The sequence below is a fragment of the Parafrankia irregularis genome (assembly GCF_001536285.1).
Taxonomy (GTDB): domain Bacteria; phylum Actinomycetota; class Actinomycetes; order Frankiales; family Frankiaceae; genus Parafrankia; species Parafrankia irregularis.
Window position 1 is genome coordinate 519,044 of record NZ_FAOZ01000001.1, and the last position, 57,671, is coordinate 576,714.

At 71.8% G+C, this 57,671-nt stretch carries 41 protein-coding genes and 2 pseudogenes (2 of these 43 running past the window's edge); 16 read left to right on the top strand and 27 right to left on the bottom strand.

The window, feature by feature from the left end; genetic code table 11:
• Positions 1–142, bottom strand: partial view of a BlaI/MecI/CopY family transcriptional regulator gene (locus tag AWX74_RS02120; RefSeq protein ID WP_091270919.1) — the beginning only. 404 nt of this gene lie to the left of the window's left edge; 142 of the gene's 546 nt are visible here — the first part of the coding sequence; it begins with the start codon at positions 140–142; its stop codon lies off the left edge, out of view.
• 1,140 nt (positions 143–1,282) lie between these two features.
• On the opposite strand from AWX74_RS02120, the gene AWX74_RS02130 reads away from it, so the two are divergent.
• On the top strand, positions 1,283–1,690 hold the full coding sequence (locus tag AWX74_RS02130) for a TOBE domain-containing protein (protein ID WP_054566903.1): 408 nt from the start codon (positions 1,283–1,285) through the stop codon (positions 1,688–1,690).
• A gap of 81 nt (positions 1,691–1,771) precedes the next feature.
• Here the strand turns inward: AWX74_RS02130 and AWX74_RS02135 are convergent, their stop codons facing one another.
• The gene (locus AWX74_RS02135; RefSeq protein ID WP_091270923.1) at positions 1,772–2,788 is read right to left on the bottom strand and encodes a dihydroorotate dehydrogenase; all 1,017 of its coding nucleotides are present in this window, start codon (positions 2,786–2,788) and stop codon (positions 1,772–1,774) included.
• Between the two features lie 40 nt (positions 2,789–2,828).
• Entirely contained in the window at positions 2,829–4,238 is a 1,410-nt protein-coding gene (locus AWX74_RS02140) for an MFS transporter (RefSeq protein WP_091270925.1), read from the bottom strand.
• A gap of 196 nt (positions 4,239–4,434) precedes the next feature.
• Here AWX74_RS02140 and AWX74_RS02145 point away from each other — a divergent pair, with 196 nt between their 5' ends.
• Positions 4,435–5,040 (top strand): TetR/AcrR family transcriptional regulator, encoded by a 606-nt coding sequence (locus tag AWX74_RS02145; protein WP_054566901.1) that lies wholly within the window; start codon positions 4,435–4,437, stop codon positions 5,038–5,040.
• A gap of 122 nt (positions 5,041–5,162) precedes the next feature.
• Here AWX74_RS02145 and AWX74_RS02150 read toward each other — a convergent pair whose 3' ends face one another.
• The 4 genes from AWX74_RS02150 to AWX74_RS02165 form a co-directional block, all read right to left on the bottom strand.
• Complete coding sequence (locus tag AWX74_RS02150; RefSeq protein ID WP_091270927.1) at positions 5,163–8,039, bottom strand: ATP-binding cassette domain-containing protein; 2,877 nt, start codon at positions 8,037–8,039, stop codon at positions 5,163–5,165.
• Between the two features lie 192 nt (positions 8,040–8,231).
• Positions 8,232–9,089, bottom strand: coding sequence for a DUF1206 domain-containing protein (locus AWX74_RS02155; protein WP_091271154.1), 858 nt, complete (start codon positions 9,087–9,089; stop codon positions 8,232–8,234).
• Between the two features lie 223 nt (positions 9,090–9,312).
• Positions 9,313–10,041: a RibD family protein gene (locus AWX74_RS02160; protein ID WP_091270930.1), complete on the bottom strand. Its 729-nt coding sequence runs from the start codon at positions 10,039–10,041 to the stop codon at positions 9,313–9,315.
• The gene (locus AWX74_RS02165; protein ID WP_226933227.1) at positions 10,022–10,402 is read right to left on the bottom strand and encodes a hypothetical protein; all 381 of its coding nucleotides are present in this window, start codon (positions 10,400–10,402) and stop codon (positions 10,022–10,024) included. Before AWX74_RS02165 ends, AWX74_RS02160 begins: the two co-directional genes overlap by 20 nt.
• A 125-nt stretch (positions 10,403–10,527) precedes the next feature.
• Here AWX74_RS02165 and AWX74_RS02170 point away from each other — a divergent pair, with 125 nt between their 5' ends.
• Positions 10,528–11,418 (top strand): exodeoxyribonuclease III, encoded by an 891-nt coding sequence (locus AWX74_RS02170; RefSeq protein WP_091270936.1) that lies wholly within the window; start codon positions 10,528–10,530, stop codon positions 11,416–11,418.
• A 204-nt stretch (positions 11,419–11,622) separates the two neighbouring features.
• Here AWX74_RS02170 and AWX74_RS02175 read toward each other — a convergent pair whose 3' ends face one another.
• The 4 genes from AWX74_RS02175 to AWX74_RS40605 all read right to left on the bottom strand — a co-directional run bounded on the left by AWX74_RS02175 (position 11,623) and on the right by AWX74_RS40605 (position 16,215).
• Positions 11,623–12,195, bottom strand: coding sequence for an Hsp20/alpha crystallin family protein (locus AWX74_RS02175; RefSeq protein ID WP_054566896.1), 573 nt, complete (start codon positions 12,193–12,195; stop codon positions 11,623–11,625).
• 539 nt (positions 12,196–12,734) lie between these two features.
• Positions 12,735–13,496: a DUF4230 domain-containing protein gene (locus tag AWX74_RS02180; RefSeq protein ID WP_091270938.1), complete on the bottom strand. Its 762-nt coding sequence runs from the start codon at positions 13,494–13,496 to the stop codon at positions 12,735–12,737.
• Between the two features lie 169 nt (positions 13,497–13,665).
• Positions 13,666–15,501 carry a PP2C family protein-serine/threonine phosphatase gene (locus AWX74_RS02185; RefSeq protein ID WP_091270941.1) on the bottom strand — a complete coding sequence of 612 codons (1,836 nt, stop codon included), beginning with the start codon at positions 15,499–15,501 and terminating at the stop codon, positions 13,666–13,668.
• Positions 15,502–15,744: 243 nt separating this feature from the next.
• Positions 15,745–16,215 carry a GlsB/YeaQ/YmgE family stress response membrane protein gene (locus tag AWX74_RS40605; protein ID WP_193209883.1) on the bottom strand — a complete coding sequence of 157 codons (471 nt, stop codon included), beginning with the start codon at positions 16,213–16,215 and terminating at the stop codon, positions 15,745–15,747.
• 758 nt (positions 16,216–16,973) lie between these two features.
• On the opposite strand from AWX74_RS40605, the gene AWX74_RS02200 reads away from it, so the two are divergent.
• On the top strand, positions 16,974–18,074 hold the full coding sequence (locus tag AWX74_RS02200) for an ATP-binding cassette domain-containing protein (protein ID WP_242666029.1): 1,101 nt from the start codon (positions 16,974–16,976) through the stop codon (positions 18,072–18,074).
• Positions 18,071–18,856: an ABC transporter permease subunit gene (locus tag AWX74_RS02205; RefSeq protein WP_091270947.1), complete on the top strand. Its 786-nt coding sequence runs from the start codon at positions 18,071–18,073 to the stop codon at positions 18,854–18,856. Before AWX74_RS02200 ends, AWX74_RS02205 begins: the two co-directional genes overlap by 4 nt.
• Positions 18,857–18,973: 117 nt before the next feature.
• On the opposite strand, the gene AWX74_RS02210 is transcribed toward AWX74_RS02205, so the two are convergent.
• Together AWX74_RS02210 and AWX74_RS02215 are read right to left on the bottom strand one after the other, a co-directional pair.
• Positions 18,974–20,977: a hypothetical protein gene (locus tag AWX74_RS02210; protein ID WP_091270949.1), complete on the bottom strand. Its 2,004-nt coding sequence runs from the start codon at positions 20,975–20,977 to the stop codon at positions 18,974–18,976.
• 427 nt (positions 20,978–21,404) lie between these two features.
• Positions 21,405–22,859: a lipopolysaccharide biosynthesis protein gene (locus AWX74_RS02215; RefSeq protein ID WP_091270951.1), complete on the bottom strand. Its 1,455-nt coding sequence runs from the start codon at positions 22,857–22,859 to the stop codon at positions 21,405–21,407.
• 340 nt (positions 22,860–23,199) lie between these two features.
• Between AWX74_RS02215 and AWX74_RS02220 the strand changes: the two genes are divergently transcribed.
• The 4 genes from AWX74_RS02220 (at position 23,200) to AWX74_RS02235 (ending at position 26,270) form a co-directional block, all read left to right on the top strand.
• Positions 23,200–24,936 (top strand): glycosyltransferase family 4 protein, encoded by a 1,737-nt coding sequence (locus tag AWX74_RS02220; RefSeq protein ID WP_091271158.1) that lies wholly within the window; start codon positions 23,200–23,202, stop codon positions 24,934–24,936.
• 17 nt (positions 24,937–24,953) lie between these two features.
• Entirely contained in the window at positions 24,954–25,472 is a 519-nt protein-coding gene (locus tag AWX74_RS40610) for a hypothetical protein (protein WP_091270953.1), read from the top strand.
• Positions 25,435–25,839, top strand: a complete 405-nt coding sequence (locus AWX74_RS02230; RefSeq protein WP_165615427.1) for a hypothetical protein — start codon at positions 25,435–25,437, stop codon at positions 25,837–25,839. The genes AWX74_RS40610 and AWX74_RS02230 overlap by 38 nt, the downstream gene beginning before the upstream one ends.
• 161 nt (positions 25,840–26,000) lie before the next feature.
• Positions 26,001–26,270, top strand: a complete 270-nt coding sequence (locus tag AWX74_RS02235) for a hypothetical protein (RefSeq protein WP_131799385.1) — start codon at positions 26,001–26,003, stop codon at positions 26,268–26,270.
• 274 nt (positions 26,271–26,544) lie between these two features.
• On the opposite strand, the gene AWX74_RS02240 is transcribed toward AWX74_RS02235, so the two are convergent.
• A complete protein-coding gene (locus tag AWX74_RS02240; protein ID WP_193209882.1) occupies positions 26,545–27,186 on the bottom strand; it encodes a TetR/AcrR family transcriptional regulator in 642 nt (213 codons plus the stop codon).
• A 161-nt stretch (positions 27,187–27,347) separates the two neighbouring features.
• Between AWX74_RS02240 and AWX74_RS02245 the strand changes: the two genes are divergently transcribed.
• Complete coding sequence (locus tag AWX74_RS02245) at positions 27,348–28,562, top strand: MFS transporter (protein WP_091270961.1); 1,215 nt, start codon at positions 27,348–27,350, stop codon at positions 28,560–28,562.
• A 101-nt stretch (positions 28,563–28,663) separates the two neighbouring features.
• On the opposite strand, the gene AWX74_RS02250 is transcribed toward AWX74_RS02245, so the two are convergent.
• From AWX74_RS02250 to AWX74_RS02260, 3 genes are all read right to left on the bottom strand, one after another.
• Positions 28,664–29,059 (bottom strand): DUF2267 domain-containing protein, encoded by a 396-nt coding sequence (locus AWX74_RS02250; protein ID WP_091270963.1) that lies wholly within the window; start codon positions 29,057–29,059, stop codon positions 28,664–28,666.
• A gap of 237 nt (positions 29,060–29,296) precedes the next feature.
• The gene (locus tag AWX74_RS02255; protein WP_091270967.1) at positions 29,297–30,058 is read right to left on the bottom strand and encodes an FkbM family methyltransferase; all 762 of its coding nucleotides are present in this window, start codon (positions 30,056–30,058) and stop codon (positions 29,297–29,299) included.
• A gap of 225 nt (positions 30,059–30,283) precedes the next feature.
• Positions 30,284–31,204, bottom strand: a complete 921-nt coding sequence (locus AWX74_RS02260; protein WP_479724488.1) for an NUDIX hydrolase — start codon at positions 31,202–31,204, stop codon at positions 30,284–30,286.
• 152 nt (positions 31,205–31,356) lie between these two features.
• Between AWX74_RS02260 and AWX74_RS02265 the strand changes: the two genes are divergently transcribed.
• Together AWX74_RS02265 and AWX74_RS02270 are read left to right on the top strand one after the other, a co-directional pair.
• On the top strand, positions 31,357–32,421 hold the full coding sequence (locus tag AWX74_RS02265) for an SPFH domain-containing protein (RefSeq protein ID WP_091270969.1): 1,065 nt from the start codon (positions 31,357–31,359) through the stop codon (positions 32,419–32,421).
• Positions 32,421–33,356, top strand: coding sequence for a hypothetical protein (locus AWX74_RS02270; protein ID WP_091270972.1), 936 nt, complete (start codon positions 32,421–32,423; stop codon positions 33,354–33,356). Before AWX74_RS02265 ends, AWX74_RS02270 begins: the two co-directional genes overlap by 1 nt.
• Positions 33,357–33,473: 117 nt before the next feature.
• Here the strand turns inward: AWX74_RS02270 and AWX74_RS41080 are convergent.
• A pseudogene (locus AWX74_RS41080) lies at positions 33,474–33,827 on the bottom strand (transposase); the annotation flags it as partial.
• A gap of 782 nt (positions 33,828–34,609) precedes the next feature.
• On the opposite strand from AWX74_RS41080, the gene AWX74_RS02280 reads away from it, so the two are divergent.
• The gene (locus AWX74_RS02280) at positions 34,610–40,696 is read left to right on the top strand and encodes a DNRLRE domain-containing protein (protein ID WP_226931383.1); all 6,087 of its coding nucleotides are present in this window, start codon (positions 34,610–34,612) and stop codon (positions 40,694–40,696) included.
• Between the two features lie 364 nt (positions 40,697–41,060).
• On the opposite strand, the gene AWX74_RS02285 is transcribed toward AWX74_RS02280, so the two are convergent.
• Together AWX74_RS02285 and AWX74_RS02290 are read right to left on the bottom strand one after the other, a co-directional pair.
• Positions 41,061–42,836, bottom strand: coding sequence for a chromosome condensation protein (locus AWX74_RS02285; protein ID WP_226931382.1), 1,776 nt, complete (start codon positions 42,834–42,836; stop codon positions 41,061–41,063).
• Between the two features lie 17 nt (positions 42,837–42,853).
• A complete protein-coding gene (locus tag AWX74_RS02290) occupies positions 42,854–47,086 on the bottom strand; it encodes an alpha-(1->3)-arabinofuranosyltransferase domain-containing protein (protein ID WP_226931381.1) in 4,233 nt (1,410 codons plus the stop codon).
• Between the two features lie 722 nt (positions 47,087–47,808).
• On the opposite strand from AWX74_RS02290, the gene AWX74_RS42345 reads away from it, so the two are divergent.
• The gene (locus AWX74_RS42345; protein ID WP_423212958.1) at positions 47,809–48,045 is read left to right on the top strand and encodes a pentapeptide repeat-containing protein; all 237 of its coding nucleotides are present in this window, start codon (positions 47,809–47,811) and stop codon (positions 48,043–48,045) included.
• 251 nt (positions 48,046–48,296) lie between these two features.
• Here the strand turns inward: AWX74_RS42345 and AWX74_RS42350 are convergent.
• Positions 48,297–48,731, bottom strand: a pseudogene (locus AWX74_RS42350) (glycosyltransferase family 2 protein); the annotation flags it as partial.
• An 864-nt stretch (positions 48,732–49,595) separates the two neighbouring features.
• Between AWX74_RS42350 and AWX74_RS02300 the strand changes: the two are divergent.
• On the top strand, positions 49,596–50,078 hold the full coding sequence (locus AWX74_RS02300) for a hypothetical protein (protein ID WP_131799387.1): 483 nt from the start codon (positions 49,596–49,598) through the stop codon (positions 50,076–50,078).
• Here AWX74_RS02300 and AWX74_RS02305 read toward each other — a convergent pair.
• From AWX74_RS02305 to AWX74_RS02315, 3 genes are all read right to left on the bottom strand, one after another.
• Positions 50,024–50,509 (bottom strand): ribose-5-phosphate isomerase, encoded by a 486-nt coding sequence (locus AWX74_RS02305; RefSeq protein ID WP_054566880.1) that lies wholly within the window; start codon positions 50,507–50,509, stop codon positions 50,024–50,026. The genes AWX74_RS02300 and AWX74_RS02305 overlap by 55 nt on opposite strands.
• 117 nt (positions 50,510–50,626) lie before the next feature.
• Positions 50,627–51,295, bottom strand: a complete 669-nt coding sequence (locus tag AWX74_RS02310; protein ID WP_091270986.1) for a mycothiol-dependent nitroreductase Rv2466c family protein — start codon at positions 51,293–51,295, stop codon at positions 50,627–50,629.
• A gap of 138 nt (positions 51,296–51,433) precedes the next feature.
• A complete protein-coding gene (locus tag AWX74_RS02315; RefSeq protein ID WP_091270989.1) occupies positions 51,434–52,639 on the bottom strand; it encodes an AI-2E family transporter in 1,206 nt (401 codons plus the stop codon).
• A gap of 607 nt (positions 52,640–53,246) precedes the next feature.
• Here AWX74_RS02315 and pepN point away from each other — a divergent pair.
• Positions 53,247–55,802 carry an aminopeptidase N gene (gene pepN / locus AWX74_RS02320; protein WP_091270991.1) on the top strand — a complete coding sequence of 852 codons (2,556 nt, stop codon included), beginning with the start codon at positions 53,247–53,249 and terminating at the stop codon, positions 55,800–55,802.
• A 111-nt stretch (positions 55,803–55,913) separates the two neighbouring features.
• Here pepN and AWX74_RS02325 read toward each other — a convergent pair whose 3' ends face one another.
• The 3 genes from AWX74_RS02325 to malQ form a co-directional block, all read right to left on the bottom strand.
• The gene (locus tag AWX74_RS02325) at positions 55,914–56,327 is read right to left on the bottom strand and encodes a DUF5130 family protein (RefSeq protein ID WP_242666031.1); all 414 of its coding nucleotides are present in this window, start codon (positions 56,325–56,327) and stop codon (positions 55,914–55,916) included.
• Positions 56,314–56,766, bottom strand: coding sequence for a hypothetical protein (locus tag AWX74_RS02330; protein ID WP_054566875.1), 453 nt, complete (start codon positions 56,764–56,766; stop codon positions 56,314–56,316). Before AWX74_RS02330 ends, AWX74_RS02325 begins: the two co-directional genes overlap by 14 nt.
• Positions 56,767–56,944: 178 nt before the next feature.
• Positions 56,945–57,671, bottom strand: partial view of a 4-alpha-glucanotransferase gene (gene malQ, locus AWX74_RS02335; RefSeq protein ID WP_242666032.1) — the end only. It continues 1,706 nt past the right edge of the window; 727 of the gene's 2,433 nt are visible here — the last part of the coding sequence; its start codon lies beyond the right edge, outside the window — the gene reads right to left on this strand; it ends in the stop codon at positions 56,945–56,947.

Consider the following 57,671-nt stretch of genomic DNA (forward strand, 5'->3'; position numbering starts at 1 on the left):
CAAGCACCTCCTCCTCCAGCGAACCAGGTGGCCGACGCCGCGCGGCCGGCACAGCCTCGGGCAGCACCGCCTCGGGCATCACTGCCTCGTGCGGCGCCGCATCGGGCGGCAGCGCGTCGGTCGACGATGTCGCGTCATCCATCAGAACGGCTCCCCAGCGGTACTCGGGGAGCCGAAACGATGCGTCGCCCGGGCGGCACCCCCATGCAGCGCATTTCCCCTCCGCCTCACATCGCACCACGATACGAGCGGTTGGGCGAAACTCCCACGAACGGGCCGGGTGGGACACCCGCGGCCCACGACCACCACACCGCTCAACCAACGGACTCCCCGGTGCTCCCTGTCTTCCCGGCATCCGCGGGAACAAAGACGGCACGGCCGGTACGCAGATCAAGACACAGGTCACCGCCCGGACCACACGCCGAAGGCCCCGTTCGGTCGACTCCCCCGCGGTGATCGTCCCTGCCGACGAGATCGACACCGCGAGCACACCCAGGCTCCGGGCCACGGCCCGCCCTCCAGGGACGCAGACCGAAACGGACTCGGCAGGTACTGGTCACCGGCGGTGGGAACGTCGCCCGGCACCGGCTCCCGGCCACCTCGACCGCGGCGCAGGCGACCGGGAGGCCCGCCAACCCGTCGTCGACCGGCGCACCGGGCCGGTAGAAGCACATGAACAGCGGCTGGGCCGGTGAGACGGCCAGCGCCCGCCCTGATGACGCTGCCGCCCCCGGTGACGCTGCCGGCCCTGGTGACGCTGCCGCCCCTGCGCACGGCCGTAGCACGAAGAAGAGCGTCAGGGCCGCGCCGTCGAGCCGAACTCCTCGTGCGACGACCCCGGCTCCCGGCACCAGTTCGCCGAGATCGAGGTCGAACCGGTAGTCCAGGTCCTGCGGCTCCGGCACTCCCCCGGCCCGGACGGACCCCTCATCCGCGCTGGTTGCGGGCACGCCGACGCCGGGCACGCCGACGCGGGACGCGGCGCGTGCGGTCAGCGGGTCGACGGGACCAACCGGGCCCCGCCGGCGGGAACGGCGGCAGGCCACCATTCGATGAAAACACCGTCCGGGCCGACGTTCGCGGCGAACCCGCGTCCGGCCACCTTCGGGCACCCCGGAGCTGGTTTCTCCGGGCAGCTCCCGGTGGGCCGGCCAACCAGCCGCGCCCCGCATGACATCAACCAGGCCGAACACAGCGTGAGGCGTGGTCCGGGCGGACGCGTCGACGTGTCAGGCCGGCTCGCGGAATCGCAGGGGATGTTGCGGGCGGATATGGTGCCGGCATGTCGACCTTCAGGATCAGCGAGGTCGCCGGCCTGCTCGGCGTGAGCGACGACACAGTGCGTCGCTGGGCGGACGGCGGACGGCTGCCCACCGTTCGAGACGGCGCGGGCAGGCAGGCGGTCGAAGGCGCGGTGCTCGCGCAGTTCGCCATCGACATGGCCGGTGAGCTCCCGCTGAGTTCGCCCTCCATCGTCGGCGCCTCGGCCCGCAACCGGTTTCCCGGCATCGTGACCAGGGTGCGCCGCGATGAGGTGATGGCCCAGGTCGAGATCCAGTCCGGCCGGCACCGGGTGGTGTCGCTGATGAGCCGCGAGGCCGCCGACGAGCTCGGGCTGGAACCAGGCGTCCTCGCCGTCGGCACGGTGAAGGCGACCAACGTGGTCATCGAGCTGCCCGAGCGGCACTGACGGAGGTCGTCCGGCACCGGCGCAGTCCGCCGGATGGCCGCTACCGGACGGGCTCCGACCGGTTCCCTCAGCGAGGTCCCGTCAGCCGGCCGCGGCCTGGGCTGCCGCGAGCTCCTTCGTGTCGATCCAGTCGCTGAGGATGTCACCGAACACGGTCGGGTCCTCGCCCCTGTTCCAGAAGGCCGTCGCGCTCTGCACCACCCGTGCGCCCGCGGCCAGGTAGTCGACGACGTCACGGCCGTTCTGGACGCCCGCCACACCGATGATGTCCATCCGCTCGGGCAGGAGCCGGCGGAGCTGTCGCACCTGGCCGAGCCCGACCGGCTTCAGCGCCGCACCGCTCAGCCCGGCGAGCCCGACGTCGAGGACGGGACGCAGCCGATCGTCGAGGACCAGCGCGTTCGGGAAGGTGTTGATCGCCGTGACGAACCTCGGCCCACCCGAGACTCCGGATCGGCGGGCGAGCAGCCCCGCCAGCTCGCCCAGTGCCTCCGGGTCGGAGAACGGCGAGAGCTTGACCCCGTAGGGCGGCGCCGGGCGTGACGCCGCGGCGAGAGCCGCCTCGACGGCCGCGCAGATCGCCTCGGTCTGCCCCGGGTCGAAACACGCGATCCGCTTCTGTTGCCCGCCATCCCAGACGTTGGGGCAGGCGAGGTTGAGTTCGATCAGGTCCGCTCCCGCGTCGGCGGCGACGCGGGCCAGGTCCGCGTATTCGTCGGCGGCGAAACCCGCCACGCTGACCACCAGTGGCTTGGCGTGGTTGTGCGCGGCGTCGACCATCGCCGGAAGCTGCTCGCGGTAGTAGGAGATACCGCGATTCGGCAGCCCGAGGGCGTTGAGGGATCCACCGGGACCCGACCAGTAGACCTCGCCGCTGTTGCCAGCCCGAGCGTCCCGGGTGATCGATCCCACCACGACGGCGGAGGCCGCGCTGCGGGCGAGCGCCGTGACGTCCGCCAGCGTCTTGCAGGTGCCGGCCGCGTTCATGATCGGATGCTCGAAGGCCACCCCCGCGACCACGAACTCGGCGGCCACCGGAGCCGCCGCCGGCTGTGTGTCCTGGCCCGCGGACGCGACGTCCCTGTCGTTTTCACCCATCTGACCAGCGTAACGACCCGCCAGGACGGCGCTGGCGAGCTCAGGTCACCCGCCGGTGCCCCACGCCCACCGGCACGGCCCCCACGACGGAGCCCGTCCCCACCACATCTGCCGCCCCCAGCGCGGGCCCCGCCGCGACAACCTCGTCGGGAGCCGACACGACGCCCCGGACCTGTCGCCACAGCAGCGGCAGCACGACCGCGACCGCGACCGCCGCGACGGCGGTGAGCAGGAACGGAAGGTGCACGTTCGCCGAGTACAGGGCGCCGGAGGTCAGGGCGGCGAACGCCGTGGCGGCGGTCTGCGTCGTGGTGAACAGGCCCTGCGCCCGCCCGGTACCCACGCGCCCGGCCTCCTGGGCCAGCAGCGACTGGGCGGCCGGGAAGCTGACCGCCAGGGCGATCGCCTCGACGCAGCACACCAGCATGATCAACCAGAAGGAGTCGATGAACGAGTAGCTGGCGACGGTGCAGGCCATCGCCAGCGTCGCGCCTGTCACGAGCCACCGGCGGTCACTGTGGTCCGCGAGCCAGCCCGCGGGCAGCGCGCACACGATGTACGGCAGCGAGAAGAGGGTGAAACTCAGCCCGATCATCTCTGTCGAGACGTCGCGGTCAGCCAGCAGGAGGCTCCAGCAGGTCTCGTAGGTTCCTACCGACAGCCCGTTCACCGCCGCCACCAGCAGCAGCCCGCCCACTCCGGCCCCGATCAGAGCGCGGAGTGACCCCGAGCGCGGCCCCGCCGCGGCAGCCGCGGCGGGGCTCGCGGGATTCGCGTGGCCCACGGGGGTCAGAGCGTCGCCGCCGGCGGAGGCTCTCCCGTCCGGGCGGAGCAGGAGGAGGACCGGCACGGCCGCGACCGCAGCGGCGACCGCCGCGCCGAGGAAGAGCAGGTCCATCTGCCGCTCACCGGCGAGGCCGCCGAGCATCGGGCCGATCGCGGTACCGGCGATCTGGCCCGTGTAGACCGCGCTGACGGCACGCCCGGTCAGGTCTGCCGGAACAGTCGCCGCGACCGCGGTGAGAACGGCGACCTCGAACGCGCCGGCGCCGGCGCCCTGCAGCGCACGCACCACCGCGTCGCAGCCGAGGCCCGGGGAGACGATCAGACCGACGCTGCCCACCGCATACAGGACAAGGCCCCCCAGCAGCACCGGGCGATGCCCTCGGCTGGCCGTGAGCACTCCCGCCGGGTACTGCGACAGGAGCGAGCCGACGAAGAACGCCGCCATCACGACGCCGACGCCGCTGACGGAGACGTCGCGCTCCTCCAGGTAGAGCGGGAGCAGTGGCGCGATCGCGAAGGCTCCCAGCCACTGCAGCATCGTGGCGGTGGCCAGCGCCACGACCAGACGTCCCACGGACCCGTGGGTCAACGAGGCCTGGCCGGCCCCGTCGTCGGCTACCAGGCCGGCCGGCATGCCGACCCGGCCGTCCCTCAATCTGCTCATAGCTCGCCGTCCCCCGCCGGCCCGACACCCACGCCAGGCCCGGTGGACTCGGGCACCGGCCCGGACCTGGCGGGTGCCCGGGTCCCCGCCCGGCTCACCCCCACGACTACTACCGTCCGTCCGGACGGTCGGTCAACCCGCCGGGATCGTGATGAACACGCACGTCAAAGCGTCTTTGCTTGGTCGGTGGTGCACAATGGCGGTCGTGCCAGCCTCGGACCCGGCCGCCACTCGGCAGCGCCTGCTCGACGCGGCCTGGCGGGTGCTCACCCGCCACGGCGATCAGCCGCTGAGCCTCGACGCGGTGGCCCGCGAGGCCGAGGTCTCCAAGGGAGGCCTGCTCCACCACTTCCCCACCCGTGCGTCACTCATCGACGCCCTCTACGACCGGTGGAACGACGAGTTCGACGCGGAGGTGACCGGCCGCGCCGTTGTCGACGACCGGCCGGGGAGCTGGGTACGCGCCTATCTGGACGTCAGCACCGAAGGCAACGGCCAGCCGGGAGAGGCAGCCGCGGAGGTCGGCGTCCTCGCCGCGCTGATCGCCGACCCGAATCGCCTGCGCCAGTTCCGCGAACGCTACGACACCTGGCAGAGCCGGATCGTCGAGGACCGCATCGACCCGGCCCTGGCCACGCTGGTCCGCATGGCCGCCGACGGGATGTGGCTCGCCGACCTGTTGGGGCTGGCACCGCCCACCGGCGATCTGCGCGGCCAGTTACTCAGGATGCTGCGCGAACTCACGGTGCCGCCCGGCCAGCCGTCCGCGACACCTCCGGTCTCCGAGGCTACCGGCGGCTGAGACGACTGGCGGCTGGCAGCCGACGCCGCCCACGCACAGGACTGCCCGTGGCTGAGATCGCCTCAGCCACGGGCGGTCTCAGCCACGGCCGACCCGTAGCCGCGGCATCGGTGCCTGTCGGATCAGGCCGCTCCCCCGCTGCCCCACGGCCCCACCGGCGGCCCCGCCGGGGGCATGGCCGGTGGCCCCGCCGGGGGCATGGCCGGTGGCCCCGCCGGGGGCATGGCCGGTGGCCCCGCCGGCCGCGGGGCGGCTGCAGGTGCCTGCGCCGTGGGGCGGGTCACCTTGGGGTCGATACGGCGCAGGGTCGACGACGTCGCGGCCAGCGCGGCGGCGGCGAGCAGCACACCGATGGTGAGGTCGAGCAGCCAGATCCCCGCGCTGTGCTCCCACAGCGCATCGGCCGGGTCGGACCGCAGCACCTCGTTGCCCAGCTTGGAGACCTCGTTCAGGTCATCCGTGGACGCGAGCGCCGCGAAGCCCCACCGGGCGGGTACGAACCAGGAGATCTGCTCCAGGCCCGCCCGGCCGGAGACCGAGACGAGGCCGCCGGACAGGACGAGCTGCCCCATGGTCACCAGAACCAGGACGGGCATCGTCTTGTCGGCGTTGTCGACGAGGGTCGACACCAGCAGACCGATCATCATCGACGCCACCGCGGCCACGATCACCGCGATCAGGCACTCCGCCAGCGGCGCCCCCAGCAGGGCTGCCTGCGCCGGAGCCCGCCCGAGCAGACCGATCAACGTGAAGATCACACACTGCAGGGTGGTGATCACCGTCAGAACGATGATCTTCGAACCGAGATAGGCGGTCCGGGACAGCCCGATCGTCCGTTCTCGCCGGTAGATGTCGCGTTCCTTGACGATCTCGCGGACCGAGTTCGCCATCCCCATGAAGCAGGCACACAGCACCAGGACGACGAGCACCTTCATCGCGTCCGAATTGGGCCTGTCCGGCAGTGGATCGAGTCCGTCCGGCGCTGGAATGACCCGCGGGATGATCCCGAGCAGGAAGGGGAAGGCGAAGATCAGGCGCAGGTAGGAGCGGTCCGCCAGCACGACCTTCAGGTATCTGCGGGTCAGCGTCGCGAGCTGCGCGGACACCGGCTGCTGGCGCACGCTCGGCAGTGCCGTGGGCGCCTTGCGCACGGCCGGCGCGACGATCGCCGAGGGCACGAAGTACTCGGAGCTGCGGAAGCGGGCCGCCATCTCGGCGCCGGGCGTGCGCTCCAGCTCCCGGAACACCGCCGCGAAGTCGCGGAAGTCCTCCTTGCCGAAGAAGCGCAGCGCCCCGTCGGCCGGGCCGAAGTAGGCGACGTGCCCACCCGGGGCCAGCACCAGGATGTAGTCGCAGAGATCCAGGAACAGCACGCTGTGCGTGACGACGATGACCGTGCGCCCGCCCTCGTCGGACGAGCCCGCGCCGCCGCCCTTGGCGAGGCCCTTCAGCGTCTCCATCACCGACTGGTCGTTCGCCGGGTCCAGACCCGAGGTGGGCTCGTCCAGGAACAGCAGCGACGGGCGGGTGAGCAGCTCCAGCGCCACCGACGTCCGCTTCTTCTGCCCGCCGGAGAGCCGGCTGACCGGGGTGTTCGCGTGCGCGGTGAGCCCGAGCTCGCCGATCACCTCCCCGACCCGCGTCCGGCGCTCCTCGGCGGTCGTGTCCGCCGGGAAGCGCAGCTCCGCGCCGTACTCGAGCGCCTCCCGCACCGTCAGCTGGGCATGCAGCGGGTCGGCCTGCGGGACGTACCCGATGCGCCGGCGCAGCTCGTCGTACTCGGCGTACAGGTCACGCCCGGCGTAGCGGACCGAGCCGACGTCCGCCGGGCGGAAGCCGGTGAGGGCGTTGAGCAGGGTCGACTTGCCCGCACCGCTGGGGCCGACCACACCCAGCAGCGAACGGCCCGGCAGCCGGAACGTCATGTCGTGCATGAGCTGCTTCGCCCCGGCGAACACCGAGACGCCCTGCACCTCGAACGCGACGTCACCGGAGTCGACGTACTCGACCAGCGAGTCGCCTTCGAGCTGGTACAGGTGGTGGCCGATGGCGATCACGTCGCGCTGGCCGACCGGCGCCCGCATCACCCGCTGGCCGTTGACGAAGGTGCCGTTGGCCGAGGCGAGATCGACGATCTCGACGCCGGCGGGACCGACCCGCAGCTCGGCATGGTTGCGCGAGGCGAGCAGGTCCGCCACGGCCACGTCGTTGCCACGGGAGCGCCCGAGCCGGATCGTGCCGGGCCGCAGCGGATGCACCCGCCGCGGCGCATGCACGATCGCGCTCTGCGACGTCGACGGATCCACCGGGAGCGACCCCGTGCGCGGGCCGGGAACCGGGATCCCTCCGGTTCCCGGCCCAGCGCCGGGAACCGGTGAGGGTCCGGAAGCCGGCGAGGCCCCGCGGGCGGAGGCTGACCAGCCAGGAGGCGCCGCGGGCGGAAGCTGCGGGCCCGCGGGGGCGGGCGGCAGGCCACCCGCCGCCGCGGCCTGGCCGGGGTACGGAACAGGTGCTGGGACCGGCCCCGGGCCCGAGGGCGGCGCCGGACGATAGGCCGGCCCGGCGCCCGGCCAGGCGGGGTTCACCGGCCCGGGCTGAGCCGCACCGGGTGAGCCCGGCGAACCGGCGGGAGCAACCGGAGCCACCGGGCCCGCGGAGGCCTGCTGACCGGGCGTCACGGGACCCGGCTGACCCGGCGTCGCGGCGGCCGGAACCAACACGATCTCGGGCCCGTCGGCCGCTCCGAGCCTGATCCGCACCTCATGCGCGCTCACGAAGAGATCGGCCGCGCGGCGGCCGTCCTGCCACAGGCCGTTGACGCTCAGATCCTGCACCCGCCAGCCGCCGGCGACCGGTTCGAGCATGAGATGACGGCGGGAGACCCGACCGTCGTTCACGACGATGTCCGAGGTACGACCACGACCCACCACGCACGGCGCGTCGCCCGCCAGCATCGTCCGACCTGCCGGGGTGATCACGCTCAGCGTGGTCCGGTCCACCGGTTGCTCCCTTGCCCGCCACGAATGTTCCGCCTACTTGATCACACCGATTCTCTACCCAACCCCGACTTGTCTGGAAGGTGACCGGGCACGAAGCCCACCACCGGAACCAGGGCCCACCACCGGAACCAGGGCGGTCGGCCGGCTCGACTGCCACATCTCGCCGAGGTCCGCCGAACACGAAGAAGGATGTCAGAGTCTGCGGTAACGGGCCTCGATGAACGAGTAGGCGCCGAACAGGGCAAGCCCCGCCGCGCAGCAGGCGAGCAGCACCTGGCCATAGGCCTGGTCGGCGATCGACCGGAGTGTGCCGTCGAAGCCCTTGGCCTCGTCGGGGTCGAAATCGACGGCGGCCTTCACCACGAACACTCCGGCGAGCCCGAAAACGACGCCGCGCGCGAGGTAGCCGACCTGCCCGATGCGCCGGGCGGCGCGCAGCAGCGCGGGCCGCATCCGCGCTCGTTCCAGCTTCTCCTCGAACCCGGTGGTCACTCCTTTGGCGAGCATGCCGACGCCGACGCCGACGACCACGAGGCCGATGGCTCCCACCAGCCATCGCCCGCCGCTGTGCGCCATGACCCGTGCCGTGTAGGGGGCGGGCTCCCCGGAGCTGGAGCTGGCCCCGTCCGAAGCGAGAAACGTGATGGTGCTCCCGGTGATGACCAGATAGATCGCGCCCCTGATGACGGACGCTGCCCGCTTCACGGCCCGCTTCTTCGTGTCGGCCTCCTCTCGGTGCCCGACCGCACCCTCCAGCAGGCGCCACAGCGCGTAGCCGGCGAATCCCACCGCGATCAGGACGAGCAGACCGGTTCCGAAGGGCTTGTCCGCTATCTCGCGCAGCGCCCCCTGCCGGTTCGCCTGCTCATCGGGGTTCCCGCGGGCGATCTGGATCGCGAGAACCCCGATGAGCAGGTAGACCACACCGCGGGCCGCGAAGCCCAGCCGAGCGGTGAGGTCCGTCGCCCGGCTGTGTCGCGTGCGGCGCGCCGCACTCTCGCCCGCGGACACCACCTGGCGCCCCGCGTGCGTGACGCTGTGTACGGACACGATCGCCTCCCGACGGTACGGTTCGGTTCCGGGCACAACGCCCGTACGCCGCATGCCCGGCGGGAAGGCCACAAAACAGCAACAGGACCATGGCGATCACCTCATGGTGACAGTCACGACGTCCGAGCCGCGGAACTGCAGGCGGGGACGAGCGCCGCGGTCAGCCGGCGCGCGGGCCCGGCACGGAACCGGCACGCGGCACCGAGCACGCAGGAACGGGCGCTCAGCCCTTCGACGTCAGATAGCGCAGGAGGACGACGTCACCGAGCTGGCTGACCTCGGCGAGCTGAAGCCGGTGCGCCGCGTCGAACGGAAAGCTGCCCGGGCCGACGAACGTCGGGGCGCCCGCCTCGCCGACGAAGAACGGTGCCACCACCAGGTGCAGCTCGTCCACCAGGCCAGCGGTGAGAAACGCGGTGTGGATCGTGGTGCCCCCCTCGACCAGCAGCCGCCGAACCCCGCGGCCGGTCAGGTCCCGCAGGAGGCTCGCCAGCGGAGGCTCAGGGAGATCGACCACCGTCGCCACCGCTGCCAGGGGTGAGGCCGCGGCGCAGCCGGACGCAGCGGCCTCACCGGACGCGCCGGCGGTCGCCCGGTAGACGACCCTGTCCGCACCGTCACGGAAGATGCGGGCCGCCGGGTCGAGGTCGCCTTCGTGGGTCAGGACAGCCCGCAGTGGCGTCGGGGGACGCCCCGCCGCCGTCCGCGCGTCGCGCCGGCGCTGCGAACGGACGGCGAGCCCGGGATCGTCGCGCCGCACGGTGCCGGCGCCGACCAGGATCGCGTCGCATCCGGCCCGGACCTCGTCCACCCGGTCGAGATCCGCGGGGCTCGACAGGATCAGCCGGCTCGGCGAGCAGTCGTCGATCCGGCCGTCCAGCGACATCGCGCAGCTCAGCACCACGTAGGGACGAGCCGGAACGCCCAGGGCGCTAGTCGTCCCCACGGTCATCGCCGACCGGATCGTCGCCGTCGCCCGACGTGCCGCCGCCGGTGCCCGCACCGCCTCCGGTACCCGTGCCGCCGACCGCACCGCCGCAGCGGTCGGCGACCCAGTCCGCGAGCTGGGCGCGCGGGCTGAGCACGGTGGGATCGTCCGCGACGCGGCCGGCGAGGCTGCGGATGTTCTCCTCGGGCGCGAGATCCCGGACGACGAGTGCGACGAGGCGCGCCGCGTCCGGGTTCTGCTCGATCTCGCTGGGCTCGACCCTGATCTGGGAGCACAGCACGGTGGCCCCGGCCGCCCTGGTCTCCTCCGAGACCTGGTCGCAGCCGACGAGCCCGGCCGCGCCGGCGGCGACCGCGATGGCCACGCCCAGACCCGACCTGCCCGGGAGCAGACTCCTGTGAGGAGCCGAAATCCGCATCATGACGTCGAGGATGTCACGATGCGGTCCAGGCGTGGATCTGTCGCCGGTGAGGACTACCGTCTGACAGTGTGCGGATCGCGACCTGGAACATCAACTCGGCCAAGGCCCGGCAGTCCCGCCTGATCGAATGGCTCGACCGTGCGAGTCCCGACGTGGTGTGCCTGCAGGAGACCAAGCTCGCGGACGACGCCTTCCTGGAGCTGTTCGACGAGGATCTCTTCCGCCGTGGCTATCGGGTGGCCCACCACGGCGACGGGCGTTGGAACGGGGTGGCGATCCTGTCCCGGGCGGGGCTGGACGACGTTCAGCGCGGGCTCCCGGGCGATCCGGGCTTCCCGAAGCCCGAGCCCCGGGCGATCGCCGCGACCTGCGGAGGCATCCGGGTCTGGTCGCTGTACGTGCCGAACGGCCGCACCGTCGACGACCCCCACTACGCCTACAAGCTGGCCTGGCTGGCCGCGCTGCGCGACGTGGTCGGTGAGCTCGCTCCGGCGGGTCCGGTGATGACACTGGGCGACTTCAACATCGCGCCGACCGATGCCGACGTTTGGGACATCGCCGCCTTCGAGGGCGCGACGCATGTCACCGAGGCCGAGCGTGCCGCGCTCGGCGAGCTGCACGGCGCCGGCCTGGTCGATCTGATGCGCGCGAGATGGCCAGCGGAGACGGTCTACACGTACTGGGACTACCGCCAGCTCTGCTTCCCCAAGAACTACGGGATGCGCATCGACCTGGCGCTGGCGACGGCGGATGTGGCCGGCCGCACCCGCGCGGTGTGGGTCGACCGGGCGGCTCGCAAGGGCACCGGCACCAGCGACCACGCCCCGGTCGTCGTCGACCTGGACGAGGCGCCCGACGGGGACGTCGGGCCGATGGTCCCGCCGCCCTCGGCACGCGGGTCGTCCTCTCGCGGCTCGTCATCCCGCGCGGGAGGCAGCCGACGCCCGGGTGCGTCCTGACCGGCCGCGCAACCACCTGACCTGACACCACCACGTCGAAGCACTACAACGTGACATCCTCCCTGGCCCGAAGGCCAGGGATTCCTACCCTCGCGGGCGAGTTTTCCCGCTTCATCAGCTGCCGCCACGCGCGGCACCTCGCACGGCGGCGCGTGGCCCCGGCCGGCCGGGGCCACCGGCCGACCGGGCACGCTCGCGGATCGGTCAGGAAGCGGCGTGCTCGTCGCCGTGCGCGGCCTCGGCGCCCGCTCCAGCGTCGTCCCGCACGGTCGGGAGCGCCCCGACAACCGCCGCCGCGGCCACCGGGATCCGGGTGCTACGCGGCGCGGCCGCCGCGCCGGCGAGCCGGACGGTCAGCACACCGCGGTCGTAACGCGCGCTGATCGCCGTCGCGTCCACGTTCTCCGGCAGCGCGAACTCCCGACGGAACGAGCCGTGCCAGCGCTCCCGGTGGACCCGACCGTTCACGGTCTCCTCCTCCTCGGAGGAACGCTCACCGCGGACGACCAGCGCCCCGCGGTCGATCTCCACCATCACGTCCTTCTCGACGTCGACGCCCGGCAGCTCCAGGTTGATCAGAACATCGTCACCGTCAACCAGGACGTCGGCCGACGGCACGACGTTCTGCGGCCGGGCGACGACGCCCTGCGGCCGGGGCACGGCGCGCAGCGGACGGACAGCACGGTCCCGCGAGCCCCAGGAGCGCCGGACGATCTCGTTGAACTCACGGTCCATGCGCTCGAACGCGGCAAACGGGTCCCACAGGTAGGTGCTCATTGTCGTGTGACTCCCCTCCGGGCGGGACCTCTGGTGAAGCCTCGCGTTGTCAGGCCCTCCGGCCCGCCCTGACACGTTCCTGAGTCTAGGTGGCTCAACCTTACGAACGCAAGTGCGCTCAGGAACCTGCATACCGATGGTGACGGAAACCATCCCATCATTCGCTCTGTCCTGTCGAACGTTGGTCCTCCGACCGGAATCCCCGATCCGGGCGCAAACTTCGGGACCGCACCCGACCGGCACACCCACCCCCGCCCGCGCGCTGCGTCTGCGCGCCTGCGACAGCGCCGGTGTCACGGGAGCCCCGGCTTCCGTGACGCCGGAGCGGGCACACCGCGGTCAACGGCGTTACGGCGCGGACGAGCGGCAAACCTCACGGCACGGTGAGAAAAGCCACGTAGGGCCATCCGGCCGATCGCGGCGGGCACCGCCGCCGGGTACGCGAACGGCCCCAGAACCCGTCATACGCTGGGGTTCTGGGGCCGTCGACACCGTCTGGACGGGCTCCCGCCGGAGAAGTGGGCGCCGCCCCGAAGGTGCTAGCGCGGATCCGTCGCGTAGTTCACCGTGACGTCGGTGAAGCCGAGCGCGCCGAGCAGGCCACGCAACATGGCCGTCGTGTTCGTCTTCGCGAGCTCGATCACCTGACCGTCCGTCTGAGCCGCCTCACCGATCTTCGCCGAGGCGACCTTGTAGAGCTCCGAGTCGTTGCTCTGACCGCCGAAGAGGCCACCGACCCGGTCGAGCGCACCCCGCTGGCGGGCCACCACATAGCTCTTGTCGAGATCGAGGTGTGGCTCCGACAGTGTGGGCGCGGGCAGGCTGATGGTCACGGCCCGCCGGTCCGCGGAGACGACGACGGCGTCCTCACCGAGCGCGCCGAAGTCGACGACGGCGTCGACACTGCCGACTCCGACGAACAGGGTGCGTTCACCGCGCAGCGCCGACGGGATCCAGCGGCTGTCGTCCTCGAGGTCGACCACGACCTCCAGGTGGGCGCTCCCGGCGTGGTACTCGCTGAGGTCCTCGAGCGACCGCAGCACCGCCGGTGAGCTGCGGTCGATGGTGCGCTCCGCGAACGGGTTGGGGATCGAGGGCCGCCAGCCGGTGACAGCGGCGGCTCCCGCCAGCACGAGCACGGCCAGCACGACGTAGGCGATCAGACGTACGGGGCTGAACCGGAACCGCGGCCGCCGTGGACCACGCAGGCGCCGCGTGGCTCCAGGTTCCTCCCGCGAGCCGGAACCACCCTCGTCGGGGGCGGCTGTTCCCTGCAGGAGGGAACCGGACTCATCAGTCATGGTGGGACATGTACCCGGCGAAGATCTCGTAACGCCTCAACACCACGATCGCTCAACCGACAGTGCGAAATGACCGTTATGCCCCACCTAGGTCCCCGTGACGCGAAGGCGGAGACGGCGGCGGAGGTTTGCGGTGCACCAGACCGTCCAGCCGCCGTCCCCGGCCGGCTCAGCGGGTGGTGCGGGCGATGACGATCGCTGTGCGGTCATCGCTCGGACGTCCCGGAGCATGCCTGCGCACGACCTCGAAGACGTCGTCCAACAGCTCGGCCGGGCCGCGGTCCGCGAGCCGCACCAACTCGGCGACCAGCCTGTCCAGACCGAACTGGTGGTTCGCGCCGTCGCGGGCCTCCACCAGGCCGTCGGTGTAGACGAACAGGACGTCGCCGGGTTCCAGCCACAGGGTCTCGGTGCGCCAGGCGCCGCCCGAGGCGACCAGGCTCGACATCATGGGGCCGGTCGCACCAAGGCGGGTCACCTCGGCGCGGCTGCGGAGCTCCGGAAGGCGCTCCGTACCCATGCCCACACCGTCACCATCGGCCACCCCGCCTGCCGCGGGCGCCTTGGTGCCGGTCCCGACGGCCTGGGTGACCGGCGACAGGCCGCTCTTCTCTACGTCTTCGCCTGCCACTCTCACGGCGCCGCCGGCCGCGGGTACGGGTGCGGGTGCGGGTCTCTGATCGCCTCCGGTCGACCCGGTCTCGTTCCCGGGCCGCCGCTCCCCCGGCCGCGCGATGGGCCCCGACTCGAGCCCGGTCGCCGCTGTCCTCGGACCATCCGGGACTCTCGTCCGCCGCAGCAGCAGCGCGTCCGGATGGCCCGCGTTCGCGATCCGGACCTCCCCGGTCGCGGGGTCCACCACCGCGACGATCGCGGTGGCGAACATCTCGTCGGTCTCCCCGAGGCTGTTCACGACCCATTCGATCGCCGGGCCGGGATCGGCGCCCCGGGCGAGCGCGGCGTCGAGCAGCTGCTTGAGACGCAACGCGAAGACACCGGCTACCGCACCATGGCCGGAGACGTCGCCGACGACGATCCCGAGCCGGCCGTCGGCGAGCTCGAAGGAGTCGTACCAGTCACCGGCGAGCTCGCCACGGGCGGGATCGACCCGCCCCCGCAGCAGCAGCCCGGGCGCGTGCAGAACAGACGGGGTGAGCGCGTCCCGCAGCGCGATCACCGCCGGGCCCTCCTGCGCCAGTGCCTCCCACGAACGCTCGTTCTGCCGCACCAGCTGGACGAGCTGCGCGCGCATGGCGTCGATGTTGCCCGCGAGTTCCACGATCTCCGACGGCCCGACCTCCGGGATCCGCGTGTCGTAGCGGCCGGCGGCGACGGCGTTCACCGCCCGGCGCAGCGCGTCGATGGGCCGCAGCAGCCACCTGCGCAGCACATTGAGCACGGTGAGGACGACGCCGAGAATGACGATCGCGGCGGTCCCCAGGGAGCTGAGAAGCAGTACGGCGGAGCTCTCCACCCGCCCGGACGCCGCCGTCTGCTCGGTGTCGATCGCCGTACCGAGGTTCGCCACGCTGGTCTGCAGCTCGCTGAACCGCACCCGGCCGCTGACCGTCTCGATCTCCCGAGCGCGCTGGAGGTCGCCCGCCTTCGTGGCGGCGACCTCGGGCTCGGCGACCTCGCTGCGCCAGGCCTGGTAGGCCGACTCGACGGCGACGGTTCCCTCTATCAGGTCCGGAAAGTCCGCGAGCAGCAGCTGCAGGCGGTTCATCTGGCGGGGGATGGTGAGGTCGGCCCGGGTGTAACGCTCGAGCAGGGACTCCTGCCCGGTGATCACGTACCCGCGGACCGCGCTCTCCTGGGCGACGAAGTCAGCGAGCAGAAGAGCGGTGGTCGTCGCCGCGGGGTCGAGGCGCTCCCCCCGCTCGGCCGCGGCGTCGCTGGCGCGCAGCGCGGCGAAGACCGCGAGTGAGAGCATGACGACGACGGCGACCGTGGAGATCACGACGAGCACACGGATACCGCTCCGCAGACTCGCCGACCCAGCCACTCGTCTCCTTCCGGTCGCGCGCCCGCGCCTCACGGCGTTCGGTGGACGACCCATCGCCCCACGAACGAGGACCGTCACCCCGCAACCGCCGACAGGCGATCACGACGTATGCTCCTGGCGGGCACTGGGCGTCCAACGGACACGTGGCCCTCCCTGGGCATTGTCGTCCAGGTGCGATGGCGCCCATTCAGGGGCTGGGTGCGCGGCCCTCAGTCCGGCGGCGAGCTCAGTCCGGTGGCGAGCTCAGTCCGGCGGCGAGGCGGAAGCGGCCGGCGGCTGGGCGCGCGTGGCCGATGGCTGCGTGGCGGTGACCGATGGTCGCGTCGCAGCGGCCGGCGGTCGGGTGGCCGCTGCTGGTTGCCGGGCGAAAGTGGCCGACACCGGCTGTGGGGCGGCATCCCGGTGTTCTGACCACGGCCGTACCCGCGGAGGACGTGGACCGCTGCGGTAGGTGTGGAGCCGGAAACCCCATCCGATGAGGACGGCCAGCGCCGCACCGAGAACGGGCCCACCAAGCTCCCGCCGGATCGGATGCGCGGTAAGCCCACCGTCCCCCAGCAACGCCCGCCCCACCGCGGCCCCCACCAGCGCCCCGAGAATCCCGAGGACGGCCACGGTCCGCAGAGCAAGCGGCCGGGAGCCCGGGAGAACCGCGCGAGCCGCGACGGAGACCGGTAGCCCCACCGCGATCGAGGTCAACACGAACCAGAGCATCGACCGCCCCCCACCGACAAGAACTCCACTACGGAGCGTGACCCATCGTGGGCCGAGGTCGCGCTGAGATACCCGGCGACGCTGCCCGAAAACCAGCCGCCGCGCAGCCGCCCGATGATGCACCGCCGATCCGGTGGTGCCGTCACGCGCCGACACCATGCCTGGCCGCCGGCAAACAATGCGCTGACGAAAAGTCACCGGAACCGATCCGTCGAAACCGATCGCCAAACCTGTTTTCCCAGGGTTTGACCGCCCGCTTCCCGCGACTATGTCCGGGTTCGCGCGGGAAATGACGTGACGCAGGTCAAACCCGTCACACGCTCAACAGGACACCGCCTGGAACGTTCGGCTACCGTGCGTTCGTTCGACGATTCGAGAAAGGAAAGCAGCGCCCCACGTATTCGGTGGAAGGCGCCTTCGCGTTCCACCTTCCATCGGCCCGCAGTGCGGGCGCACCCCCACGCCCCGCCCGGGCACCTCGCGCATCGCGCGACGGCGTTACAAGCCCCCGGCGGCAGGCGCCATCCGACATCCACTTCCAGCCGCGCCAAGGAGGTCAGTCCGACGATGCCGACCACCTCACCCGCAACGCCATGACGCGAGACATGCCCGCGGAGCCGGTGTTGTACCGGCCCGTCACGCCTGGTCCGACGCCGGGCACCATCACGCCCGATGCGCCTGCCACACCCGGGGCGTCCGCAGCACGGAGGGTGCCTGCCGCACCCGGCATGCCTGCCGCACCGCGGATACCTGCCGGGATGCCTGCCGCGCCCGGCGTGCCTGCCGTGCCCGGCGTGCCTGCCGTGCCCGGGGTATCCAGTGCGTCCGACACTCGCGTCATGCCCGCCGACGCGGCGGTGTGGACCCGCGGCCTGACCAAGGAGTACGGGCCGCGGCGGGTCGTCGACCACCTCGACCTGTTCGTCCCGGCCGGCGCCCTGTCCGGATTCGTCGGGCCGAACGGCGCCGGCAAGTCGACGACGCTGCGCATGCTTCTGGGGCTGGTCCGCCCGAGCGCGGGCGAGGCCTTCGTCCTCGGCGAGCCGGTGACCTCGCCCGAGGGCTACCTCGACCGCACCGGCGCGATGATCGAGGGCCCGACGTTCCACCCTGGCCTGTCCGGCCGGCGCAACCTCGAGCAGCTCGCGCTGCTGCGCGGTGTCGGGCGCGGCAGCGGCCTCGGGCATCGGCGACGCGCCCGGCGCGAGCGGATCGACGAGGTGCTCGTACAGGTCGGGCTCGCCGGCCGGGCTGACGACCGCTTCGGCACCTACTCGCTGGGCATGAAACAGCGGCTCGGTATCGCCGCGGCCCTTCTCCCCCGCCCGAAGCTGTTGATTCTGGACGAACCGACAAACGGGCTGGACCCCGCCGGAATCCGGGAGATCCGCACCCTGCTGCGGGATCTCGCCGGCACCGGAATGACCATCTTCGTCTCGAGCCACCTGCTTTCCGAGGTCGAGCAGATCTGCGACCACCTGGTGATGATCCGCAGTGGTCGCATGCTCTTCCAGGGGCATGTCGCCGATCTGCTGGCAGCCGAGGACCCGCGCATCCTCATGGTGCCCGAACGTGACGATGACGCCGAGCGCCTCGCCGCGGTCCTGGGCTCCGCCGGTCTGCGCACCGAGATCGAGATGGCCGGCGAGGCCCGCTCCCTGCCGACGTTGGTCGAACGACATCCGGTGGTGGTGGCGCACGCGCCCGACGGTCTGGCCGCGGGCATCAACCGGCTGGCCATGCGCGCCGGGATCACGCTGCGCTCGATCCGGACGCATCGCCCGAACCTTGAGGAGACGTTCCTGCGGGCCACCGGCGACGTAGACGGAGATCTCACCATGCGAGGAGGCGCCACGTGATCAGTTCCTTTCGATCGGAATGGGTACCGCTGCTGCGTCCGCGCTTCCTGTTCGGCACGGTGAGCGCGGTGGCCGCCGTCGCCGCGCTGGGTGCGATGCTGACGATCTTCTCCGCGGGCAGCACCGACTTCGACGGCGATCCGGTGACGGTCGCGATGCTGGCCGCGCCGTCGGGGATCAGCGAGGGCCTGGAGGCGGTGACCATCCTGCTGGGGGTCGTCGCACTGTCGGTGACCGCTGCGACGCTCGCCGGCGAGTACTCCCGCGGCACGCTGCGCAACCAGCTCGTCGCACAGCCCCACCGGCTGCGCCTGCTCGCCGGCAAGGTGTTGGCGCTTGCCGTCTTCGTGGTGGGGGTGGTCCTCGCGGCGGCCGTCGTCGCGGTGGCGCTCTCGTTCGCGCTGGCGCCGGTGAAGGGCATCCCGACCGATCAGTGGGCGTCCCTGTCCGGTCTGGCCGCGCTGGGGAAGAGCCTGGTCAACGTGTCGCTCGGGTCGCTGGGGTATGCCGTCGTCGGTGCGCTGGCCGCGGTGGTGCTGCGCTCACCGGCCGCCGCGATCGCGGTCGGACTGGCCTACGCGCTGCCGGTGGAGATGCTGGTGTCACGGATCTACAGCCCGGCCGCGGGCTGGCTCCCGATGCACCTGATGGAGATCTTCTCCGTCGGCGGCACCGGCTACGCGACGCCCTACCTGCAGGCCGGCGTTCGGGTCGGCGTCTTCTGCGCGGTGGCCGCGCTGCTCACGGCCCTGATGTTCCGCCGCCGCGACGTCACCGCCTAGTCCCGTCGGAAGCCCGAGGGCCTGGCGCCTGGCACCGGCCTGACCTGGCCTGGGACCCGGATCGGCGCTGGCGGCCGGACCGGCCTGGGGTCCTGACGGCGGCGGCGTGCCCGCGGTTCAGCCTTCGAGCAGGAAGTCCAGGTTCAGGCCCAGCAGCCACTGGTCGAGCTTGAACGGCGGATAGGGCCAGCGGATGCCGTCGAGAACCATCTGGTTCACCGGCAGCCACAGCGTCCGCCGCTGTGCGTCGACCGCTCCGCGCCGCAGCCCGACGTAGCGGGTTGACGGGCCACGCAGCCGGTCGAGCCCCACATCGACGGGGTCGAGCGTGCGGAACGTCATGCGGCTTCCGCTGCCGGCGGGACGTACCGCCGTCACCAAACCGTCCAGCCCACCCAGCAGGACGGCTCCGGTGACCGGATCGATCGTCAGGCTGCGCACCAGGCCGCCGCGGTCGGTGCCGGAAACGAGGAAGTCGGCCGGATTGTCGCGGCCCCAGCTGTCCACCGGCCAGTTGCCGGTGGCCGGGGTCCGGCTGACCAGGCCGCGCTCCCGGCCGATCCTGGGGTAGACGGCGAGCTTGTCCGCGCGCAGCCCGTCGGCCTTCGTGCGGGCCACGTAGAGGGTGCCGTCCGCGCCGAACGCGGCGGTCTCCATCCGGGATCCGTCCTGCACGGCCCGCACGGCCGTGCTGCGGGGCGTGATCCGTCCGGTGGAGGCCTGGTAGGAGAACTCCTGGATCGGGAAGGGCTGCGTGCGGTGGTTCGTGTCCCGCACATCGCAGATCAGGACGAACCGCTCGTCATCGGGCTCACTGGTCGGATCGGCGGCGACCTCGCGCGGGTTGATCACCAGCTCCACCCCGAGCGGCCGGACCTGCGGGTACTGCCAGAACGCCCGGACCCTGCCGTCCAGGTCGAGCACCAGCAGCGCGCCGTTGTCGGTGCCGCCCTTCCCGGTGCCCAGGTACTGGGCGACCACCAGGTGGCCGCTGCGAGGCAGCCGGGCGATGGATGTCATCCCGCGCGCCGAGCGCGGCTGCCCGTTCGCTCCGGCGGGGAAGGCGGTGGCCGCGACCCAGGGCTCCGTGCTGCCCGCCAGCGCGTCGCCGGTGCGGGACAGATCGGGCTCGTAGCCCCAGGCCCCGTCCGCGCCGCCGCGGCGCAGCTGCCCGAACGCGGGTAGCTGGCCGTAGGTGCGGACATCCCAGAAGTAGTAGGGCATCAGTGAGACGAAGACGGCGCGCTCGCCCTGCTCGCCCGCCGGGGCGGGCACGACGACGACGTCCGAGACGTCACCGCCGCCGATACCGGAGAACAACGGGTCGGCGTGTGGCTCGGTCTGCCGCCCGGTGGATGACGGGATGACCATCCGCGTGAAGCGGCGCGTTCCCGGTTCGAACAGGCCCAGCTCCATGCCGGTGCCGGTGAGCTTCGACTGGTCATCGGTGAACGGAGTGGTGCTGATCAGGACCGTCCCGTCGGCGGCCACCGCCGACATGAAGGCCGCCTGGCCCGGCCCGAAGCCCCAACCGGGAATCTCGACCACGCCGATCCGGGACGAGGCGTCCAGCCCGCCGAAACTTCCCGGCGCCCCGAAGATCGTCAACATGCCCGGGGGAAGCTTCGACGCCGAGGTCGGCTCGGGCGTTGATCCGTCCGCGCCCGTGGGCAGATCCGGATCAGCCGGCCACCACTGCCCGCCGTCGGAACCGCCTCCGGTGAGCCGCCACGCGGCCGCTCCACCCGCGGCGAGCGCACCGAGCCCGGCCGCTCCCGTGAGCAGACCGCGCCGTGTGAGGGAGCGACTGCCAGACCCGTCAGAACCGGCGGGCTCGCCCGGCCCGGCCGGACCGTCCGAGGCTCCCGGCCCGCCATCCGCGCCTGAGCTGTCGGGCGCTCCGGAACCGCCAGGCCCGCCGGCATGACCGCGCGGCTCTGGCCGGCGGCCGCCGGAGCCCGCCGGGCGGCCGGTCTGATCCGGCGGCGGCCCACCCCAGGTCCGCGGTGGGCGATGGGACGCCGAACCCTGGTGAGCCCACGGCCGGGCGGGCGGGTGGGACGGACCGCCCGGGCCCAGGATCTTCGTCGCGTCCGGGTCGATGTTCGCGGGGTCGGGCATCAGACCTGGCCCGTCACGGGCAGCTGGGCGCGGTCGGGCCCACGACTGGTCAAGGCCACATGCACTCCGTTCGGACGGCCCTCCACGGCAGCGCCGGGCCGCCATTCGGATCCGGCCGCGACCAGCAGGGAAGGTCGGTGCGAGGGTCGATCAGATCTGACTCTGGTACCGCGTGCCCAGTTACGCCGCGGATATTAATGAACAGGAAGGTCCGTCAGTAGACGTGCGGCATCGGAGCCGCGCAAGAGCCAGCGTTGGACCCGGTACGTCGCCTGCAGGCGCACCGCCAGCACGGACGTGGCAGGGCGCACGATGACTGCGCGGGGAGGCATCGGGGTACCGGGGCCGGTGAGCTGCGAACTTCAACTACGCGAACCAGCTTTCGCGTCGTTGGAATCCTCCGCGTTCACTCACGCGGAGGATGACGTCAACAGGCACCGGCGGACCGTACCTCCCCAGCCCCGGGATCAGGCTGAATCCGACCCGATCCCGGGCCGAGCGAACGCTCCACCGCCGTGCCTGACAACCGGACCGGCGACACCCGACGGGATACGGATGCGGCCGCGGCGCGGGCATCGGCGCGGTGCACGAGGTGCACCAGCACGCCCGCCGCGAAGGCCGTGACGGCCTGACAGCCGAGCATCGCCAACGCGGTGCGCCTCGCGTCACCGTCCGCCACCCCGATCGCTCCCGCGGTGACGCCGGCGCAGACCCAGAGAACCAGGACCACCCGCCGCTGCGCGGACCCCAGCAGGTAGGTGGCGAACATCAGAGTCAGCGCGAGGAAGGTCATGCCGAGCGCGAGGATCGACAGCGAGGAGGCGCCCCCGGTGAGGTCCTCGCCGAACACGAGCGACAGCAGGGGCTTCGCCGCGACCGCGCCGATGGCGGCGAGCGCGAGGCCTGGTGCCACGACGAGCCCGCACGCCACGGTGAGCGCGGCGGTGGCGCCGCGGCCCTCGGCCCGGCGCCGGGCCGCCTCGGGCAGGAGGAAGTTCGCCACCGCGAGGCCGATGAACACTGGCACCTTGCAGGCGGTGGCGATCGCCGCGTAGGCGCCGGCGCCGTCGTGGTCCAGCCAGCCGACGATGACGACGTCCATGTTCTGCAGCAGGGCCAGCGGTACCAGCGCACCGAGCGCCACCCAGGTGCTGGCCAGCAGCCCCGGCCGCCGGAGGATCTGAGCCTCCGGGATCGCGAGCGGGCCGGTGGCGGCGAGCGACGCCGACCGGGCGGCCCGCTGCGAGGCCGCCACCACGGCCCGTGGCACCTTCGCCAGGCCCTTGCGGGCATGGTCGGTGCCCAGCGCGACGCCCAGCACCAGCCCGAGCCCGGCCCCGTTCACCCCGAGGCCGGCGACGACGAACACGACGACCAGACCGACCCGGGCCGCTGCCTCGGCAACGAAGTTGCCCGCGAGGCGGCGGTAGGCACCCCGCGCCTGGAGCACCCCGCGCTCCACGCACAGAAGCGTCCACACCGCGGCCCCGATGACGGCCTCGGCGACGGCCAACGGATGCGCGTAGGACAACAGCAGGGCCGCCGGCCGGCAGATCAGCAGAGCCACCACCGTGGCGACGAAGACACCGAACAGGCACTGGCGGCGCAGGTCACGGATCCAGCCCCACTGATCGCGCCGGCTGTCACCGTAGGCGGCCGTCTCCTTCTGCACGACCGCGATGAGAAGCGCGTTGCCGACCACCGAGAGCACCATGAAGATGCTCACCTGGACGACCACCGCACCATAGGCTGCCGGGTCGAGAACCCGCGCGAGCACCAGGTTCATCAGCAGGTTGATGCCGTTGGCGAACGCACCGGCGACCGCGAGGGCCGCGGGGCCGGCAATCAACCCGGCGATGGTCGCCCGAGCACGCGTCACCATGGGTCGCTCCCTGGTCCCGGTCGGCGTCGGCCGCCCGGCTCCCCTGCACCGGACGTGAGGCGGATCACTGGTCATGATGACAGGAAATGCCGCAATAGTACGGCCCTGACGCCACCAACGGTATAAAGCGGCACCTGGAAGCGGTATCAGCAGCCGGGCGGGAGGCGACCGCCGCGAACGTCGCCGGCCCGACCAGGGGGCCCGACCACCCGGTGCCGCCGCCACGGATGCGGCGCGCTGTGAGTAACTTCTCGGCCGAGGACGTACCGGACGCACCGGGCGTCCGGTACGTGCGGGCGTGCGGGCAGGGCGCGCCGGACAGGACGACGGGAGCGATCTGGTGACGACAGCTGCACCGCGGCCCACCCAGGCACTGGCAGGCCGGCACCTGGTCTTCCTCAACTGGCGGGACAGCGTGCACCCGCAGGCCGGCGGGGCCGAGCTGTTCTGCCACTCGATCGCCGAGCGGTTCGCCGCGGCCGGTGTCCGCGTCACCCTGCTCACGTCCCGCCCGCCGGGTGCCGCGGCGCACAGCATGGTCGACGGCGTCGCCGTGCGCCGAGGCGGTGGCACCTTCGGGGTGTACCCGTCGGTCCTGGCGCGGCTGGCGCGGATGGCCCACTCCGACGATGGCGTCGACGCCGTCGTCGACTGCCAGAACGGGATCCCCTTCTTCAGCCCCCTGGTGCTCCCCGCCCGCATCCCGGTGGTGCAGGTCCTGCACCACGTCCACCAGAAGCAGTTCCCGCTGTACTTTCCGGGCCCGGTCGCCCGGGTCGGACAGCTCCTGGAGGCCCCGGGCAGCCGGTGGGTCTACCGGCGCCGGCCGGTGGCCGTGGTCTCTCCGTCCACCCGGGACGAGGCCCGCGGCGTGCTGGCCCTGCCCGGCGCCCGGTTCCTCGTCCCCAACGGCGTCACCGTGCCGGGCGGCGTCACCGGCGCTGACGGCGCTGACGGCGCTGACGGCGCTGACGGCGTGACCCGTGCTGACGGCGTCACCGGCGCTGACAGTCTGACCGGACCCGAGCACGCGGATGATCTCGCCCGGCGGGCGGCCGGGCCGACCATCGTGTGCGTCGGGCGGCTCGTCCCGCACAAGCGCCTGCACCTGCTGATCGAGGCTCTCCCCGCGCTGCTGCGCACCCACCCGGACCTGTCCGTGCACATCGTCGGCGACGGGCCGGACCGCGCCCGCCTCGCCGACCTCGCGGCCCGACTGATGATCACTCAGGGCGACGGCGCCTCGGACGCGACCCTGCGCTGGCACGGATTCGCCCCCGCCGAGGTGCGCGACGCCGTGCTCGCCTCCGCCTGGCTGACGGTGAACCCGTCCCACGGCGAGGGCTGGGGCCTGTCGGTGCTGGAGGCGAACGGACTGGGCGTGCCCGCCGTCGCCTTCCGGGTCCCGGGGCTGCGCGACTCCGTCCGCGACGGGGTCACCGGCTGGCTGGTGGACGAACCGGCGCGGCTCGGCGAAACCATCTCGGCCGCGCTGACCCGTCTCGCCGACCCCGCGCAGGCGAGGACCGTGCGCGCCGCGGCCCGCGCCTGGGCGGACGGCTTCAGCTGGGACACCAGCGCCGACCTGCTGGCCGGGATCATCGCCTCCGAGCTCGACCGCCTCGGCAACGCCAGGTCGGCGGCGCCCGCCGGGCCGGGCGAGCCGCCCACCAGGACCCGCGGCCGGCGGCTCACCGGCGGGCCGCGCCCAGCCCACCGGGCGCCGGGCATCGGGCACCGGCCCGCCCGCGACCGGCGGCGCCCCGACGACCAGCTGACCCTGGTCGAGTTCGACCTGGCAGCCAGCGCCGACCTGCCCGTGCTGCGACGGACCGACCTGCTGTTCGAGCTGACCCCGCGGAGCGAGCCCGGCAGCGACACCGCAACCGGCACAGCGACCGAAACGGCAACCGACGACGGGCGGACGCGACGTTTCGCCGCGCTCTTCTACGGTGCCGACAACACCGGCGCCCGGACGGCGCTGGCCCGCCGCGGGCTGCGCCCGGCCAGCCGCCCGCGCCCGGCCACCGGCGAGGATCTCCTGGTCGCGGCCGCGCACCCCTACACACGCGACTGACCGCGGACCCGGTCGAGGTGGCCACGCCGGAGGTCAGAAGCACGCTGGAGCGCAACGAGTGCGTGCGGCGCTACACCGCGTCCATGCCCAACGACGCGTTCACCCGACTGGTCGACAGGGTCGCCGGGAACGCCAGGTCAGGTGCCTCCTGGGCGGAGGGGCTGCTCTACCACTGGCTGGACGCGGAACGCTCCGACACCAAGCGGACCGTGCTGCTCCAGGAAATGGTCCGCAGCTCCTTCCTCGGCTGCCCGTTCGAATGCCTCACCCGGCTGGCCGCCGTCCGTGAGACCAACGTGAGCTCCCGCTCCGCCGAGCTGCTCGTCATGGCCGGCCCGGCCGGAGAACAGGCACTCATCCGCGCCCTTCCGGGGATTCGCGGTGCACCAGCGCCGCGGCGCACGCATTGTCGCCTGATCTCAGAGCACCGAAACCCACCGTTTCGGTCTCGGATGAGACACCTGCCGGCCGGGTGGAAAGCACCCGGCGGAGGGTGCTTTGTCCTACTCTTGGCCGGTGGACCTGTGGTCGGTTGACTCCACCGCCTCGCCGGAAGATCAGAAGTGGCTGGTCGGCCTGGCGACCGTCAACCTGGTCTTCGGGCCGGCCGTCACCGGCCTCGTCCGGCGCCGCTACGGCGACGCTGTGGCGGAGAAGTACCAAACCGTGGCCAGGCGGCTCCTGTTCCTGATGTACCTCGCCTGGATCACCTTGTTCTGGGGCGCCCTGTTCGGGGCCGCCTTCGTCGCCCTCGGGCTCGTCACCGAGGCGTGGATACGCCTGCGGGGCCGTCGACAGAACCACCAGGCGCAGCGGGCGGCGTCATCCTCTTCCTCTTCGGCCGACCTGCCACCCGAAGGTCCCCCGAGGGCTGTGGGGCAACTTGACCCACAGCAGCGATAGCGAGTCACCCGCGCATGCGGTGCAGTCAGCTCCGACGTGAACCCGCGCCGATCGCCTGGCGCTTCCGTCAGTGGGGAGGTCGGCATGAAAGAGCCGGATCGCGACGATGTTGATCGCCGCGCCATTTCCGCCTGCTCCCGACCGCAGCCTTCGGTCGAACGATGAGGCCCCGCGAAAGAGAGAAGCTGCCAGCGTTGGGCCGGAAGCTGGGCACTGCCGCGGACCGGGTCCTGATGATCGTGGCGACAGTGATCTTTGTCGCTCTCGAGCCGTTCGGCGCGATCATCGAGGGCATCGCAATGGCAGCGGTGGCGATATCGGAGAGGAAGCCGGCCGCCACCGTCGGCGACGAACCGGTCGCAGGTCCAGAAGGCATCAGTGGTGCATCAATATCAATAAAAAGGCCGGCGGAGCCGCTCGACAATTCGTAAGAAGTTAGGGTTTCGGTTACCGCAGAGCCTGCTGCAGAATCCTGAGATTCGGTGGATCCTCGCCACCAGCATGGGCTTGGCGGAACCGCGCCAACGAAATGCGAACACGACCCGCACAGCCATCCATCGAGGGCCCCGCGTCGCCACACAGCACGAGCATTTCACCTCAAGCACGACAAAATGGGCAGAGATTCACCTGGCAACCCGCAAGAAGTAAGGATTTTGGTCGTTGGAACGACCAAAATCGTTCATTCTTGCGACTCGCCAAACAAGGCTACCGGGCGCCGTCCAGAAAGGCGCGGACGAGCGCCGCGGGCATCGGGTCACCCAGGGGCAGGTGCCGGACCAGGAGCCGGAAGTAGAGCGGGCCGAACAGCTGGTCCAGGGCGATCTGGATGTCGAGGTCGGGCCGTAGCTCGCCGCGGTCGACCGCGCCCTGGATCAGGATGGTGCCGGCATCCCGGCGGGGCTTGATCCACAGCGCGCGCAGCTGGTCCGCGAGCACCGCGTCGGTCTGGGCCGCACCGATCAGCTCGGCCATGATCGCACCGGCGCGGCCACGGAAGGCGTCCACCATCAGGGTGATCTGCGCGGTCAGGTCGCGGGCGAGATCACCGGAGTCGAACATGCCCATCTCTGGCCGGTAGCGGTGGAAGTAGGCGTCCACCGCCACGGCACCCCGGCTGGGCCACCACTTGTAGATCGTTACCTTGCTGACCCCGGCGCGGGCCGCGATCGCCTCCATCGTCGCCGCAGCGAGGCCGCCCTCGATCAGCAGATCCGCGGCGGCGTCGAGAATCGCCAGCCGGGCCCGTTCACTGCGCGGCCGGCCGGGCCCAGACCGACCAGGCCCAGACCGCCCCGCCCCGGTCTGGTCCAACCCGGGACGGCCCGACCCGGGACCGACGGGTACCACCGGGTCACCCTGAGGCGCAGGTGTACCGCGCGCTGAGGCTGACCCGTCGCCCGCCGGGCGGGCGACGGACAGATCGTCGGTCACATCCGCAGCCTATTTCATGTACGCGGCGTTCAGCTATAAGCTTTCATGAACACAGCGTTCACTATCAAAGGTTGATCATGGTCGAGTCGACCGCGTCCTTCCACGAGGTCCGCGCGGACCCCCAGCGCCTACGCGTCGTGGCACTGTTCCTGGCCATGGCCTGCGGGCTGACCGTCGCGAACATCTACTACTCGCAGCCGATCCTCGCCGAACTGGCTGGCGCGTTCGATGCCAGCCAGGGCACCACCGCACTCATCGTGACGATCACCCAGATCGGCTACGCGCTGGGTCTGCTGCTGATCGTCCCGCTCGGCGACCTGCTGGCGAACCGGCGCCTCGCCGTCTGCCTGGTCAGTGGCACCGCGGTCGCACTGGTGGCGGCGGCCGCGGCCCCGTCGCTGCCCGTCTTCATGGCGGCGGCGCTGGTGATCGGGTCGACGTCCACGGTCGCGCAGGTGCTGGTGCCGTTCGCGGCCCATCTGGCCCCTGCGGGCCGGGAAGGCAGGGTCGTCGGTCAGGTCATGAGCGGGCTGCTGCTCGGGATCCTGCTGGCCCGGACCACCTCAAGCCTGATCGCCGCCGCACTGTCCTGGCGGTGGGTCTACGGAATCTCCGCGGCGCTGATGGTGGCGGTGGCCGTCACCGCGCTACGGGTGCTGCCGGAGCGCCGGCCCGCGCCCGGCCCGCGGTACCCGGCGCTCATCGCCTCACTGGTCGAGCTGGTGCGCCACGAGCCCGTCCTGCGCCGGCGGGCCTTCTACCAGACGCTGATGTTCGGCGCGTTCAGCGCCTTCTGGACGTCCATCGCCTACGACCTGCACGAGCGCCACGGCTTGGGCCAGGTCGCGATCGGTGTTTTCGCCCTCGTCGGGGCCGGCGGCGCGGCCGCGGCACCGATCGCGGGGCGGCTGGGCGACCTCGGCCGGACCCGGCTGGGAACCGGCGCCGGCCTGCTGCTCGCCGCCGGCGCGATGCTGCTCGCCCTGGTCGCCGAGAGCTCGGTGATCGCGCTGGCCGCGGCCGGCCTCCTGCTCGACTTCGGCGTGCAGGCGACGCAGGTCCTCGGGCAGCGCGAGATCTACACGACCCGGCCCGAGTCCCGCGCCCGGATGAACGCGGTGTACCTGGCCACGATGTTCGCGGGCGGGGCGATCGGCTCCGCGCTGTCCGGTGCGATCTACGACACGCACGGCTGGTCCGGAGTGGCGATCTTCGCCGGGATTCTGCCGCTTATCGGGTTCGCCCACTGGCTTCGTACGCCCACCGGCCGCGTGGCAACGATCGCAGCGTAGACGGAGCGCCGCCGGGAGGCGAAGATGATCCGCCGGGCGTTCACCGGTGACGACGGAGCCGGAGCGATCAGGCCGCACACCCTGCGGCGACGGCGGACTCCTCAGTAGTGGATGACCGGCTCGCGGCCCAGCAGCTCGTCGTAGCCGTGGGGAAGCTGCCCGGCGACGTCCTCGAACTCGTTGGGGCTGATCGACGTCTTCAGCGCCGCGACCACGGCACGGGCATGCTGGCGGGCATGCGCCTTGTCGCAACCGCCGCCTTCCCGCTCGGCGACGCGGCGGTAGAACTCGTCGAGCCCGAAGCGCTCGCCACGGCCGGATGGCGGCAACGCCGCGGCGAACGCGGGCGGTAGCTGGGAGGCGAGATCCTTGGTCTCGCCGCCGGACAGCCGCTCGCCGAGCACCCCCAGCGTGGCCCGGATGGCGGTCTCGGCGTGCTCGACGCTGTCCATCCGGCCGGTCTCACGGACCGTCGAGACGAGTTCATCGCGCTTCATCAGCTTCGCCCCTCTTCGTGCGCTCTTCGCCGCTTCGCCGCTTCCCGCCCGCCCGCTCCCCTGGTCGCCCCGCGAACCGACCATGGGAGGCAGACCGGCGGACCGTGGGCGACATCGCCCACGTCGACAGCTTGCCCACTACGGGAAGAATCACGCGGAACGCTTAACGTGACCGCAGATGATCAGAGGAGAAGATCCGTCGAGGGTCGGAGATCCCTCCCCGCGGTAACTCCCGTTTCAGTCGTCGGACCGCCCCCGCGCGTATCGGAAGAGGATGTTGTTGACGAATTTCGCTCCCGACCCGTCGATCACGGCCCGCAGATAACCGTGTTCCGCCTGCCCGCTCATCGCCTTCTGATGCCCGAGCAGATCGAACTCCGCGAGCGGAATCCAACGGCCGTTCACCAGCACCAGGCCCTTGTAGCCGAGGTCGTGGAGGTACTCGAGGGTGGGGGCGGCGGGAGATCGAGCTTCTTCGATCTCGACGAGCAGGTTCGGGCGCCATTTCCGGATGATGCCCTCGGCGCCGCGCAGCGCGGCGAGCTCATGACCCTCGACGTCGATCTTGACAAGCCCGACGTCGTCGAGCTCGAGGCTGTCGAGGCGGAAGGTCTCGACAGTGATGGAACGCCCGCCCGGGAGGGGACCGAGGGACGCCCGCCCCTCGGTGCCACGCCCTCCCTCAGGCAGGGACAGCTTTGCCGTACCTGCCTCGTCGGAGGCCGCCTTGGCGATCACGGTGACATTGGGGGAGGCCACGCGGGCGATGAACGCCGCGAGTTCCGGGTTGGGTTCGACGGTCACCACGGTCTGCGCGATGCGTGAGAGCCAGAAGGTCCACGGGCCGTACCATCCACCGACGTCCACCACCGTCTGACCCGGCGCGACCAGGGACCGGACCTGGCCGAGTACCGGCTCGAACCTGCGGTGAGCCAATGCGATGGCGTCTCCGAAGGCGCGATCGGGAATCAACCCGGCGACGACGCTCGCGACATTCATCTGAGTCGTACCTCTCTGTCATGCCGCCCAGGGAAATCCGGCCACCCACTCGCGCAACGGCCGAGTATCAAGTGACTACCGACCACCGCGACAGCTCGGCGGGATGTTACACCCGGCCACCTCGCCGGCCGGAGGGCCAGGGTATCTGTCGGGCTCTGCCGATGATGACGATCCGCAATGTGGCGACGGTTTTACGGGTGGCTCAGCGTGGCCACCCGAGCCGCTTCAATCACCCGCGGGCGGGCGGCGTATCGCCGGGTAGAGGACCTCAGCCGGGCCCCGGCGGTAGAGCGCGGCGGGCCGGCCTCCGTCGCGGGTGGTCGAGCGGCCCACGGGTTCCAGGAAGCCGCGGGTTCCGGTCACCTTGCGATGGAAGTTGCGCGGGTCGAGCGGGGCACCCCAGACGATCTCGTAGACCCGGCGCAGCTCGGCCACGGTGAACTCGACCGGGCAGAACGCGGTGGCCAGGGTCGTGTACTCCAGCTTCGACCGCGCCCGTTCCAGCCCGTCGGCGAGGATCGCCCCATGATCGAAGGCCAGGCCGGCGCCGTCCACCTCGCCCTCGCCGACCCCGCCCTCGCCGACCCCGCCGCGGGTCACCCGCTCCGCGCCGGCGACGGCGGCCACGGGGACGAACTCCGCCGCCGCCGCATCCGTTCCGGATCGCGGCTCGGGTAGATCGGGCGCGAGGGCGAGGAAGGCGATCGTGACGACTCTCGCCCGCGGGTCACGGTCGACAGCGCCGTAGGCGGCGAGCTGTTCCAGGTGCGCGCCCGGCCACCCGGCCGAACCGACACCCACCACGGCCGGCGCGGACGTGGCCCGAGCGGTGCCGGCGCCCCGTTCGGCCTGCGCGAAACCCCGTTCGGCTGGTGCCGGCTCGTCAAGCCGCAACCCGGTCTCCTCCGCGAGTTCCCGGCGGGCGGCCGCCCCGAGCGTCTCGTCCGGGCGGACGAAGCCACCGGGCAGTGCGAGCGCCCCCGCGAAGGGTTCCAGCGCACGGCGGACGAGCAGCACGCAGAGCTGATCGGCCCGGATCGTGAGGATCACCAGGTCGGCGGTGACCCCGTAGGGGGCGTAGCCGTCCACGGTCAGCTGGTTACCCGCGGGCGGGCTGCAAGGCGTCCCACGCCTGTCCTCGGTCACGCAGCTGACTGTACCGGCAATCTCGTCATATTGACGAGAACTGGTCTGCCTCGTTATCGTCACTTCGACGAGATCGAGCGGCACTCGGGCTGGCCAGCAGCGACACAGACGGCCAGGCCGGCCACGAGCACCGCGAAGACAAGGAGATCCCCATGGCGGACATCAGCCGCGCCCTGTTCCTGCGTCACCTGCGGGGCACCCCGACCGCCTACGTCCGTCACCTGCGCGGCGGGCGGGCCCGGCACGAAGGGGTCGGCCTCACCTTCTGGTACCAGCCGCGCACCGCCGTGATCAGCGAGGTTCCGGTGGACGACCGGGAGCTCCCGCTGCTCTTCCACGCCCGCACGGCCGACTTCCAGGACGTCGCCGTGCAGGCCACCGTCACCTACCGGGTGGCGGAGCCCACGCTGGCCGTCCTCCGCCTCGACTTCGGCATCGACCCGGAGACCGGCGCCTGGCGCACGAACCCGCTGGAGCAGCTCGGCGGCCTGATCGTCGAGACCGCCCAGCAGCACGCCTTCGAACTGCTGGCCCGCACCACGCTGACGAACGCGCTGGTCGACGGAGTGCCGGCCGTCCGGGAACGCATCGCGACCGGGCTCGAGGGCGACCAGCGGCTGGCCGAGACCGGGGTCGCGGTCGTCGGGGTCCGCGTCATCGCGATCCGCCCCGAACCGGAGCTGGAGAAGGCGCTGCGCACGCCCACCCGGGAGCAGGTGCAGACCGAGGCCGACCGGGCGACCTACGGCCGGCGCGCCCGGGCCGTCGAGCAGGAGCGCCGCATCGCCGAGAACGAGATGCAGAACCAGATCGAGCTCGCCCGCCGGGAGGAGGAACTGGTCGCCCAGCGCGGCACCAACGACCGGCGGACCGCGACGGAGAAGGCGGCGGCGGCTCGGATCGCGGTGGAGGCCCAGGCCGAGAACGCCCGCCTCACCGCGGCCGGCGCCGCCGAGGCGACCAGGCTGGCCGCCGCCGCCCGCGCCGAGGAGATCGAGCGGGTCGGAGCCGCGGAGGGCGCCGCGGAACGGGCCCGGGTCGAAGCCCTGCGCGACCTGGACAACCGGGCGGCGATGACGCTGGCCGTGCGTGACCTGGCCGGCAGTCTCCCCGACATCCAGGCACTGACCATCACTCCGGACGTCCTGAGCGAGCTGCTGACCCGGCTCGCCGGTGCGGCCCGGACGGGCGGCGCGACCCACACCGGCGGTGCCTGATGGCCGCGCTCGCCCCGCGGGTCGTCCTGGTCCATCGGCGCACCGAGTACGCCGAGCTGCTAGATCGGCACGGTACCGCCGGGCAGGCCGCGTTCTTCCTGGCCAGCCGGGGGCGGGACCTCGCCGAGGTGCGGGCACGTGACGCCGCGGTGACGGCGGCCCGCCGGGCGGCGATCGCCGCCGTCCCCGCCGACTGGCGCCACGGTGAGGTGGAACGCTCCGATCTCGACCGCTTCCTGTTCGCCCCCGACGACCTGATCGTCTGCGTCGGCCAGGACGGGCTGGTCGCCAACGTGGCCAAGTACCTCGACGGGCAACCGGTCATCGGCATCGACCCGGAACCCGGGCGCAACCCCGGGGTGCTGGCCCGGCACTCGGTCGGCCAGCTCGCGGCCCTGCTCCAGACCACTGCGGCAGGCACGTCAGGCGGGGCTCCGGCCCAGGCCCGGACCCCGTCGGCCCGGACGGTGACCATGGTCGAGGCCAGGTCCGACGACGGCCAGCGGCTGCTCGCCCTCAACGAGATCTATGTCGGCCACGCCTCCCACCAGACCGCCCGCTACGAGCTCGCCGCCCCCGACCACACCGGAGCCGTCCGCTTCGAGCGGCAGGCGTCATCCGGGCTGCTGGTCGGGACGGGAACAGGCTGCGGCGGCTGGTGCCAGTCGGTGTGGCGCCAGCGCGGCAGCCAGCTGGCCCTGCCGCACCCCGAATTCCCCGGTCTGGTCTGGTTCGTGCGGGAAGCCTGGCCGTCACCGACCACCGGCGCCACCATGGTCGAAGGCCTGCTCCCCGCATCGGCCAACATCGAGCTACGCGCCGAGTCCGAACGCCTGGTCGTCTTCGGCGACGGCATCGAATCCGACACGATCACCCTCACCTGGGGCCAGCGGCTGTCGGTCGGCGTCGCCGAGCACCGGCTCCGCCTCCTGTAACACCGGCCTGAGGATCGGGCTGACGTCGGCCCCCTCGGTCCCGTCGGCCCCTGAGCCGACCTGGTGAGGCACGGCGACCGCGTCAGCCTCCCGGAGCGTGAGATCCAGCGCCTGGCGCAGGCTGGCGTTCTCCTCCCGCAGCCGGCGCAGCTCCGTGAGATCCACATGGTCCCGGCGGGGGTCCTGGCTGCGTACCAGCTCGGCCTGGCGCACCCAGCCACGTAACGTCTCCGCGCTCACCCCCAGCTCCGCGGCAACGATCTTGATCGCCTGCCAGCCGGATCGCTGGCCCGGCCGAATGCGGGCGACCCTGGCAACGGCGAGGGCGCGAATTTGCGGTGAATATCTGGTCGGGCGGGCCATGGTCAGGTGGCTCCTACGGCAGATAAAGAAGGACGTCCGCAAACCCGGGTACAGCCCCCCGAGAAATTGGCTGCAGCCTTCGGAACAGCCGGAACAATCACCGGACATTCCTTGGGCATCGGCGGTGCGGGTACACCTGCGCCCGGCCGCCTCGACCACCGCTCGCGCGCCGGCGGGCGAACCGTGGAAGAACCAACAATGCAAGCCACCCCACGCTGGACGCACTTGCCAAACAAAAGCTCCGGTCAAGGACTATGACAGACTTCACGCCTGCTGTCAGCAAGTCGCTTCGAATTCATCGCCTCCCCCGGACACCCGAGCCCCGCATGACGAAAACCCGCAGGTCAGCTGCCACCGCCCCGGGCCAGATCTCACCTGGCGGGAGAGTCGGAAACATCCGCGCCCTGGTCCGAGGAGGGCCAGGGGGCGACAAACCGCTGCCTACGCTAGGGTTCGCCGACAGCCTCCGCCTCGCCCGAGTCGCCGGACACCTCAATGTTTCCACCAGGTAACAGGTCTTTGTGTGTCCCACCTCACAGCGCTTCCGCAGTGTGATCCGAGAGCCGGCCACGCCGGGAAGCAATGCTACGAAGGCCGTGAGCAGCGCCGATCCAGGCCCGGTTTAGACCCAAGCAGCCATCACCTTGGGTGACCAAAATCGACCACGGGCCACCACTCCCCTGACGTTCCGTCACGATCCCCGGAAGCAGGGTTTCTTGAGTGAGTTGCGCAGATCGTTTTCGGGCGTCATTTTTCAGTGATCGCCGTGGCCTCCGTTCCCCTCCGGAGGCCACGGCGATGTCATGCCCGAAAACCTGCGGATCGGAGTTCACGTGCTAAGGGCCTCTCCACCACACCGGCGTAAACCACTCCTACATGTCCTCTGCGTATTGCTGGTCGCCGTTCTCGCGTCCACGGTCACCCAGTTCCTGCCCGCGCTGCGCGCGAGCGCGTCGGCCGCGCCCACGGAGCCCGCGCAGGCCACGCCGACCGGGCCGGCCGAGCGGCCGGACCTCATCTCGGCGCAGCTCGCCGCTCGCGCGGAGAAGCGGCGGATCGAGATCACGAACGACCGGACGGAGACGACGTCCACGTTCGTGAACCCGGACGGCACCATCACCGTCGAGTCCTTCTCCGGCGTGCACCGCATCCGCCGGGGTGACGGCTGGGTCCTGGTCGACACCACCCTCGCCCTCGTCGACGGCAAGGTCACGCCGAAGGCGGCGAAGGCCGACGTCGTGCTCTCCGCGGGTGGCGGCAAGGCCGGCGGCGATGTCGCCCGGCTCGCCGACGCCGGTCGGGAGGTCGCGTTCGCCTGGCCGACCGCGCTGCCCGCACCCGAACTGAAGGGCAACGTCGCCACCTACAAGGCGGTCGCGAAGGACACCGACCTGCAGGTGGAGGTCACCCCGACCGGGTTCGACGTCCAGATCGTCGCGCACACCCCGGCCGCGGCGCAGGCGGCGCTGAACCTGCCGATGCGGCTCAAGGGCGTGACCGCGGAGCGGACCGCCGGCGGTGAGCTGCGGCTGTCCGGCGGCGGGAAACTCGCCGCGCGCTCCCCGACCCCGCTGATGTGGGACGCCCACGTCGACGAGAAGACAGGCCTGCCCGACCGTACCCGCACCGTCGACTCGGCCCTGTCCGGTGGCGGCACGGCGACCCCGACCCTGGCCCTGCGGCCGGACAAGAAGTGGCTGACCGACCCGGCACGGCAGTACCCGGTCACCATCGACCCCGCCGCGGTCCTGCCCGACAACTTCGACGCCGACGTCGCGAGCGCCTACCCGACGACCAACTACGACACCTACCAGTACCTGCGGGTCGGCGCCTACCTCGGCTCGGTGCAGCGGTCGTTCCTCAAGTTCGACACCACCGCCATCGAAGGCCGCCACGTCACCGCCGCCACCCTGAACCTCTGGCAGGCCGGGTCCACGACCTGTGACGACCAGCCGACGATCGTGCAGGGCTCCGCGGGCCTGTCCTCCGGCGCGACGTGGAACACCCAGCCCGCCTCCGACGGCACCACCTGGGGATCGGCGAGCTTCAACGAGGGCGCCGACAACAGCTGCGGCGCCGGCCCGGCCAACATCGACATCACCAGCCTGGTCCAGGCCTGGTCCTCCAACGGCCAGCCCTCCCCCGAGACCCTGACACTGCGCGCCGCGAACGAGACCCTCGACGCCCAGTTCAAGTCGTTCTACTCCGGCGACACCCTGCTCCCCCCGCAGATCTCCACCACCTACAACTCCTACCCGGGCACGGTCGCGAACCGGTCCACCTCCCCCTGCTCCGCGCAGTGCGGCGGCAGCCCCGCCACCGTGCTGACGAACAGCACGCGACCGGTGCTTTCGGGTGCCTCGACCGACGCGGACGGCGCACCGCTGCGGCTGGACTTCGAGGTGTGGAACTCCGCCGGCACCACCAAGATCACCGACGGTTCGGTCTCCGACGTCTCCCCGAACGCCACCGCGTCCTGGACCGTCCCCGCGAGCGTGCTGACGAACGGCACGAGCTACCAGTGGCGCTCTCGCGCCTACGACGGCGTCGACTACTCCCAGGCCTGGTCAGGCTGGATCCCGTTCACCGTCGACACCACCGCCCCGTCGGCACCCACCTCGCTGACCTCGGCGGCGTGGACGTCGGGTGGCTGGTCCACCACCACGTCGGGCACGATCTCGTGGACGTCGCCCGGTGGTGACACCGCGAGCTTCCTCTACGGCCTCGACGAGCCCTCCCCCAGCACCGAGACCACCGGCACCACCACCCCGACCCTGACCCCGGGCGCCGGACTGCACACCCTCTACGTCCGTACCAAGGACAAGTCGGGCAACCTCTCCCCCGTCGCCTCGTTCGGCTTCGGGATCGGCACCGGCGCGCTGGCGAGCCCGGCGGAGAACGCCCGGGTGCAGCGCTTCGTCATCCTCGAGGGGCAGGCGCCCAGCACCCAGGTGTCGGTGACCTACCAGTACCACCTGGGCACCAGCAGCAGCGCGACCTGGTTGGACGTCCCCGTCGCCGACACGGTGATCGACGGCACGTCGACGCATCCGACCTGGCCGGCGGCGCGTAACGGTTCCGGGGTGTTCGACCGGCAGAACTGGAACCTGCCCGGCACCCTCGGCGGCGGCTCCGACGGCCCCGTACAGCTGCGGGCCTGTTTCCGTACCTCGGCCAACGTCGTGTCCTGCACCGCCGCGCGGACGATCGAGTTCACCCGCAACGCCTTCGGTGACTCCAACGTGAACAGCCAGGTCGGCCCCGGCACGCTGGCACTGCTGACCGGCGACTACTCGCTGTCGGCAACCGACGTGTCGATGCCCACCTACACCGGTTCTCTCGCCGTCGGGCGGTCGACGACCACGCTGACCCCGCCCTCGGCGACCAGCGACCCATCCGGCGTCTTCGGCCCGGGCTGGACGTCAGACCTGCAGGGCCCGGAGACCGGCGCTGCCGGCAGCACCCTCACCGACACCACCTCGACCACGAACACGGTGTCACTGACCTCGAGTGAGGGCACGCCGTCCGCCTACAGCCGCACCGGCTCGGGCTCGTACCCGTACAGCTATGTCGGTGTCGGTGACACGGCCACGGACGGGTCGAAGCTGGTCAAGGACTCCGCCACCCAGTTCACCCACACCGGTGCCGATGGCACGAAGACCGTGTTCGTCTCCAAGACCGTCGGCTCCGCCACCATCTGGGTGACCGACCGCGTCGAGGAGCCCGGCTCCGCGACCACCTCCACCTACACCACCGACAGCGCGGGCCGCGTCACCCGCATCCTCGGCCCGGTACCCGACGGGGTCACCTGCACCACGCTGGTCGCCGGCTGCCGCGCGCTGACCTTCACCTACGCCACCTCCACCACCGCCACCGGCACCACCCCCGCCACCTGGGGTGACTACACCGGCCGGCTCGCCTCGATCTCCATGTCGCTGAACGGGGCGTCGGCGGTCGTCGTGGCGCAGTACCGGTACGACAACACCGGCCACCTGCGCGAGCAGTACGACCCGCGCCTGGACAGCGGCGGCACCCACCTGTCCACCACCTACGCCTACAACGCCGCCGGCCAGGTCAGCTCCTACACCCCACCCGGGCAGGAGACCTGGACCTTCGGCTACGACACCTACAACCGGATCACCACCGTCTCCCGCGCCCGGCCCGCCGGTGCCGGCACCGCCACCCAGACCATCGTCTACGGCCTGGCCCTCACCGGATCAGGCGCGCCGATCGACATGGCCGCGGGCGTCGTCGACGACTGGGGACAGCGCGACCTGCCCTCCTGGGCCACCGCCGTCTTCCCCGCCAGCCGCGTCCCGTCGAACCCGCCCGTCGCCGCCGACTGGCCCTACGCCGACATCACCTACCTCAACGTCGACGGCCGGGAGGTGAACTCCGCCTCCTACGGCAACGGTGCCTGGCAGATCACCACCACCGAACACGATTCGAACGGAAACGTCATCCGCGAACTCGGCGCGGAGAACCGCAACCAGGCAGTCACCTCGACCGCCGACACCGACCCCACCGTCACCGCGCTCACCGACTCCGCCGCCCGCGCCCAACTCCTCGACACCGACACCGTCTACTCGACCGACGGCGTCTCGGTCACCGACACGTTCGGCCCGACCCACCGCATCGTCGACGACACCGGCGCCCAGTACTCCGCCCGCCAGCACGTCCACACCGACTACGACGAGGGCGCCCCGTCCTCGACCGACCCCTACCGGCTGCCGACCACCGTCACCACCACCATCCGCCTCGCGAACGGCTCGGACACCGAACCCCGCAAGACCATCAACGGGTACGAGGCCAAGAGCGGCGCGGCGGCTGACACGTCCGGCTGGACCCTGCGCACGCCCACGACCATCGCCACCTGGATGGGCGGCGGATCCACCCCCAACATCGTCCGCGCCACTTACTACAACAACGCCGGAAACCCCGTCGAAACCCGGCAGCCCGCGGCCAACGCCGCCGGCACAGACGCCTACACCAGCGTCGTTTCCTACTACACCGCCACCGGGTCCGGTAGCTGCGTCAACGCATCCTGGACCGGCCTGACCTGCACCACCGGCCCCGCAGCCCAACCCACCAGCGGAAACCCGCTACCCGTCACCAGCTACACCTACAACAACCTCAACCAGCCCCTGACCAAGGTCGACACCGTCACCTCCGGCAGCACAACCACCCGCACCACCACCTACACCTACGACACCGCCGGCCGCCCAGCCTCCGAGGCCATCGCGGCCAGCCCCGCCGCGAACGGTGGCACCGCCGTGCCCACCGCCACCTACGGCTACAGCACCACCACCGGCCTGCTCACGACGACGACCGCGTCGTCGATCACGCTGACCACCGGCTACGACACCTGGGGCCAGGCCACCTCCCAGACCGACGCCGACAGCAACACAGGAACCGCCACCTACGACATCGACGGCCAGGTCGCCACCCTCAACGACGGCAAGGGCACCTACACCTACGTCTACGACACCGCCACCGAACACCGCGGCCTCGTCACCAGCCTCGGCGTCGGTGCCGGAAGCGCCCCATCCACCTTCAGCGCCACCTACGACGGCGAAGGACGCCTTGCCGTATACACCTATCCAAACGGGCTCACGAACACGACCCGCTATAACAACAGCGGAGAGCCGACGAGCCTCGTCTACGCCAAGTCGGGCACACCGTGGCTGACCTTCTCCCAGGCAAGTTCCATCAGCGGAGAGATACGTAGCGACACCACAGCGGCGGCAGGGAAATCCATCGGGTACGACCTCGCCGGCCGGCTCACCAGCGTCGTCGACGCCGTCAGCTACGGCGGACCCAGAAGCTGCACCACCCGCGTATACACCTACGACGCGGACTACAACCGCACCGCGGTGAACAGCTATCCCGACGCCGGGGGCCAGCCCGACACCGGGAACTGCTCCACCACGACCACCCCGATGATCCTGTCCAACGCCTATGACCAGGCCGACCGGATCACCGACACCGGCTACACCTACGACCTGTTCGGCCGCACCACCGCGGTACCCGCCGCCGATGCAGGTGGAACCGCGCTCACCGTCGGCTACTACGTCAATGACCTCGTCGAATCCCAGACCTCGGGCTCGGCAACCCGCACCTATGCCCTCGACCCGGCTCGCCGTATCCGCTCCTGGACTGACGGCTCGACCACCTCGACCAACCACTACACCACCGCCAGCGGCGACAGCCCCGCCTGGATCGGTGTCACCGGCGGAACCTGGACGAGAAATATTCTCGGTATCGGTGGCGATCTGGCAGCGGTTCAGAACAGCGCCGGCGCTGTCACCCTTCAGCTCGCCAACCTGCACGGCGATGTCGTCGCCACCGTCGACGACAGCACCGGCGCCACCGCCATCGCCAGCTACGCCGAATCCGACGAATTCGGCCACGCTTACTTCGCGAGCACCGCTTACGCCCGCTACGGCTGGCTCGGCACCCAACAGCGGTCCCGTGACAGCCTGGGTGGACTTGTCATCATGGGGGTCCGCCTGTACAACCCCGTCACAGGCCGGTTCCTTTCCAAGGACCCCGTCGTCGGCGGCTCCGCGAATCCATACGACTACGTGAATCAGGACCCGTACAATTCGTTCGACTTCTCCGGGACCCAGCCGACCGATTACAAGCAGTGCCCACTCGGACTCCAGTGCTCCGTATCCCGTGTAATATTCTGGTATAACCCCTGGCCATCGAACTGGCGCAGGGACTGGGTAGGGTCGATAATCTGGAGATTTGCCAGCAAGGGCTTCGTCAAGAGTCGCGAGTTCCAGGAGCGCAGGGTAACAAACACGTTCAGGAGGTACTTCTACTTCAATCGCCGTTCCCAGGACGTCAGGCTCTACTACGTCGAGGGACGCGCCAGAGTGCGGCTCGGAGTCCCCATCATTCCCTGGTCCTACCCCGCGCCGGCCTTCTCGTCCGCCTGGAAACTGACGGGATACTGGACCGCATGGGTCTAGAAAACCCAACGTCCGCAGACCCTCCACCAACTCCATGAGACCTGCCGGTTTCCGATGATCCTCGCGGTACCAGCAGTCCACGGAAATCCTCGGACCGACTCGGCCCACGTCAGGCGTCATCGGGCGAGCCGGCCTCGGGAATCACGCATCCGCTGAGCGCTGGAAGCCGCACTGGCATCGCGAAGGACCTGCGATGCCAGTGCGGTTCCGTCTGACGGGACTGCCGCCCTGGAGGGAGGCCATGACGAGCGGCGGAGCCGACGCACAGCCGCGAACCGGGCCATTTAGCGAGCCGTCCAGCGCCCCCTGAGGCGGTACGACCCCGCCGTCGACGACCCGCCTGCCGGCCGTCGGATCCGGCTGCTCAGGAGGACTCGGGACTCAGCGTGGTGACCAGGCCGGTCAGGCTCTCCTGGAAGATCTCCACGAACCGTGTCATCCCGGCGGGATCGAACAGGCGCCGGTGGTGGCAGAAGGTCAGGCGGAGGCGATCGGCGCTGCCGGCGGCGCAGATGAGAAGACCCTGCGGCATCCCGGTGGTGCCGATCAGGGACAGTCCGGTGATCCGCACGGTGCCCTTCGGCGCGAACCGGAGGCCGTCGACCCGGCTGATGTTGCTGACGGCCACGCTCGGTGCGAGGAACGGGCGGGCCATCACCGCGGCGCAGCGCAGGACGGTGGTCCGCAGCGGTCGCGGTACGGCTGCCATCACCGTCCGCACCGCGACGGTGAGACCGTCAGCCGCGCAGACGGCCGGATTCCGTTTGGCGGCGAGGGTCTGCTCCACCACCGCCGCGGCGAGAAGGCCTGGCACCGCACGCTCGGCGGCGGACGAGCTGATCATCACCTGGCCCGACCGGTTACCCAGTTCCCGCGCTCCCTCCGGATCCGGTGACCTCGTCGCGATCGGCATACGAACGAGCACCCGGCCGCTCGGGCAGCCGTTCTCGGTGTTCCAGCGCTCCACCGCCAGGTGTGCGGCCCCGATCAGCAGGTCGTTCACCGTCATCCGCCGTCCGTCCGCCAGCCGCACGGGAGGCGGCACGGGCAGGTCGACGGGGTGCACGCCATACCCCTGCGCATGGCTCGGACCACACGGCGCGAGGTACGACACCGGCCGGCGGCGGATCGGTGGGCCGATGGTCGCCGTCCCTGCCCCGAGCGGCTGGCCGGCCTCCGTGGTCCGTGCCGGCTGACGGCGGGAGGGCCCGGGTTGACAGTGCCGCTGGAGCGGAGCCACCAGCGGCTGGCGCCCGGTCGCCAGCCGCTGACGGGGAGCCGTCGATTCCTGCGGCGCCGGTCCACCGGCCCTGCCCGGGACGGTGTGGTCTGCCGCGCAGCCAGCGATGATCTCCTGGAGGAGGGTGAGGACGCTCATCCCATCCAGCGCCACATGATGCGCGGTGAGGCCGACGACGTCGCCCGCCGGCCGGTGCGCGAGCAGCAGGCGAACAGGCGGTTGTGTCCGCAGATCGAACGGTCTGGAGCACAGGGATTCCACCGCGCGCCAGATCGCCCGCTCAGCTCCCGCCTCATCCAGGGACGTGGTCTGAATTTCGTATATCAGATCCGATGCCAGGCCCGGTTCTGCCGAGAGATCCCAGGATGACGGTGTGCCCACCCCACCGGCCAGCCGTGCTCCGGCGATCGGATGGTCGCGCAGTGCCCGCTCCAGCGACTGGCGCAGGTCCGCCAGACGGATCGCGGCGTCCGTCTCCGCGATCAGGCCGACGGTGAGCGGCGACCGTCTTCGGTCCGACGCGACAATCAGTTCCTCGTCGAGGGTCAGGGCCCGCCGTAGCCCGGCCTTCGGCCGGCGGGCCGCCACGGCGGATAGGCCACCGGGCCGGGCCGCCACCCGGGCGGCGGCCCGGCCCCCCCAGTCACCCGCACCGCCGCCGTGCCCCCGGACCTGACCCCGCGGCTCATGACGCCTCGGCACAGGGGTGTTCGGCGCACGGCCCTTCGACTCGTGGCCGTCGCGCTCACCGCCGCGCGGCTCACGGCCGTGGCACAGATGGCCGGCCAGCGCCCCGATGTCGCCGCGCTGCGGTTGCCGGTTCCGGCAGTTCTCGACACCCGTGTTCATACCTGCCGGACGGGCGGGCTGTCCCGGTGCACCCTTGCTCAGCGAGGACATCCATGCGCCCCTTCCGTTCAGTCGATGATCGTGTTCTCTGGAGGAGTACGCCGACCGCGTCCCGGCGGCGGGACAACGCCTACCGAGCCACCCGGCAGTCGCCCGCCGGATGGGGCGGAACCGCTCGTGCCCGCCGTCGGACGCCCCACAGCATCGTCCTTCATGTTGGGCACGTGCCTAACCTGGTCACTACTTTCGGGCCATCTCCGGACCGCCTCCGCCGGTCGCAGGGCGAGGGCGGAGATCGTCGCGGCGAAGGCGAGGGCACCCAGGGCCTGGGCTGGCCAGCTGAAGGCGCCCTCGCCCGAGAACGGGATCGCGCTCGGGACGGTCGACACCACGATGCCGGAGCCCACCATGCCGGCCAGGGCCAGCAGGCCCGGCAGCCAGCGCAGCCGCCGGCCAAGCAGCACGATCAGCGGTACCACCAGCGCGACCACGCCCGCGACCAGGAAGACCGACAGGGTCGCCAGCGCGAGGCCCGTCCACAGGGCCGGCAGCCGCAGCCGCCCCAGCGCCCGCATCCCGGGCAGCCCGGCGGGGCTGAGACGGGCGAAACGGTCGGCCAGGCGGTCGGCGAGGCCGGGGCCGGCACCGCGCTCCTGGCGGCGACGACGGCGCTCGGCGCCGACGGAGTCCGGGACGACGGCGATCGCGGTGAGGATCAGCACCAGGCCGAGGCCGATGAGCAGGTTGCGGCGGAAGGTCTGGCCCGGATGGTTCTCGATGACGATCGTGCCGCCCTGGCCGGCGGGGACGATCCAGCCCTGCGCCCAGCCGTCGATGCGCACCGCGGTGAGTTCCTGGCCGTTCAGCGTCGCCGTCCAGGAGGCGTTCGCGTTCTCCCGCACCGAGACGAAGGACGCGGCGCCGGCGCCGATGTCGACGGTGCGCAGCTCGGAGCCCCAGTGCCCGATGGCCGTCGTCCGGGGCCTGTCGGTGCTCACCGCGGCGCCCTCGCCGACCATGCTGATCGCGTCGACGACCATGGTGGCCCCGCCGAGGTCGACCGACAGCAGGTGCGAGCCCGCGCCGAGCCTGACCTGGTTGTTGCCGGTGCACAGCTTCAGCTGGAACGGCCTGGCCGTGGCCATGCTGCTGTAGACGCCGGAGACCTCCAGGTCGTACCGGACACCGTCGATGATCAGTGACGGGCCCTCACCGCAGGGGATGACCAGCGGCGCGTTGGAGGTGTCGACCGCGGAGCCGGCCGGCGGCGGAATGGCGGTGGCGGTGCCCCGGAGAGTGAAGGTCATCTCGCGCGGGGAGTCGAACTTCCGCGCGAACGTGAGCTCCTCGGAGCCACCGAAGGGCTGCAGCGGGTCGGCCCGGTAGCGCTCGAACGAGTAGGCGACGAGGCCCTGGCTCAGCGACTCGAACGTGTCCGTCAGGTCGGACGGCGTCTGCGCGTACCGGTGAAAGCTCGCGCCGGGGATGTCGATCTCGCGGAGCCCGGCGCCGAGCGAAGGGTCGTCCTCGTTGGTGACCTTCTCCAGCGTGATCTTGAACCAGCGGCTCTCCCCCGCCGGCACGGCGAGGCGCTGGATGTCCTCGACCGGCTTGACCTGGGTGACGACGGAACCACGCTCGGTCGTCACCCGCAGTGCGTGCACCTCCGGGCGCCAGTCACCCTCCGCCAGCAGCCGGATGTCGATGTAGGGCGCCTCGAGCTCCCGGCCGACGTCGAGCTGGATCCACTCCCCCTGCGAGGTGGCGCCGTGCCGGCGTATCGCCGTCCAGGACGTCGACGTCTGGCCGTCGACGGCGGCCTGCGGGGCGAAGTCGGGGGCGGCTATCAGCTCGAAGCCGTACGACGACGCGGTGACCGACATCCCGTCGGCGTAGCCGGCGACCGTCTGGTGCCCGGCCGTCGGCCGGTCGGTCCACTGCCTGGGGGGCTCGCTCCTGCCGGCGACGCTCTCGTTCGGGCCCAGCAGGTAGGACGTCCCGTCGTGCACGATGCCGAAGGTGAAGTCACGGCGCGTGTTCGTGTCGGTCACCGCGAGGGCGGTCGTCGGGGTGATGACCTTCGACGCCGGTGGTGGGTCGGCGATCGGCGCGAGCGTGGTCGTGGGGTCGGCGTCGGAGCCACCCGCCGCCGCCGAGTACTCGTCGGCCTCGGCGAGGTCGCTGGCCAGGACGGTCGCGCGATCCGGCCCGAGCAGGCCCTGGTCGGAGAGCTGCACGGTCGCCTCCGGCCCGCCGGACACGACGACCCCGGTGCTCAGCGGGTAGGCCTGGACCATGCGGGCGCCGCCGGGCACCGTCCAGACCTCCAGGGCGGGCACCCGCTCCTCCGAGCGGCGCAGCGACTTGATCAGGCGGGCCTTGGAGCTGGTGCGGGCCTCGGTGGTCGGCCCGAAGGAGGCCGCCAGTTGCAGGCCCGAGCTCTCCAGGGCGCGGTGCAGCTGGTCGGTGGACGCGGGGATGTCCCAGTCCTTGATCTCGATGTCGTTGCGGATGAGCACCATGCCCACGCCGGCCCGGGCAAGTGTCGTCGCCAGCCCCGGCGTGTCGCCGGTCGCCATCATCTCCTCGATGCCGTCCAGGAGCCGGGTCGTTCCGACGCCCCCCAGCGGGATCAGGTTGCGCACACCCCAGGGGGAGTCGGCAAGCCACTGCATCGGTTCGTCGAGCGGCCGGCCCCAGTCGTACTCGCCGAACGGGGCGCCGGGCAGCACCAGGGTGCGGCCGCCCTCGGGATGGTCGGCGAGCCAGTCGGCCGCCACGGTCCAGTAGTCCGGAACCTTGTCGAACGGTCGCGGCTGCAGGCCTTTGCCCTGCAGCAGCGGGAGCATCGCGACGACCAGGGCCGCGACGGCGGCCAGCGACACCGCGACGGGCAGGACTCGGCGCCGCGACGCCACCGGCCCGCCCACGGTCCGGTCCGAGGCCCCGCCCGCGCCCCCCGCCCCGTTCCTGGCCGCCGCCGAGATGGCCAACGGCATGGTTTCCTCGAGCCGCGCCGGCTGGTCGGACGCACCGCCGCCGCGCCCGCCGCTCCACCGGGCGCCGCCACGCCGCGGCAGGACACGGCCGGGATGGCGTTCAGGTGCCTGGCCACGGCGCCACGCCATCGCCACGGCGAGGAGGTGCGCCAGGCCCAGCGCCAGCGGCAGCCGCACCACGGGCTGGAACTTGTAGACGTTGCGGAGGAAGCCGAAGGGCTCGGACAGCAGCGAGCGCAGGCCGCCGGCCAGCGGGCTGACCGGTTCACCCGAGTACGCCGAGGAGACCGCCACGACGCCGGCGGCAAGGGTGACCAGCAGGAACCGTCGCGCCGGCAGGTCACGGCGGGTGAGGCCGACCAGGCCGAACCCGGCCACCAGCGCGGAGGCGACGACCGGCGTGGCGCTGCTGACGTACTCCCGGGCCGCGGGCAGCCATGCCATCGGCAGCTCGAGGTAGGCCATCCAGTCCGCGGCGCCGCGCAGGGTCTCCCCGACCGAGGTCGTGGCGGTGGTGGTCTCGGCGGTCTCGGTGAAGGGCAGGAAGTTGATGCCGTAGCGGCCCTGGACCATCAGCGCCAGGACCCACCACGCGGTCGCCAGCACCACGGACAGGCACCACCAGGCCCGCAGCGCCCAGGCCCGCCGCCCGCCGCCCGCGAACGCCAACACCACAGCCGGGCCCAGCAGGACACAGAGGGTGACGGTCGCGTTGACGCCGCCGGTGCCCAGCACCGCCAGCCCGGACAGCGCCGCGGCGCGCCGCGGGGAGAGCCTGGCCGCCGTCAGCGTGCGGGCGTGCTCGCCGTCGTCGTCGCGGTGGCCGGTGTCGGCCCCGCCGGCGCCGTCGGGGCGAAGGGCGACGATGAGCGGGACGACCATCCAGGGCAGCATCGAGGCGCCGGCCATCGCCACCGACGTCGCGCCGATCTTGCCGAGGAACATCGGCGACAGTGCGTAGCTCAGCCCCGCCAGGACGCGGGAGGTGTGGCCACCGATCCCGAGCACCTCGGCGAGCCGCACCGTTCCCCAGGCCGCCAGGGTGAGCAGGACAGCCATCCACAGCCGCTGGGTGATCCACGGCGGGACGCCGAGCAGGTCGCCGATACCGAAGAACGGGCCCATCGGGAACAGGTAACCGGCGTACTGGTTCGGCAGGTAGCCGAAGTCGGACGTCGAGTTCCACAGATGGGTGGCCGCCTCCATGAACCGCCATGGCTCGAGCGGCACGTCCAGCTTGGTGTCGGCGGTCAGCTTGCCCGGTGCCTGCAGCAGGAAGAGCGTCGCGAAGCCCACGAACATCGCGACCAGCGACCACCGTGACGCGCGGTCCGGCGTCGGCCCGGTCTGGCCTGGACGCGGCCGCGCCGGCCAAGGGAGAACCCCGAACCGCCGCCCCCGGGAGCGCGCGGGCTCAGGGTCGGCGGCCGGGTCGGACAGACCCGGCCGAAGGGCGCTGTCGGCCGGGATGGCAGAGATAGCAGGCTCCAGGGCGGTAGTCGGGACTGACCCGACGTTCATACATCCTCACGCGAAACCGTACGGTACCGGTCCCGTCCGGACGGTCGGGCGGTCGTCGGTGCTGGTAGGAGGCCGGGCCCCGGTGGCCAGCCGGGCCGCGGTGGCTGGCCCGGCGCGGGAGAGCCGGCCCCACCGCGCCACCTGGCGCGGCCACCACGGCCGGGTGAACGGCCCGTCTGGGCCATCGTCACGGCCTGGTGCGCCCTGGGAGGTCGCGCGGATCCCCGGGTGGGACAGGCCAGCCGGACGCGCAGAGCACGGAGGGCTCCGGCGCCGCGAGTGGACCGCCCGCGGCGACCCTGGGCGCCGGAGTCTGCAGCGCGGCCGCCGGTGCCGGTGCTGCCGGGGCCGGGCTGACGGCCGCCGGCGTGACCGGCTCGGCGGGGGCGGGTCGCCCGATCACCGCCGGCCGGGCGACCACCACGGGACGGGCGAGCGGTTCAGGACGGGCGGCCGCGGCTGGCCGCGAGGGCGGCACCGGCCGCGCCGGCCGACCCGGTCGGGTGGGCGCCTGGCGCGGCGGCGCCCCGTTCGACGGCACCGCACTCGACGGCGAGACGTTCGTCGGCGAGACGTTCGATGACGCGACGTTCGATGGCGCGACGTTCGATGGCGCGACGTTCGACGGCACCGCGCGTGGGGACACAGGAGCACCGATGAGGTCCGCGGCGTCCACGACGCCCAGTTCGTCGAGTCGTTCCCGACGGGTGACCGGCGTCAGCCCGGCCCGGCTGAGATAGCGCCGGGCCCGCACGACGTCGACGAGCATCGCCGGGGTGTGCCGGGTCACCCGGAACGTCCCGCCGGGGGTCTCGTTCCAGCGCACCGGAACCTCCGCGATGCGGTAGCCCATCGAGCGCGCGATCGAGAGCACCTCGACGTCGAAACCGAAGCCGGTCGACCGGGCGAGGCTGAACAGGATCTTGGCTTCGGCATGCCGGAAGGCCTTGAAGCCACACTGGGTGTCGGCCACGTCCAACGCGGCGAGCGAACGGGTGAGCTGGTTGAAGGCCCAGCTCCCGGCCTTGCGGCCGCCGGTCCTGGTCGCACCGTCACCGATGCGGCGCGACCCGAGCGCGACCTCGGCGTGCTCGAGCGCGGCGAGCAGCAGCGGGAGGTCGTTCACGTCGGAGGCGCCGTCGGCGTCCATGAAGACGATCGACTGACCGTGGGCGGCGGCGACACCGGCCCGCACCGCGGTGCCCTTCCCACAGTTCCACGGCAGGCGCACGACCCGATGACTCGGATGATCACCGAACAGGTCCTCGGCGATGCCGGCGGTGCCGTCGGTGCTGCCGTCGTCGACGACGATCACCTCGACCCTGGGGATCCGGCTCACCACCGCCAGCAGGTGCGGCAGCGACTGCGGAAGTCGCCTCGCCTCGTTGTAGGCGGGGATGATGACGCTCACGGGCACTCGGTCCACTACTCACCCCTCGGCTGCGACGACAGGTGTGATGACCGGACTCTCATCGGATGGCTTCTGTCCGTGGCGACCAGTCTGAATTGCCGAGTTTCGGGGGAATTGCGTTCCCTGTCAACTTCGCACCATCCTGGCATGGGCAGCACATCCGAAGGCCACCGGGGCCCACGCTCACCAGTCATGCCGGCACAACAACGGCGACGACTTGACCGTCAGCACACGGACTACCCCGGAGGCCGCACTTTCGGAGCGGTCATGGCCGGTCGCCGGCACACCCGCAACCAGAAGGGCGGGACCCAAAGAAACCGTCCCGTCACCCAACGCCATTGCCACCTCCCGGGAGCGTCCGTCCTGTCACCTGCGGAAACGGGACTCGGTGAGGCGACCGGTCGAACGGTCACCGCCGCTGTCGACGTAGACACTTGCACGACAGGTCAGCTGGTGCGCCGCCCGCAAACCGCGCACCAGGCCCCCGCCGGGCCTCACCAGCGCTCCACATCCGCCGCCCGCGAAGCGCCATACCGGGCGGCGCAATCGCGTCGCACCCACTGCCACCAGCGGTTTCCGCGGTGATGTCGAACCGCCGAACCAGGCCCGCCCATCATCACGAAATGCAGGTCGTCACTGCGGCACCGGAATAGCACCATCGAGCAAACGGACGCTGAGCCACCGGATCGGGCGCAGATGTGCACCCGATCGCGGGGCGCCGCGACGCGTCCGGGCGTCTTCTCGTGCACCATACGGACAGGCACCGCGCGGCCGGCCACAGCGACCACAGCGACCGGATCGGCCCCGATCGGCGCCGCAGGTACACCGGCCGTCCCAGCCGACCAGCACGCCGGTACGCCCGGATCCGAGGGGGCCCGCATGCCAAGAGATGATCAGCATCGAGCGGACGCGATGTTGCGGGGGCTCGTCGGCGGCGGCCGCTCGCGACTCAGCCTCAGCGCGGCGATGCGGGCACGGGACGTCGCCCAGCTCACCGACGCCGATCTCGCCTGGGCGGAGGCGACCGTGGTGCTGCGCCACGCCTATCCGGCGCCGCCGCGGCCCGAGCCCGGACCGGGACCGGGAGCCGAGCCCGGAGCCGGACCGGCCCAGGGGCCCGGAGCGGTCACGGACCCTGGCGGGGCGCGCGGGCGCCCGACCACGCCGCCCGGCGACCAGACAGAGGCCTCCCGGCGCGCGGCGTCACCGCCGAACGTGCACCCGCGGCCGCCCGGCACCACGGACGGTCGGGGTCGGGGCACCCGCCCCCGACCGGGCAGCGCCCGCCCCGGGGCGGGGCGGGGCGGTCAGGACGCCGGCGCGGCCGGCGATGCCTCAGGGAGCTCACCCGAACGCTCGTAGGACGAGATCATCCGCAGCCGGCGGACGTGACGCTGCTCCTCGCTGAACGGCGTCGTCAGGAAGGCCTCCACGAACCCGATCGCCTCGGGTACCGAGTGCATCCGGGCACCGACGCTGACAACGTTCGCGTCGTTGTGCTGGCGGGCCAGCGTTGCGGTCTGCTCGCTCCACACCAGCGCCGCCCGCACCCCGGCGACCTTGTTCGCGGCGATCACCTCGCCGTTACCGGAGCCGCCGATCACGATCCCCAGGCTGTCGGACTCGGCGGCGGCCGCGGCCGCGGCGGCCATCACGAAGGGCGGGTAGTCGTCGTCGGGGTCGTACTCGGCGGGCCCGTGGTCGACGGGGGTGTGGCCGAGCTCGGCGAGCCGTGCGACGAGAGCTTCCTTCAGGTGGAACCCAGCGTGATCAGAACCAAGATGGACGCGCATGATGCGCCATCATGCCTGCTCGCCGCCCACCACCGCGCGGCCGGTGACGTACCGCTCGCCCCAGCCGCGCCTTCACCCCACCTCAGGTCGCACCTCGGTCACGCTCCGCGGACCGGTTCAGTCGAAGACCGGGTCCTGATCACGGGTGCGCTTGAGCTCGTAGAAGCCGGGGGTCTGGGCGACGAGCAGGACGCCGTCCCACAGCCTGCCGGCCGCCTCGCCCCGGGGCGCCGGGGTGACCACCGGGCCGAAGAACGCCGTGCCGGCGACGGCGATGACCGGTGTCCCCACGTCCATGCCGACCCGGCTGATGCCGTCGGTGTGGCTCGCGCGCAGGCGCTCGTCCCACTCGGTCGAACGCGCGGCGGCCGCCAGCGCCGGGTCCAGGCCCACCTCGACCAGGGCCGAGGCGAAGGTCTCCTCGGTGAGCTCGGCCTTCTGCAGGTGGCGGCGCTCACCGAGCGCCGTGTAGAGCGGGAGCAGCACCTCGTCACCGGCGGTGGCCGCGGCGGCGATGCAGACCCGGACGGGCCCCCAGGCCTGCCGCATGGCCTCCCGGTACTGCTCGGGAACGTCACGGCCTTCGTTGAGCACGGCGAGGCTCATGACGTGCCAGCGCGTCCGCACCGGCCGGACCTTCTCCACCTCCAGCATCCAGCGCGATGTCAGCCACGCCCACGGGCACAGCGGGTCGAACCAGAAGTCCGCGTCGAGGAGCGGCTGGTCCGCCGCGGAGCCGGAATCGCTGTTGACGGAGTCGACCGCGAGGGCGGAATCGGCTGTCATGGATCCTCCTGTACGCCTGTACGGCGGCACGGCTGAACGGGCAGGGCCGCGCGGGCGGGGCCCTGCCGCGCGAATGGCACGTGACCCGACCGTGACCGGACCATTCCTCGGACCGGCCACAGCGGTCCTCTGCCCACCTCAACCGTCCGCGGGCGTCGGATCCTTCCCTTCCGCGGCGAGATAGGTCGCGACCTTGTTCACCACGGCCACGAACGGCACCGCCGCGATCGCCCCCGGAATGCCGGCGAGCACGCTGCCGGCCGACAGCGCGATGACGATGGCCAGCGGATGCAGTCGCACCGCCCGGCGCATGATCAGCGGCTGCAGCAGGTGGCCCTCGAGCTGCTGGACGGCGATCACCACGCCCAGGATGATCAGGGCGTCACCCAGCCCGTTCGACACGAGCACGACGAGGACGGCGGCGATCCCGGCGACGGTCGCACCGATGATCGGAATGAACCCGCCGAAGAACGTCAGCAGGGCCAGCGGCGCCACCAGCGGCGCGCCGACCGCGACCAGCCCGATCGTGATGCCGATGGCGTCCACGGCGGCGACGAAGACCGTCCCGCGGATGTAGCCGGTGATCGTGTTCCAGGCCTCGCGGCCGGCGCCGCGAACTCGGTCCTCAGCTCCGGCGGGGAAGCGGGTGACGATCCAGTCCCAGATCCGCTCACCGTCGTAGAGGAAGAAGAAGGTGGAGAACAGCGCGACGAGGATGCTGGTCAGGACCTCCGCGGCCACCGAAGCCGTCGAGAGCACGCCGGAGACCAGCTTCCCCCGGTTGTCGGTGATGCTCTTGCGGATGTCGTCGACCAGGTCGTCGATCTGCCCCTCGGACAGGTGGAACGGCCCGTCCGTCAGATAGTCGCGGACCTGGTCGATGCCCTCGCTGACCTGGTCGGCCACGGCCGGGATCTCGTTGGCGGCGTTGAACCCCACGGCCACGCCGGCCCCGGTCACGATCAGGAAGAACACGATCAGCGCCGCGAACGCCGCGCCGAGCCGCGGCAGGCCCAGCCGCTGGAAGCGCTGCGCCAGCGGATGGATCAGCGCGGCGATCAGCAGGCCCGCGATCACCGGGATGACGACGGTACGAACCCTGCCGACCATCATGCTCAGGATGTAGACGGCGGTGCCGATGACGATCAGGCGCCATGACCACCCGGCGGCGACCCGCAGGGCGACCGGGACGTGCTGCTCGGCGCGACGCACCGTCGAGCTCGCGTGGGCTCCGTTCACGATCGTCCGCCGCCCGGGCCCCGAGGAGTCACCCGCGCCGTTACCCCCGGACGGCCGCCGCTCACCCCGCAGGGGCACCCGCCCCAGCCCCGCAACCCGACGCACGGCCCACCCCCTCGCTCCGGCGTCCAGACGATCCGCCCACCGGCCCCTGCGCCTTCCGGCACAGGCGCTCACGGCTCCGCACCCACGGCCCTGTGGCCGCCGGCGCGTTACCCGCCGGCGTACTGCCCGCCGGCACACTGCCGCCGGCGCGTTGCCCGCCGGCCCCGTGCCCGCTGGCCCCGTGCCCGCTGGCCCCGTGCCCGCTGGCCCCGTGCCCGCTGGCCCGTCAGGTGCTGTCCTCACGGACATCCAACCCGACGGGCCGGGCCGAATTCCACCAAGTCCCCGAAGAACCCGCGCTCCGTACGCGGTCGGGAGGCATCCGGCGTGCCCGCGCGCAGATCGGAACATCCCCGAAGCCGCGGCATCGTTGCGCCGTTTCCGCACCAGAATTCGACGGCCTCCGGCGAGGCCATCCGGCGCTGTGCGGCGTAACCCGTAGGTGGACGGAGCCCACCGCCGGGCGTGGGAGACTGACCAACGAGCAACGCCCGTCCCAGCTGACACCGTTCTTCCAGCTGGCACCGCCGTCCCAGCTGGCACCGCTGTTCCCCGCTGACACCGACGTTCCCCGCCGACACCGCGGCGTTTCCGCGAAAGGATCCGGGTGCCTCACAACCTCACCCGCGACGAGGCGCGCGAGCGCGCCCGCCTGCTGGCCGTCTCGTCCTACGACGTCGAGCTCGACCTGACGACCGGTGACGAGACGTTTCTGTCCAGCACCACCGCCACGTTCACCTGCGGCGAACCAGGTGCGTCGACCTTCGTCGAGCTGGCCGCGCCCGCGGTGCGCGAGATCGTGCTCAACGGCCGCCCGCTCGACCCGGCCGAGGTCTTCGACGGCTGGCGGATCGCCCTGCCCGGCCTCGCCGCGACGAACGAGCTGCGGGTGGTCGCCGAATGCGCCTACTCCCGGACCGGTGAGGGCCTGCACCGCTTCGTCGACCCGGTGGACGGCGCGGTCTACCTTTACACCCAGTTCGAGACGTACGACGCGCACCGCATGTACACCTGCTTCGACCAGCCCGACCTGAAGGCGGCTTTCACCCTCGCGGTGACGGCGCCGGCCGACTGGAAGATCATCTCCAACAGTGTCGTCACCGGAACCGCCGCGGGCACCGGGCCCGCCGACGGGGCCACCCGGACGTCCTTCGCGCCGACCCCGGTGATGTCGACCTACATCACCGCGCTGGTCGCCGGGCCCTACCACGAGGTGCGCGACCACCACGACGGCATCGACCTCGGCATCTACTGCCGCGGCTCGCTGGCCGAGTTCCTCGACCCGGACGAGATCTTCCAGATCACGAAGCAGGGCTTCGACTTCTACCACCGGGTCTTCGACTACCGGTACCCGTTCGGGAAGTACGACCAGCTGTTCGTGCCGGAGTTCAACGCCGGCGCGATGGAGAACGCCGGCTGCGTGACCTTCCTGGAGGACTACGTCTTCCGCGCGAAGGTCACCGAGGCGCGCCGGGAGCGCCGCGCCGAGACGATCCTGCACGAGATGGCGCACATGTGGTTCGGCGACCTGGTCACCATGCGCTGGTGGGACGACCTGTGGCTCAACGAGTCGTTCGCCACCTACATGTCGGTGCTCGCCCAGGTGACGTCCACCCGGTTCACCAACGGCTGGACGACCTTCGCGAACGCGGAGAAGGGCTGGGCGTACCGCCAGGACCAGCTCTCCTCCACCCACCCGATCGTCGCCGACGCCCCCGACATGGACGCGGTCCGCACCAACTTCGACGGCATCACCTACGCCAAGGGCGCCTCGGTGCTCAAGCAGCTCGTCGCCTGGGTGGGCCAGGAGGAGTTCCTCGCCGGGCTGCGCAGCTACTTCCGCCGCTACGAGTACGGCAACACCTCGCTGCGCGACCTGCTCGTCGAGCTGGAGAAGGCCAGCGGGCGCGATCTGGCGCCCTGGTCGGCCGACTGGCTGGAGACCACCGGGGCGAACACGCTGCGCCCCCGTTTCAGCACGGATTCGTCCGGTCTGTTCACCTCGTTCGAGGTCGTCCAGGAGCCGGCGAGCGCGCCGGCCACCGCGTCGCGCACGCTGCGGCCGCACCGCGTCGCGATCGGCCTGTACGACCGGGGCGCCGACGGCCGGCTGGTGCGCCGCGAGCGGGTCGAGCTGGACGTCGTCGGTGCGAGCACCGAGGTCGCGAAGCTGATCGGGGTGCGCCAGCCCGATCTCGTCCTGCTCAACGACGACGACCTCACCTACGCGAAGGTGCGCCTGGACGAGCGGTCGCTCGGCACCCTGATCGACTCGATCGGGACGATCTCCGAGTCGCTGCCGCGGACGCTGTGCTGGGCCGCGGCGTGGGACATGACCCGCGACGCCGAGCTGGCCGCGCGTGACTACGTCCGGCTCGTCCTGTCCGGGGTGGACGCCGAGGACGACATCGGCGTCGTCCAGTCACTGGTCGCCAAGGCGGCGCTGACCGTCGACAGCTACGGCGACCCGGCGAACCGGCCGGCGGCGCTGCGGGAGCTGACGGCCCGCGCCGAGCAGCTGATGCGCGCCGCGGAACCGGGCAGCGACCTGCAGCTCGTCTTCGCCACCGCGTTCGCCCAGACCGAGCAGCCGGAGCAGGTCGCCCGGGTGAAGGCGATCTTCGAGGGCGCCGACGTGGTGGACGGGCTCGTCCTGGACACCGAGCTGCGCTGGACCCTGCTGATCCAGCTGGTCGCGCGCGGGGTCTACGGCGACGCCGAGATCGACGCGGAGCTGGCCCGGGACAACACCGCGACCGGCGAGAAGCGAGCCGCCACGGCACGCAGCGCCCGTCCGACGGCCGAGGCGAAGGCCGCCGCCTGGGCGGCGGTGATGGAGTCGGACACGCTGTCGAACCATCTGGCGGTCGCCACGATGAACGGCTTCTGGATCAGCGACCAGCTGGAGCTGACCCGGCCGTATGTCGACCGGTTCTTCGACGAGATCGGCGGCATCTGGGCGACCCGGACGTTCGACAGCGCCCAGACCATCACCCAGATGCTCTTCCCCTCCGATGTCATCGAGGAGGAGACGGTGCGGCGGGTGGACGCCTACCTGGCCGAGCAGGAGCCGGTGCCCGCGTTGCGGCGGGCGCTGATGGAAGGCCGGGACGGTCTGGTGCGTGCGCTCGCCGCACGTGCGAAGGACGCCGCCGCGGGTTGAGCGGTCCGTCCGCGAAGGGCCGGTCCTGAGAGGGGCCGGCCCTGAGGGAAAGGACCATCCGGAGGGATCGGGTCCGCCGCGCCGGGCATGACAGCCGGCGCGGCGGGCGGCTCAGCGGCGAGCAGCGGCGTGGCCGGCGGGCACGCGGACAGCGGCGGGCGCCCCGGCGGCGTCGGCCAGCTGGCGCAGACCCGTGACCACACCGCCGACGAGATCGCCCAGCGCGAAGCTGGACGTCATCGCCAGGGTGGCGAGGCCGGCCGCGGCGTCACTGACGCGCTTCCTCGCGGCCGGCGTCGTCACGATCTGGACGAACCGCTGCCCAGGCGAGACGGCGATCAGGACCGCCTCGTCGTCGTGCCCATCAGCGAGGCCCCCCAGCAGACGCTCGGCGGTGAGCAACGGGTCGTCGCCCAGACCACCGATGCGGACGGCGAACCGGATGCCGGACTGGCTCTGCGCCGCCTGGCGGGCGCGTTCGAGCCGGTCAGCCTGCTCGGGGGTGAAGGCCTCACCAGGTGCCACTGGCACCACCCGTGCCCGGCTTCGCCGCCGAGCGCTTGTCGTCGAGGTCTTCCGACTTCTCACCGATCCAGGTCGTGTCGTGCTCCCACGGCTGACCCGGACGGTAGCGCGACGGCCGGCTCAGACGGCTCGTCAGCGCGGTGAGGATGAACGCCAGCAGGAAGCCACCGACGACCGTGCCACCGTAGATCGTCCAGGCGTGGACGGCCGACAGCGGGTCGGGGTCGTAGGTGGTCCCCACATCCTGCGCGGACGCGGACACCGCCAGGAACGGCACGGTGAACAGGGACAACGCGGCAACGGTCAGAGCGCGGCGCGCGGCGACCCGTCGGCCCGACCGGGAGGTCGAGGACAGGTCGCTGGCCGCGACGGACCGCCGAGACGTACGGCGCGGACGACGTGGAATCACGACCGGAAGGGTACCGGGAACAGGTGTCACCGTCCGACCTCAGGGGTGCGAGCTAGCTCGCCGAGGTCGCCGACCGGCCCGACCTCGGCGCCGCGAGGTGGGACACAGCGGTTCAGGGGCGCCGGGGGGTGCCGGTGCCCGCCCGATCGATCGACGGTGCGCGTGCGCGGGCGCGGGCGCGTGCGCCACGGTCGGCCGGGCGTGCGTGTCAGCCGGGCGTGCGCCGTCCTGCCGGACGCGCGCCGTCGGCCGGACGCGCGCCGAGGGACTCGGCGAGGCGCCGAGGCCGCGGGTCGGTGAGCAACCGCTCGACGGTGACCGGCGTGGCGTCGCCGTCGAGCACCGGCAGCCGCCAGTTCGGATAGCTGTCGACGGTTCCGGGCAGATTCGGCTGGCGAAGGTCACCGAACGCGTCACCGGGAGCGATCAGGACGACCCGGGCCCGCGACCGGCCGAGCACCGCGTGCATCCCGAGCACCACCTCCTCGTCGGCCGGCCCCTTCTCCGCCAGACCCTCGTCGGGAAGCAGGTTCTCGGCGGCGAGCAGTCGCAACAGGTCGGCGCGCTCGGCGAGCCAGGCCGCGCGCTCGGCGTCCCCCGAACGGGCGAGAACCCCGAGCCGCTCACGCACCCGCACATGCTCGCCGTCGAGAAACCCGGCCGCGGTCGGCAGGTCGTGCGTGGTGACGCTGGCCATGGAACGCACCCGGTACTCATCCGGCCGGCGCGGCGACCCGTCCGCGGCGCGCTCGAACCAGAGCACCGACGAGCCGAAGATCCCGGCCTCGTCGAGGGCGGTGGCGACCGACGGCTCGACGGTCCCGAGATCCTCCCCGACGACCAGGGAGCCGGCCCGGGCCGCTTCCAGCGCGAGCAGCCCCAGCAACGCCGACGCGTCATACCGGACGAAGGTCCCCCCGGCGGCACCGGCTCCG

Excerpts from the sequence above, each read along its gene's own strand:
- AWX74_RS02130 (WP_054566903.1), top strand. The coding sequence starts at position 1,283 with ATGTCGACCTTCAGGATCAGCGAGGTCGCCGGCCTGCTCGGCGTGAGC.
- AWX74_RS02135 (WP_091270923.1), bottom strand. The coding sequence starts at position 2,788 with ATGGGTGAAAACGACAGGGACGTCGCGTCCGCGGGCCAGGACACACAG.
- AWX74_RS02140 (WP_091270925.1), bottom strand. The coding sequence starts at position 4,238 with ATGAGCAGATTGAGGGACGGCCGGGTCGGCATGCCGGCCGGCCTGGTA.
- AWX74_RS02145 (WP_054566901.1), top strand. The coding sequence starts at position 4,435 with ATGGCGGTCGTGCCAGCCTCGGACCCGGCCGCCACTCGGCAGCGCCTG.
- AWX74_RS02160 (WP_091270930.1), bottom strand. The coding sequence starts at position 10,041 with ATGACCGTGGGGACGACTAGCGCCCTGGGCGTTCCGGCTCGTCCCTAC.
- AWX74_RS02175 (WP_054566896.1), bottom strand. The coding sequence starts at position 12,195 with ATGAGCACCTACCTGTGGGACCCGTTTGCCGCGTTCGAGCGCATGGAC.
- AWX74_RS02180 (WP_091270938.1), bottom strand. The coding sequence starts at position 13,496 with ATGACTGATGAGTCCGGTTCCCTCCTGCAGGGAACAGCCGCCCCCGAC.
- AWX74_RS40605 (WP_193209883.1), bottom strand. The coding sequence starts at position 16,215 with ATGCTCTGGTTCGTGTTGACCTCGATCGCGGTGGGGCTACCGGTCTCC.
- AWX74_RS02200 (WP_242666029.1), top strand. The coding sequence starts at position 16,974 with ATGCCTGCCGCGCCCGGCGTGCCTGCCGTGCCCGGCGTGCCTGCCGTG.
- AWX74_RS02210 (WP_091270949.1), bottom strand. The coding sequence starts at position 20,977 with ATGCCCGACCCCGCGAACATCGACCCGGACGCGACGAAGATCCTGGGC.
- AWX74_RS02215 (WP_091270951.1), bottom strand. The coding sequence starts at position 22,859 with ATGGTGACGCGTGCTCGGGCGACCATCGCCGGGTTGATTGCCGGCCCC.
- AWX74_RS02235 (WP_131799385.1), top strand. The coding sequence starts at position 26,001 with ATGAGGCCCCGCGAAAGAGAGAAGCTGCCAGCGTTGGGCCGGAAGCTG.
- AWX74_RS02245 (WP_091270961.1), top strand. The coding sequence starts at position 27,348 with ATGGTCGAGTCGACCGCGTCCTTCCACGAGGTCCGCGCGGACCCCCAG.
- AWX74_RS02250 (WP_091270963.1), bottom strand. The coding sequence starts at position 29,059 with ATGAAGCGCGATGAACTCGTCTCGACGGTCCGTGAGACCGGCCGGATG.
- AWX74_RS02255 (WP_091270967.1), bottom strand. The coding sequence starts at position 30,058 with ATGAATGTCGCGAGCGTCGTCGCCGGGTTGATTCCCGATCGCGCCTTC.
- AWX74_RS02265 (WP_091270969.1), top strand. The coding sequence starts at position 31,357 with ATGGCGGACATCAGCCGCGCCCTGTTCCTGCGTCACCTGCGGGGCACC.
- AWX74_RS02270 (WP_091270972.1), top strand. The coding sequence starts at position 32,421 with ATGGCCGCGCTCGCCCCGCGGGTCGTCCTGGTCCATCGGCGCACCGAG.
- AWX74_RS02285 (WP_226931382.1), bottom strand. The coding sequence starts at position 42,836 with ATGTCCTCGCTGAGCAAGGGTGCACCGGGACAGCCCGCCCGTCCGGCA.
- AWX74_RS02290 (WP_226931381.1), bottom strand. The coding sequence starts at position 47,086 with ATGTTCGTGGGCTTCGCGACGCTCTTCCTGCTGCAGGCACCGGGCAAG.
- AWX74_RS02300 (WP_131799387.1), top strand. The coding sequence starts at position 49,596 with ATGCCAAGAGATGATCAGCATCGAGCGGACGCGATGTTGCGGGGGCTC.
- AWX74_RS02305 (WP_054566880.1), bottom strand. The coding sequence starts at position 50,509 with ATGCGCGTCCATCTTGGTTCTGATCACGCTGGGTTCCACCTGAAGGAA.
- AWX74_RS02310 (WP_091270986.1), bottom strand. The coding sequence starts at position 51,295 with ATGACAGCCGATTCCGCCCTCGCGGTCGACTCCGTCAACAGCGATTCC.